Below are 57,671 nucleotides of genomic sequence, written 5' to 3'. Positions count from 1 at the left end.
CGACCGGGGCGCACAGGGGAGGGGGTGCGGCATCGGCAAGGAGGTGTGGTGCGAACTCCCGACGAACCCTTCAAGCCCCGGCCGGAGGATCACAGGGGAGCACCGCACCCCAGAAGTGGAAGCACGCTTCCATGAAACATGCCTCTCTGTCCGTGCGACGGATCGGAACGACCCGGGCGGCCACCGGGACGGACGACGTCGAAGGGCCCCCTGTTTCCAGGGGGCCCTTCGACATCGTGCCCGGTGAGGCACTGGCGGAGGATACGAGATTCGAACTCGTGAGGGGTTGCCCCCAACACGCTTTCCAAGCGTGCGCCCTAGGCCTCTAGGCGAATCCTCCGGTGGGAACATTACATGACCGAGAGGAGTGCTCGCGAACTCGTTCCTCACCCGCGACATGGGGTAGCCTCTGCTTAGCCCCTCACGCGGCGCTATCTGACTGAACTCCCCCAGGGCCGGAAGGCAGCAAGGGTAGGTCGGCTCTGGCGGGTGCGTGGGGGGCGCTTGCGTTCCGGGCGTACGGGCCGGTTGTCAGTGGACGCCTATAACCTCGTATGCGTGTCGTCTCTCGCGTTGTACCGCCGCTACCGCCCGGAGTCCTTCGCCGAGGTCATCGGGCAGGAGCATGTCACCGACCCGTTGCAGCAGGCGCTGCGGAACAACCGGGTCAATCACGCGTACCTGTTCAGCGGTCCGCGCGGATGCGGCAAGACGACCAGCGCGCGGATCCTGGCGCGGTGCCTGAACTGCGAGAAGGGCCCGACACCGACGCCGTGCGGGGAGTGCCAGTCCTGCCGGGACCTCGCGCGCAACGGGCCGGGTTCGATCGACGTCATCGAGATCGACGCCGCTTCCCACGGTGGTGTGGACGACGCCCGTGACCTGCGCGAGAAGGCGTTCTTCGGGCCCGCGGGCAGCCGGTACAAGATCTACATCATCGACGAGGCCCACATGGTCACGTCGGCCGGTTTCAACGCGCTGCTCAAGGTCGTCGAGGAGCCCCCGGAGCACCTGAAGTTCATCTTCGCGACCACCGAGCCCGAGAAGGTCATCGGGACCATCCGGTCGCGCACGCACCACTACCCGTTCCGCCTGGTGCCGCCCGGCACGCTGCGGGACTACCTCGGAGAGGTGTGCGGGAAGGAGGACATCCCGGTCGAGGAGGGCGTGCTGCCGCTCGTCGTGCGGGCCGGCGCCGGATCCGTGCGTGACTCGATGTCCGTCATGGACCAGCTCCTCGCCGGCGCGGGCGAGGAGGGTGTGACGTACGCCATGGCCACCTCCCTGCTGGGGTACACGGACGGCTCGCTGCTCGACTCCGTCGTGGAGGCCTTCGCGACCGGTGACGGCGCCGCCGCCTTCGAGGTCGTCGACCGGGTGATCGAGGGCGGCAACGATCCGCGCAGGTTCGTCGCCGACCTGCTGGAGCGGCTGCGGGACCTCGTCATCCTCGCCGCCGTTCCCGACGCCGCCGAGAAGGGGCTCATCGACGCCCCCGCCGACGTGATCGAGCGGATGCGGGCACAGGCCGGCGCCTTCGGGGCCGCCGAGCTCAGCCGCGCCGCCGACCTCGTCAACGAGGGGCTCACCGAGATGCGCGGCGCCAACTCGCCGCGCCTCCAGCTCGAGCTGATCTGCGCGCGCGTGCTGCTGCCCGCCGCCTACGGTGACGAGCGTTCGGTCATGGCCCGGCTGGACCGGATCGAGCGCGGGGTGAACTTCTCCGCGGCCGGCGCCGGCGCGCCCGCCATGGCGTACGTCCCCGGGCCGGAGGCCCACGCGGGAGCGCCGGGACAGGGCCCCGTCGAGCCGGGAGGCGGTCCCGCCGCCGCCCGGGCCGCCGTGCGGGGGCCGGCTCCCGCTCCCGCCCCGGCTCCCGCTCCCGCCCCGGCTCCCACTCCCGTACCTCCCGCCGCGCCGGCTCAACAGCCCCCGGCATCCGCATCCGCCCCCGCGCCCTCCGGCGCCCCGCCCGCGGCCGGCGCCCCCGGCGCCTGGCCCACCGCCGCCTCCGCCGGCGGCCGTCGGCCGGGCGGCTGGCCCACCGCCGCCCCGACGGGCGGGGCCCAGCCCCCAGCCCCTTCCCCCGCGCCCACCCCCGCCCCCCAGGCGGCCCCCGCGCCCTCGGGAGGTGGCGGTGGCGGCGGGCTCGACCCCCGCACGCTCTGGCCGAACATCCTGGAGACGGTCAAGAACCGCCGTCGCTTCACCTGGATCCTGCTCAGCCAGAACGCCCAGGTGACCGGCTTCGACGGCACGACGCTCCAGATCGGCTTCGTGAACGCCGGCGCGCGGGACAACTTCCTCAGCAGCGGCAGCGAGGACGTGCTGCGTCAGGCGCTGGCCGAGCAGTTCAACGTGCAGTGGAGGATCGAGGCGGTGGTCGACCCCTCCGGCGGCGGGGGAGGCATGGCGGCGCCGGCCCCGGTCGGAGCGCCCGCCGGCGCCCGCACCGGCGGCGGGTACGGCGGTCCCGGAGACGGCCGGCGGCCCTCCGCGCCCCCGCCGAGCGCCCCGGCCGTCGCGCCCGCGCAACCGGTGGCGAGCGCCCCGGCGGCCTCCATGCCCGCCCCCGTCCCCGCTCCGGCGCCCCGTCCGTCCGCCCCGGAGCCGCCGCCCGTCCCACCCGAGGACGACGTTCCCGAGGACGACGACCCCGACCTGGACGAGTCCGCCCTCTCCGGGCAGGAACTGCTCGTCCGCGAGCTGGGCGCGACGGTCGTCGAGGAGTTCACGAACGACTAGGGGCGTTTCGGAGGAACGCACGAACGGCGTCCTCCCCCTCCTTCGGCAGCCCGCACAAGGCGGACCCGCCGTCTCCCGTTAGGCTGACCCCGTGAAGGTCCTCGTCATCGGCAGCGGCGCCCGCGAACACGCCCTGTGCCGCTCCCTGTCCCTCGACCCCGACGTCACCGCGCTGCACTGCGCCCCCGGCAACGCCGGCATCGCCGAGGTCGCCGAGCTGCACCAGGTCGACGCCCTCGACGGCGCGGCCGTGTCCGCGCTGGCCACCCGGCTCGGCGCCGACCTCGTGGTGGTCGGCCCGGAGGCGCCCCTCGTCGCCGGTGTCGCCGACGCCGTGCGCGACGCGGGCATCCCGGTCTTCGGCCCGTCCAAGGAGGCCGCGCGGCTCGAGGGCTCCAAGGCCTTCGCCAAGGACGTCATGGCGGGGGCCGGCGTGCCCACCGCCCGCAGTTACGTCTGCACGACGCCCGAGGAGGTCGACGCCGCCCTCAGCGCGTTCGGCGCCCCCTACGTCGTCAAGGACGACGGGCTCGCGGCCGGCAAGGGCGTCGTCGTCACCGACGACCTCGAGGCGGCCCGCGCCCACGCCGACGGCTGTGACCGCGTGGTCATCGAGGAGTTCCTCGACGGACCCGAGGTCTCCCTCTTCGCGATCACCGACGGCGAGACGGTCGTACCGCTCCAGCCCGCCCAGGACTTCAAGCGCGCGCTGGACGGCGACGAGGGTCCGAACACCGGCGGCATGGGGGCGTACTCCCCGCTGCCGTGGGCCGACCCCAAACTGGTCGACGAGGTCGTGGAGACGGTCCTCCAGCCGACGGTGGACGAGATGCGGCGTCGCGGCACCCCGTTCTCCGGGCTGCTCTACGCCGGTCTGGCGATCACCTCGCGCGGGGTCCGTGTGATCGAGTTCAACGCCCGCTTCGGCGACCCCGAGACCCAGGTGGTCCTGGCCCGGCTGAAGACCCCGCTGGGCGGCCTGCTGATGGCCGCCGCCACCGGCAACCTCGCCCACCTGGAGCCGACGCGCTGGAGCGACGAGGCCGCGGTCACCGTGGTCGTCGCCTCGCACAATTACCCCGGCACCCCGCGCACCGGCGACCCGATCACGGGCCTGGACGAGATCGCCGCCCAGGACGCCCCGCACGCGTACGTGCTGCACGCGGGGACGAGGCGGGACGGTGACGCGGTGGTCAGCGCGGGCGGGCGCGTGCTGTCCGTCACCGCGACCGGCAAGGACCTCACCGAGGCCCGCGACCGCGCCTACCGCGCGGTGTCCCGCATCGGCCTCGACGGCTCCCGGCACCGCACGGACATCGCGGCGAAGGCGGCGCGGGAGGCGTAGCCGCACGGACCGGTCCGCTCCCGGTGCCGATGAACCCCGCAGGCCCCGGATCCGTCTCAGGATCCGGGGCCTGACCCTTGCCCTCCGTCCTCCAGCTCTCCCCAAAGCCATTCCATCGGGTGAGCGATGCGCCATCCGGCTGACGACAGCCGGGGCCCCAACTATGGTGCCGCGCAAGCGTTCCGGCACTTGGCCCATCGGCATTGCGATGTCAGTGGCGGGTGCCACAGTGGGGGAGTGGGCAACGCCGGGACAGCATCACGACCGCCGGGAGGGGGAGAGGTCGGGCCATGAGCGGAAGCGGAGCGGGAGCGGAGGCGGGCGCGCAGACGGCGCGGTCGCACGCGCTGGCCGTGCTGCGCGTCCGGAGCCGGGCGCTGGCCGTCGCACTGCTTCCGGCCGCCGTCGCCGTGATCCTGCTCGTCGGCGGGCCCACCGGCCATCTGCCGGGCGGCGGCTGGGACCTCGCCCGCCGGCTCCTGACACCGATCGCGGTGCTGGTCCTGCTCGCCGCCGCCGGTGTCGCCCTGGTCGTCGCGCGGGCCCGGCCCGCCATGAGCCCCACGGTCCCCATCGCCGAGGACGCGGCCCCGGACCTGTACCGGATGGTGCGCGACCTCGCCGACCGGCTCGACGTTCCCGCCCCCTCCGCGATAGCGCTCACCCCGGACTGCGACAGCTGGCTGGAGGACCGCACCCACCCGGCCCACGGCCCCCCACCCGCCGAGGAGCACGACGACATAGCCGGTGCGGGGCGACCCGCCCGTGTCAGGGCCGCCGCGGCGCCCGTGCTGGTGATCGGCTCCCCGTTCCTGTGGTGGATGCGCGTGGGCGAGCTGCGCGCGGTCCTCGCCCCGGTCGTCGCCGGTACGGGACCTTCGGCGCACCCGGACATAGCCGCCGCCCGGCGCTTCGTACGAGGGCTGGACGCCGCGGTGGCCGTGACCTCGGCGCCCCGCGGGGGGCCGGTGGTCCGCGGAATGCTCGCGGGCGCCGGCCGCATCGTCCGTCTGCTGCTGCGCGGCTGCCGGGGGCATGCCGTGGAGATGGAGCGCGGGGTCGCCGCGGCGGCGGCCGCGCGTGCCCAGGCCGTGGACCACGGGCTGCGGATCGTCGCCCAGGAGCAGGTGGGCCTGGCGTACGCGGGCTGGGACCGGCTGCTCACCCGGGTCGCGCTGCCGGCCTGGCGGATGGGCCGCTGGCCCTCGCGGCTCAACGCGGGAGTGGTGGCGGCGCTGACCGAGCTGTCCCGCCGGGACCGGCTGGCGGAGGGCTTCGCCTCCCGCCTCGGCGAGCGTCCGGCGTGCGACCTGCTGGAAGAGCCCGGCACGGTGGACGAGGCCACGTCGCTCCTCGCCGCCCGCCTCTTCCACGGCGGACCCGCAGAGACCGGTCCGGACTGGTCCCCGGTGCACTGGGGCGACTATCCGGAGGAGGTCGTCGACCGCAAGTGGCGCGCCGACACCGCCCGTCTCCACCGCGTCCTGGACGCCCTCCACGTCCCTCCCGCCCCCGGCGAATCCCTCGCCCCCGGCGCCCCCACCCTCTCGCGGCTGCTGACCCACCTGACCACCCCCGCGGAAGCCCACGCGCCCACACCGTCCACGGAGCCCGCTCCCGGCCTGCCGCCGGCTCCCGCCCCCGACGACGAGGACCTGGCCGCCGCCACCCCCCGCAGCGCCGCCCTCGCCGCCCGGCTCAGCGCCGAACTGGCCCGGGAGGAGGCGGCGGTGGCGCCCTCCGCCTCCGGCGTCCGCGCGGACGGCGCCCCGGACCCCCTCCGGGGCGACCAGGCGCTCCCCCTCTTCCCCCTCCAGCCCCCGCGGGCCGGCCGGGAGCTGCTCGCCGATCACATCGCGGCGATGGTCTGCTGCGCGGCGATGGACACCGCGGGCGCCGCTCCCGGACTCGACTGGCTCGACGGACCCGCGCTGCTCCTCGGCGGTGCGCGCGCCGCGGACCTCTCCCCCCGGATCCTGACCCTCATCGAGGACGGCGACCCGGCGGCCCTCCGGCTGTGGCTGACCCGGCAGGGCATACGCCCCGAGAAGCCCGTACGGCTCGTCTGAGCCGTCGGCCGCCCCCTGCCCCGGAGTCCTGGAGCTCACCCTTCCGCTTTCGGTCAATTCAAAACGAACGGTGACGTAGTACGCGCGTCATGTGATGTGCTTGGACCGTTCGCGCTCACTGGCAAGAGCGCACGACATACGACAAGCACATAACTGGCGGCAGGCGCCGGCCGACTGCCGGACAGCACCACGCACCGCACCGCGACGGGGGCACGAGGGAGGGAGCGCTCATGGGGTCGGAGCAGGTCCGCCGCTGGGAGTCGGGCGCACTGGCACACGCCGTGAACGATCCCTTCGGGCTGGGGCCCCTCCCGTGGCTGCGCGGCAGCGAGACGTACTTCGACGACAGCGGCCGGGTCGTCCCCTGGTACGTGGAACCGGAGCCGTACACGGACGCGGAACGGGCCGCCGCCGCCCGCGTCCCGAAACAGGGCGGCCTGAGGATCCCCGCCCCCCGTGCCTCCGATTCCGTCGGACCCCGAGCCGCCGACGACGTGCACCGCCAGATCAAGGGCTTCGCCTCCACCGGCGCGGTCGCCCCCGGTGAGTCCATCGACTTCCACATCACCGTCGACCCGCCCCAGCCGTTCGACGTCGACGTCTACCGCATCGGCCACTACGGCGGCCACGGCGCCACCAAGATCACCTCCAGCCCCCGCCTCTCCGGCATCGTGCAGCCGGCGCCGCTCACCGCCGACCGCACCGTCTCCTGCCACCACTGGTGGCTGTCCTGGCGGCTGCCGGTCCCGTCGTACTGGAGCGTCGGCGCGTACGTCGCCGTCCTCACCACCGCCGACGGCTACCGCTCGCACGTCCCGTTCACCGTCCGCGACAACCGCCCGGCCGACCTCCTCCTGGTCCTGCCCGACATCACCTGGCAGGCGTACAACCTCTACCCGGAGGACGGCCGCACCGGCGCGAGCCTCTACCACGCCTGGGACGAGCAGGGCCGGCTGCTCGGCGAGGCGGACGCCGCCACCACCGTCTCCTTCGACCGCCCGTACGCGGGCGCCGGCCTCCCGCTGCACGTCGGCCACGCCTACGACGTCATCCGCTGGGCCGAGCGCTACGGCTACGACCTCGCCTACGCGGACGCCCGTGACCTGCACGCCGGCCGGATCGACCCCACCCGCTACCGGGGCCTGATCTTCCCCGGCCACGACGAGTACTGGTCGGCGCCCATGCGTACCGCCGTGGAGCACGCCCGCGAGCACGGCACGTCCCTGGTCTTCCTCTCCGCCAACACCATGTACTGGCAGGTGGAGCTCGCCCCCTCCCCGTCCGGCCCCGCCCGCCTGCTGACCTGCCGCAAGCGCCAGGGGCCGGGCAGACCCACGCTGTGGCGGGAGCAGGACCGCGCCGAGCAGCAGCTGCTGGGCATCCAGTACGCCGGTCCCGTCCCGGAGCCGCACCCGCTGATCGTCCGCAACGCCGGCCACTGGATGTGGGAGGCGACCGGCGCGCACGAGGGCGACGGCATCGAGGGCATGGTCGCGGCCGAGGCCGACCGCTACCACCCGCGCACCCCGCTGCCGGAGCACGAGGAGCGCGTGCTGCTCGCCCACTCCCCGTACACCGACCGCCGGGGCGTCCGCCGCCACCAGGAGACGTCCCTCTACCGGGCCCCCTCCGGCGCCTGGGTCTTCGCCTCCGGCACCTTCGCCTGGTCCCCCGCCCTGGACCGCCCGGGCCACACCGACCCCCGCGTCCAGCGCGCCACCGCCAATCTCCTGGACCGCATCTGCAAACGCTACTGACCCCTCCGTCGGCACCCCGTACGCGGTCCGACCCGCGCATACGGGAGAATCGAGTCACTTGGACAGAACCACAGGGAGAAACCGTGTCCGGATTCGTCGAAAAGCCCGAGCCGATCCAGGTTCCGGGTCTGGTGCATCTGCACACCGGCAAGGTGCGCGAGCTGTACCGGAGCGAGGCGGGCGACCTCGTGATGGTCGCCAGTGACCGCATCTCCGCCTACGACTGGGTGCTGCCGACCGAGATCCCCGACAAGGGCCGGATCCTCACCCAGCTCTCCCTGTGGTGGTTCGACCAGCTCGCCGACCTGCTCCCGCACCACGTCCTGAGCACCGAGCCGCCGGCCGGCGCCCCCGACGACTGGGCGGGCCGCACCCTGGTCTGCAAGTCCCTGAACATGGTCCCGGTGGAGTGCGTGGCCCGCGGCTACCTCACCGGCTCGGGCCTGGCCGAGTACGACGAGTCCCGCACGGTCTGCGGCCTCGCCCTCCCCGAGGGCCTGGTCGACGGCTCCGAACTGCCCGCCCCGATCTTCACCCCGGCCACCAAGGCCGCCGTCGGCGAGCACGACGAGAACGTCTCCTACGAGGAGGTCGCCCGCCAGGTCGGTGCGGAGACCGCCGCCCAGCTGCGCCAGGCGACCCTCGCCGCCTACTCCCGCGCCCGGGACATCGCCCGCGACCGGGGGATCATCCTCGCGGACACCAAGTTCGAGTTCGGCTTCGACGGCGAGAGCCTGGTCCTCGCGGACGAGGTGCTCACCCCGGACTCCTCCCGCTTCTGGCCGGCCGAGCAGTGGGAGCCGGGCCGCGCGCAGCCGTCGTACGACAAGCAGTTCGTGCGGGACTGGCTGACCTCCGCCGAGTCGGGCTGGGACCGTGGGAGCGAGCAGCCCCCGCCGCCGCTGCCGGAGCACATCGTGGACGCGACCCGCGCCAAGTACGTGGAGGCGTACGAGCGCCTGACCGGCACCACCTGGAGCTGATCGCTCCCGGGCCGCACGACGAGGGCCCCGGTCGATGACCGGGGCCCTGATCCAGAGCGAACGACGAGGTTCGAACTCGCGACCTCAACCTTGGCAAGGTTGCGCTCTACCAACTGAGCTACGTTCGCATGCGCCGTGGCGCGAGACCCACTATACCCAACCTCGCTCCCGTGCGAGACGGACCGCCGCATGGCGATTCTCCGCCCCGAGCTTCGAGACGGCCGAGGAGAGGTAGTTCCGCACGGTTCCCTGGGACAGCGCGACCCGCTCAGCGATCTCCGCCACGGGCGCCCCGTCCGCCGCGAGTTCCAGCACCTCGGCCTCGCGCGCGGTCAGCGGGGAGTCGCCGGCCGCGATCGCGTCGGCGGCCAACTCGGGGTCGACGTAACGGTTTCCCGCGTGCACCGTACGGATGATCTCCGCGAGCCGCTGGGCGCTGACGGTCTTGGGGACGAACCCCCGCACACCCGCCTCGAGCGCCCGCTTCAGGTGCCCGGGCCGTCCGTGACCGGTTACGATCAGCACCCGGCAGCCGGGCAGCTCCGTGCGCAGGGACGTGGCGACCTTCACACCGTCCGCGCCGGGCATCTGCAGATCCAGTACGGCGACGTCGGGGGCGTGCGCCCGTGCCATCGCCAGAGCCTCAGGACCGGTGGCCGCCTCGGCGACGACGAGGAGGTCGTCCTCCAGGGACAGCAGGGCGGCCAGCGCCCCGCGGATCAGGTGCTCGTCGTCGGCGAGCAGCAGGCGGACGACGTCCGTCACGACGCCACCTCCAGCGCCGGCTCCGCCGTCAGCGGAACCTCCGCGACCAGTCGGAACACACCCTTGCCGACATCCCTGGCGTCCAGCGTGCCGCCCACCGCCACCAGCCGCTCCCGCAGCCCCGCCAGACCCGAGCCGCCCACGCCACCCGGGCCGGCCGTCCCGGACCGGGCCGCCGCCCCGTCGTTCTGCACCGTCAACACCACACGCCCCTCAGGCATCCGCACCGACACGGTGCACTTCTTCGCGTCCCCGTGCCGCAGCACGTTGGTGGTCGCCTCCCGCACGACCCAGCCAAGGGCCGACTGCACTTCACCGGGCAACCCGCCCGTCTCGCCGCTCACCTCGCAGTCGATGCCGGCCGCCCTCAGCACCCCCCGCGCACCGCTGAGTTCGGCCTCCAGGTCGATCTCCCGGTAGCCGCGCACCACGTCGCGCACCTCCCGCTGGGACTCCTGGGCGATCCGCTGCACCTCGATCATCTGCTCCACCGCCTCCGGCCGCTCGCGCCGGGCCAGCTGGACGGCCAGCTCGCTCTTGAGCGCGATCACGGCGAGGTTCCTCCCCATCACGTCGTGCAGGTCCCGCCCGAACCGCAGCCGCTCCTCGGCCACCGCGAGCTGGGCACGGGTCTCGCGCGCCTCGTCGAGTTCGTAGACGGCGTTGAGCAGCCAGACGGAGAAGACCGCGGTGAAGGCGAGGAAGCCGGATCCGGCCAGCACGATCGCGGCCGTTCCCAGCGCGGTGAGACCGGGCGCGCCCAGCAGCAGGAGCACGAGGAACGTTCCGGCCGCGAACCCGCCGACGACGGCGGGGGCGCGCCGCCGGTCGCGTACCCCGAGCGTGACGATGCCCGTGCCGAAGCAGAGCACGCCCCCGAAGACCGAGCCGGCGGCGGTGTCGACGCCGTCGCCCGGCGGCCCGTGCTCCGCGACGGCGAGGGCGGAGACCGCGAGCGCCACGGTCAGGACGCCGTGCGTCCACAGCAGCCGCAGGGGCTGGGGACGCTGTCCGCGGGCCCAGTCCACGGCCCGGGAGACGATCACCATGCCCAGCGCGGCGTGCGCTATGACCGGCAGCGACAGCAGGAGTGCGAACCGTCCTCCCACCTGCACGAAGGCCGGCAGGCCGATCGCGGCCATCTCGGAGAGGCAGACGGAGTGGAACGACCACCGCGTGTACGTCTCGACCTTCGCCGGTGTGCTCTTGCGTCCCCACCAGCCGCCCGGCCTGCCCATGTCCCGTCTCTCCCGCCCTCGACCGCGTCAGTGCCTCGGCTCCCAGCGGAACCGCCGCCGTACAGCAAACACCGCCAGCAGGGTCCAGGCCACCGCCGTCGCGAGGGCGCCGAGGGCCTCGGCGGCCGACAGGTCGCCGGTCCAGCCGCCGCGCACCAGGGTGACGACCGGGGTCAGCGGCAGCAGTTCGCAGACGGAGGCCAGCCGGTCGGGGAACAGCTCCAGCGGGACGAACATGCCGGAGCCGAGCATCGAGACCATCAGCAGCGGCATCGGGGTGACCTGCGCGCTCTCGGCGGTCCGGGTGAAGGCCGCGGTGACGGCCGCGAGCGCGGCGCACATCACGAGCCCCAACAGCAGGCCGAGGACGGCCAGGTGCGGCGCGGACGGCGCGGACATGTCCAGCAGCGCCACGCAGGCCGTGGTCAGCACCAGGCACTGCACCAGTCCGACGAGGACGGCCGGCAACGCGGACCCGCCGAGGATCTCGGCGTCCCGCAGCTCGCCCGTGCGCAGCCGCTTGAGGACGAGTTCCTCGCGGCGGACGACGAAGACGCCGACGAGGGCGGAGTAGACGGCGAACAGCAGGGAGAAGCCGACGGCGGCGGGCAGCACCACGGTGCCGGGGGTCAGCCCCGCCTCGGCGAGGTCCATCTCCTCGGCCGCCGACCGCACGCTGAGCGGCAGCACCAGCGGCACGAACAGCGCGGCGAAGAGCGTGCCCTTGCTCCGCCCCAGCAGGGTCAGTTCGGCGCGGGCGAGGGCGGTCATCCGGCTCACCGGTGTGGTCGTGGTCGTGCTCATGCCGCGTACTCCTTCGGCGCCGTCGTCCCCGCCGACGCGTCCTTGGCGATCCCGAGGAACGCCTCCTCCAGCGATGCCGACCGCACGTCCAGTCGGCGCAGTTCCACTCCGGCGTCGTGCGCCCACATCAGCAGTCCGGTGGCCGCCCGCTGCAGTTCGTGGGTGCGCAGCCGGACGGTCCGGCCGTCGACCGTGTGGTCGCTCACGCCCAGTTCGGCCAGGGGCGGCAGGTCGCCCACGAAGTAGCCCTCGGGCAGTTCGAAGGTGATCCGGGACGGCTCGGAGGCGGTCACCTCGGCCGGGGTGCCGGTGGCGGCGATGCGCCCCTCGTGCATGATCGCGAGCCGGTCGGCGAGGTTCTCGGCCTCCTCCAGGTAGTGCGTGGTGAGCAGCACGGTCGCACCGCGGTCGCGCAGCGCGCTCACCAGCTCCCAGGTGTCCCGGCGGCCTTCGGCGTCGAGCCCGGTGGTGGGCTCGTCGAGGAAGAGCACCTCGGGGTCGCCGAGCAGCGCGAGCGCCAGGTCCAGGCGGCGCCGCTGTCCCCCGGAGAGCTGCTTCACCCGGACGCCGGCCTTCGCCTCCAGCCCGACCAGCGCCAGCACCTCCCGCTCGGGGCGGGCCCCGCTGACGCACCCCGCCCACATCCGGGCGGTCTCGGCGACGGTCAACTCGGAGGGGAACCCGCCTTCCTGGAGCATCACGCCGGTGCGGGGCCGTACGGCGGCGCGTTCGGTGTACGGGTCGTGGCCGAGCACCCGGACCCGCCCGCCGGCCGGGGCGGCGAGCCCCTCCAGCAGTTCGACGGTGGAGGTCTTGCCGGCGCCGTTGGTGCCCAGCAGGGCGAAGACCTCCCCGCGCCGCACCGAGAAGTCGATCCCGCGGACCGCTTCGAACCCGCCCCCGTAGACACGTCGCAGGCCGGTGACCTCAATCACGTGTTCGTGTTCGTTCGCTTCCATGCCTCGAGCATCCCGGCGGCCGGGGCGGCCCGGCAGTGCGGGGTGTCATCGCCGGACATGACAAATGTCAGACGGGACCTGGGGGGAACGCACGACAAAGGCCCCGGTCGATGACCGGGGCCTTTGATCAGAGAGCGGACGACGAGGCTCGAACTCGCGACCTCAACCTTGGCAAGGTTGCGCTCTACCAACTGAGCTACGTCCGCATTGCCTCCGACCGGCTCTCACCGATCGGCGCGTGCACCAGCCTACCTGATCCACAGTGGTGGTCGGTACGGCGGTGCAGAGCGGGTGACAGGAATTGCACACTGCGCCTTCCCCCTGGAAGGGGGATGTTCTACTACTGAACTACACCCGCAAGTACTCCGTGAGCCGGGCCTTTCGGCCTCGCCCCTCGGCGTGCTCCAGACTCTAGCTGATCAGCGGGGGTGCTGCGCAAGTCGGCTGCCGAGGGGGACGGGTGACCGGCCGTCGGGGCGGGCCGCCCGGCCGGTTCAACGCGCCGCGGCGAACGCCTCGTAGACCTTCTTGGGGATCCGCCCGCGCGCGGGGACGTCCATCCGGTTCGCCTGTGCCCAGGCGCGCACGGCGGCCGGGTCCGGGGCGACCTCGGTCTGCCGGTACGCCTTGCCGGAGTGCGACCGCTTGCGGCCGGCGTCCACGTAGGGCTCGAGGGCCGCACGCAGCTTCCTGGCGTTGGTTTCGTTGAGGTCGATCTCGTACGACTTGCCGTCCAGACCGAAGGCGATCGTTTCCGCCGCTTCCGAGCCGTCGATGTCGTCAAAGAGAGTGACCACGACCTTCTGCGCCACGAATATCGGTCCCTTCGTGCGACACCTCTCGTCCGGACGTCCGTGATGACGTGCCGGGACATCGCCGAGATGTCGGCTGTCCGCCTGTAATCGGGCAAAGTATCTGCTAATGACAATTCATTTGTACAGTGCCCGGCATTGCATTGTGAAGCTCGACTAAATCTCTCCGCGTGTCCGGGGCGCAATAGGGATGTGCGAGCGAACGGGAATCTTTCCCGGATCTTTTCCCTGACGTCTCCCCGCGATGCCGAATCGTGATGACGGTCACGTAGATTCCTCCAACTCTACTCGCGTAGAAATTTTGTGCGGGTAGTCTGAAGGAACCTGCTCAGCACCACACACCGGGAGTGCCAGTGGCACGCGTCGTAGTCGACGTCATGCTCAAGCCGGAGATCCTCGACCCCCAGGGCCAGGCGGTGCAGCGCGCACTGCCGCGACTGGGTTTCGAAGGGATCTCGGACGTCCGCCAGGGAAAGCGATTCGAACTGGAAGTTGACGGGCCGGTCGACGAGGCCGCGCTCGCCCGTATCCATGATCTTGCGGAATCCTTCCTCGCCAACACCGTGATCGAGGACTTCACCGTACGGGTCGAGGAAGTCGCGGAGGCCGCGAAGTGACCGCTCGTATCGGCGTCGTCACTTTCCCGGGCAGCCTGGACGACCGGGACACCCAGCGCGCGATCCGCGTCGCCGGCGCCGAGCCCGTCGCCCTCTGGCACAAGGACAAGGACCTCAAGCAGGTCGACGCCGTGGTGCTCTGCGGCGGTTTCAGCTACGGCGACTACCTGCGCGCCGGCGCCATCGCGCGCTTCTCGCCGGTGATGGACACCGTCATCGACCAGGCCAGGGCGGGGCTCCCCGTCCTCGGCATCTGCAACGGCTTCCAGATCCTCACCGAGGCGCACCTGCTCCCCGGCGGCATGCTGGGCAACGACCACCTGCACTTCATCTGCCGTGACCAGAAGCTGCGGGTGGAGAACGCGGACACCGCCTGGACCGCCGACTACACGGCCGGCCAGGAGATCCACATCCCGCTGAAGAACATGGACGGACGCTACGTCGCCGATCAGCGGACGCTGGACGAGCTGGAGGCCGAGGGCCGCGTCGCGTTCCGTTACATGGACCTCAACCCGAACGGCTCGCTCAACGACATCGCGGGCATCACCAACGCCGCGGGCAACGTCGTCGGCCTGATGCCGCACCCCGAGCACGCCGTCGAGCCGCTGATCGGCACCGGTCGCACCGACGGCCTGCCGTTCTTCACGTCGATCCTCAAGAAGCTGGTCAACGCATGAGCCGGACGCCTCTGGACACGGTCGAGCACGCGGCCGCGACCCCCGACGTCGAGCTGCCCTGGGCCGAGCTGGGCCTGAAGAAGGACGAGTACGAGCGGGTGGTGGAGATCCTCGGCCGCCGCCCGACCGGCGCCGAGCTCGCCATGTACTCCGTCATGTGGTCCGAGCACTGCTCGTACAAGAGCAGCAAGGTCCACCTCCGCCAGTTCGGCGAGAAGGCCCCCGAGTCCGACGCCCTCCTCGTCGGCATCGGCGAGAACGCCGGTGTCGTCGACGTCGGCCAGGGCTACGCGGTCACCTTCAAGGTCGAGTCGCACAACCACCCCTCCTACGTCGAGCCCTACCAGGGCGCGGCCACGGGCGTCGGCGGCATCGTCCGCGACATCATCGCCATGGGCGCCCGCCCGGTCGCCGTCGTGGACCCGCTGCGCTTCGGCGCCGCGGACCACCCCGACACCAAGCGCGTCCTGCCGGGCGTCGTCGCCGGCATCGGCGGCTACGGCAACTGCCTGGGCCTGCCCAACATCGGCGGCGAAGTCGTCTTCGACGCCTGTTACCAGGGCAACCCGCTGGTCAACGCCGGCGCCATCGGCGTCATGCGGCACGAGGACATCCACCTCGCGAAGGCCTCCGGCGCCGGCAACAAGGTCATCCTGTACGGCGCCCGCACCGGCGGCGACGGCATCGGCGGCGCCTCCATCCTCGCCTCCGAGACCTTCGACGACGCCAAGCCGTCGAAGCGACCCGCCGTCCAGGTCGGCGACCCCTTCCAGGAGAAGCTCCTCATCGAGTGCACCCTGGAGGCCTTCAGGGAGAAGCTGGTCGTCGGCATCCAGGACCTCGGCGCGGCCGGCCTGTCCTGCGCCACGTCCGAGCTGGCCTCCAACGGCTCCGGCGGCATGCGCGTCACCCTCGACGACGTCCCGCTGCGCGACTCCACGCTCTCGCCCGAGGAGATCCTCATGAGCGAGTCGCAGGAGCGCATGTGCGCGGTCGTCGAGCCCGACAAGGTCGACCGGTTCCTCGAGATCTGCGACAAGTGGGACGTCATCGCCACCGTCATCGGCGAGGTGACCGACGGCGACCGCCTGGAGATCTTCTGGCACGGCGGCAAGATCGTCGACGTCGACCCGCGCACGGTCGCCCACGACGGCCCGGTCTACGAGCGTCCCTACGCCCGCCCGTCCTGGCAGGACGAGCTCCAGGCGGACGACGCGAACAAGCTGCCGCGCCCGGAGACGAGCGAGGAGCTGAAGGACCAGGTCCTGAAGCTGGTGGGCTCGCCCAACCAGGCCTCCAAGCAGTGGATCACCCAGCAGTACGACCACTTCGTGCAGGGCAACACCGTCCTCGCCCAGCCCGAGGACTCCGGCATGATCCGCATCGACGAGGAGTCCGGCCTCGGCGTCGCGATCGCCACCGACGGCAACGGCCGCTACGCCAAGCTCGACCCCTACACCGGCGCGCAGCTGGCCCTCGCGGAGGCGTACCGCAACGTCGCCACCACCGGCGCCAAGCCCCTCGCGGTCTCCGACTGCCTGAACTTCGGCTCGCCCGAGGACCCGGCCGTCATGTGGCAGTTCGCCGAGGCCGTGCGCGGCCTGGCGGACGGATGTCAGCAGCTCGGCACCCCGGTGACCGGCGGCAACGTCTCGCTCTACAACCAGACGGGCGAGGCCGCCATCCACCCGACCCCGGTGGTCGCGGTCCTCGGCGTCATCGACGACGTGGCCCGCCGCACACCGGTCGCCTTCCAGGAGGAGGGCCAGCTGCTGTACCTCCTGGGCGACACCCGCGAGGAGTTCGGCGGCTCGGCCTGGTCCCAGGTCGTCCACGACCACCTCGGCGGTCTGCCGCCCGAGGTCGACCTGGAGCGCGAACGGCTGCTCGCCGAGATCCTGATCTCCGCCTCCCGCGACGGCATGATCGACTCCGCGCACGACCTGTCCGACGGCGGTCTGATCCAGGCCGTGGTCGAATCGGCGCTGCTCGGGGGGAAGGGCGCGCGTCTGGTCGTACCGGACGGGCTCGACGCCTTCACCTTCCTGTTCTCCGAGTCGGCGGGCCGCGCGATCGTCGCCGTGCCGCGCTCGGAGGAGGTCCGCTTCAACGACATGTGCGGCGCCCGGGGCCTGCCGGCCACCCGCGTCGGCGTCGTCGACGGCGACACGGTGGAGGTCCAGGGGGAGTTCTCCCTCACCCTCACCGAGCTGCGCGAGGCGCACGAGGCCACGATCCCGGCACTGCTGGCCTGACCGGCACGGGAGTACGCCGACGGAGACCCCGCACGACACCGTGCGGGGTCTCCGCCGTAAAGTACCGGCGGCCGTCGCCGCTCATGCCGGCGGGCCGCGGGAGGGAACCGGGGGAGCGGTGGGGATACCGAGCACTGTGCGCAAGTCCGTGAACGTGCTGCTGTGTCTGGCAGCGGTCGTGGCCATCGGCTGGTGCGGGCGGGACCTCTGGCAGATGGTCGACGGCCGACGGCAGATCGACGCGGCCTGCGGGGGCCTCGTCCCGGCCGGACGGGTGCTGTCCCTGTCCCCGGCGGGCGGCGCCCTCACCCACCGCACCTCCGAGGAAGGCACGATCGACCTCGACGACGGGCTGCCGCAGGACTGCGAGGTCTTCAGCACCGAGGCGGGCGAGGCGTACGGCACGCGCAGCGGGGAGCGCTGGTTCTTCACCGGCACGGTGGGCGTCCTGCCGGCGGACGGACCCCGGGTCGCCGACTCCCCGATGGAGGTCCTCCTCGATCCCCGCGGCGGTCCGACCCACCCGTACCAGCCGCTCGGCGGCGGCATCACGGGCCTCGTCACGGACTCCGGGGTCGTCGTCGAACTCCCGTGCGCCGGGGGAGAGGCGGACGGGCGGCCCGTCACCGCCCTGTGGGCGCGGGCCGAACTGATGGTCACCAAGCCGCCCTTCTCGGAGAACGGCCAGCTCACCGGCCACGACCGGGACGTCCTCGCCGAGACCGCCGTGACCACCGCCAACAACCTCGCGGGCCGACTGGGCTGCGCCGACCGGCTGCCCGACCCGCCGGAGGACATCCCCGCGCTGCCCGAGGGCCCCGTTCCGGCCTCCCGCGCCGAGGGCACCTGTGCCTGGTACCGCGAGGCCGGCTTCGCCCGGAGCGGCCGGTTCCCGGACCAGGTCCTCCAGAGCCGCACGGACGACCGGCTCTGGGACGAGCGGTGCGTCCTCGTGTTCGGCGCCGAGCGCGCGGCCGGTCTCTACCACGCCGAGGCCGAAGACCACTCCTACCTCACCCGGCCGACGAGGCCGGGGCAGTGGTTCGTCTCCCTCCACACCCACTCCGGCGAGAGGGCGAAGAACGTCCTGCTCACCAGCGCCCACGGTGACGAGACGCCGGAACCCGCCGAGCCCGGCGGGGCGGGCCGCAGCAGCGAGGATCCGGTCTGGTGGGCGTCCTCCGTCTGCGCCGGACAGCCGCAGATCCACACCATGACCCTCGCCCACGGCTACGACAAGGTGATCTCGTCCGAGATCGAGAAGGCCTTCCGCGCCTACGTCACCGACGTCGCCGAGCGCCGTCACTGCACGGATGTCGTCCTCCCGAACTCCTCCGACTTCCCCTTCCGTCCCGCATAGGCTCGTTCCATGCCCCCGGCCAAGAAGCGCGCCCGCTCCTACGACCCCGCCAAGACCCGTGCCGCCGTCCTGGCGCAGTTCGGGAACGTACGGGCGGCGGTGCGCACCCTCACCCCCGGGCAGCTCGCGCTGCCGACGCGGCTCGGCGACTGGACCGTACGGGAGCTGGTCGCGCACATCGGCACGGCGTTGACGGCCGTGGACCGGCTGCTGGAGGAGCCGGTGCCCGCGCGGCAGGACGGGCGGCTGCCCGACTGGCCGTCCGCCGTCGCCGCCGACGCGGACGCCATCGCCGGCGCCGCCCGCCGGCTCGCGGCGGACCACCCCGACCTCGACGCCCACCTCGCGGACGCCGAGCGGCGCTTCACCGCCCGCCTCGACGAGACCCCCGGCGACCGGCTGCTCCCCACCAGCGCGGGCGCGCTGCCGCTGGCCGACTACGTCGTCACCCGCACCGTCGAGCTCGTCGCGCACACCGACGACCTGAACGCCGCCGTCCCCGGTCTCGACGTCCCGTACGACCGCCGGGCCCTGGCCGCCTGCACCCGGCTGCTGGCCGACGCGCTCGCCGTGAAGGCCCCCGGCGGCTCCACGGAGGTGCGGATCCCGCCGTACGCGGTCGTGCAGTGCGTGGAGGGGCCGAGGCACACCCGGGGCACTCCGCCGAACGTCGTCGAGACCGACCCGCTGACCTGGATCCGGCTGGCCGGCGGACGGGCGGCCTGGCAGGACGCGGTGGCCGGCGCGAAGGTGAGCGCGAGCGGGGAGCGGGCGGACCTCGGACCGTACCTGCCGCTGCTGGGATGAGCCCGGAACGCGGGGGGAACCACTTGCTTCCCGCCCACGTCGAATCGGCATGTACAGGCAGAGGCACAAGCAGCGCATGACCCTGACGGCCCTCGCCGTGCTCGTCGTCCCGCTCGCGGCGGCCTGTGGCAGTGAGCGGGCGGGCGCCGGCGGCGACACCGCCGAGGCGGAGCAGCCGGTCACCGGCGTCCGCTGGAGCATCGACGGCCTCACCGTCGACGGCACCGCCCACCGCGCCCCCGACGGAGCGCACCTCGTCCTCGACGGCAGCGGCCGGGCCGAGGGCAGCTACGGCTGCAACACCTTCAGCGCCGACGCCGCCGTCGACGGCGACCGGATCACGCTCAGCGACACCGCGTCCACCGAGATGGCCTGCGACGACATGTCCATGGACGTCGAACGGGCCCTCTCCCGCGCGCTCTCCGGCAGCGTCCTGACGTCCGAGGTGGACGACGACCGCCTCACCCTCACCACCGGGTCCGGCGACACCGTGCGCCTGAGCCGGACCGAGGACAGCCCGCTGTACGGCACCCGGTGGACCGTCACCACGCCCGCCGTCGGCGAACGCGCCCACCTCACCTTCGACCGGGAGGAGGGCACCGTCTCCGGCCGCCTCGGCTGCAACCACGTGAACGCCGACGCCACCGTGCGCGACGGCCATATCACCCTCGGCGCGCCGGCCTTGACCCGAATGATGTGCGAAGACTCACTCATGGACGCCGAGAAGGCGCTGACGAAGCTGTTCAACGGCACCGCGGACTATGCGATCGACGGCCGGAACCTCACGCTGACCAGCGAAAACGGCATCAGTGTGCGGGCCGTCGCGGAACGCTGATCCACCGCCGGGGCCGTATCCCGCATTCGGACCAGCGGCCGGTCTCGCCTACACTCGGTGGCGTGCCACGTGGTGACGGACGACTCAACCACGACCTGCTCCCCGGCGAGAAGGGCCCCCAGGACGCTTGTGGCGTCTTCGGTGTCTGGGCTCCGGGCGAAGAGGTCGCCAAGCTCACGTACTTCGGGCTCTACGCCCTCCAGCATCGGGGCCAGGAATCCGCGGGTATCGCGGTCAGCAACGGCTCCCAGATCCTCGTCTTCAAGGACATGGGCCTGGTCTCCCAGGTCTTCGACGAGACCTCTCTCGGTTCGCTCCAGGGTCATATCGCGGTCGGACACGCCCGCTACTCGACCACCGGTGCCTCCGTGTGGGAGAACGCCCAGCCGACGTTCCGCGCCACCGCGCACGGATCCATCGCGCTCGGCCACAACGGCAACCTGGTCAACACGGCGCAGCTCGCCGAGATGGTCGCCGAACTCCCCAAGGAGAACGGTCGCGCCCCCAAGGTGGCGGCCACCAACGACACCGACCTGATCACCGCCCTGCTGGCAGGCCAGCGCGCCGCCGACGGCGAGCCGGTGACCGTGGAGCAGGCCGCGCACGCGGTCCTCCCCAAGGTCAGGGGCGCCTTCAGCCTCGTCTTCATGGACGAGAACACCCTGTACGCGGCCCGCGACCCGCAGGGCATCCGTCCGCTGGTCCTCGGCCGCCTGGAGCGCGGCTGGGTCGTCGCCTCCGAGTCCGCCGCCCTCGACATCTGCGGCGCGAGTTTCGTGCGCGAGATCGAGCCGGGCGAGTTCGTCGCCATCGACCAGAACGGACTGCGCACCTCCCGGTTCGCGGAAGCGAAGCCCAAGGGCTGTGTCTTCGAGTACGTGTACCTGGCCCGCCCGGACACCGACATCGCCGGCCGGAACGTGTACCTCTCGCGTGTCGAGATGGGCCGCAAGCTCGCGAAGGAAGCCCCCGTCGAGGCCGACCTGGTCATAGCGACCCCGGAGTCCGGCACTCCGGCCGCCATCGGCTACGCGGAGGCCTCCGGCATCCCCTTCGGCGCCGGCCTGGTCAAGAACGCGTACGTCGGACGTACGTTCATCCAGCCCTCGCAGACCATCCGGCAGCTCGGCATCCGCCTGAAGCTGAACCCGCTCAAGGAAGTCATCAAGGGCAAGCGCCTGGTCGTCGTCGACGACTCGATCGTGCGCGGCAACACCCAGCGCGCCCTGGTCCGCATGCTCCGCGAGGCGGGCGCCGCCGAGGTCCACATCCGGATCTCCTCGCCGCCCGTGAAGTGGCCCTGCTTCTTCGGCATCGACTTCGCCACCCGCGCCGAGCTCATCGCCAACGGCATGACCATCGACGAGATCGGCACCTCGCTGGGAGCCGACTCCCTGTCGTACATCTCCATCGACGGCATGATCGAGGCGACCACCATCGCCAAGCCGAACCTGTGCCGCGCCTGCTTCGACGGCGAGTACCCGATGGAGCTGCCCGACCCCGAGCTCCTCGGCAAGCAGCTCCTGGAGACCGAGCTGGCCGCCGGAACCGCCGCCCCGGCCTCGGTCGACGCGATCCGCCGCCCGTAAGCCCTGACGGACGACACGAAAGCTCTCACAGTCATGTCCCAGAACACTGGTGCCAGCTACGCAGCGGCGGGCGTCGACATCGAGGCGGGCGACCACGCCGTCGAGCTGATGAAGGAGTGGGTGAGGAAGACGCGGCGCCCCGAGGTCCTCGGCGGCCTCGGCGGGTTCGCCGGCCTCTTCGACGCCTCCGCCCTGAAGAACTACGAGCGGCCCCTGCTCGCCTCCGCCACGGACGGCGTCGGCACCAAGGTCGACATCGCGCGGCGGATGGGCGTCTACGACTCCATCGGTCACGACCTGGTCGCCATGGTGATGGACGACATCGTGGTGTGCGGCGCCGAACCGCTCTTCATGACCGACTACATCTGTGTCGGCAAGGTCCACCCCGAGCGTGTCGCCGCCATCGTCAAGGGCATCGCGGAGGGCTGTGTGCTGGCCGGATGCGCCCTGGTCGGCGGCGAGACGGCCGAGCACCCCGGCCTGCTGGGTCCGGACGACTTCGACGTCGCCGGGGCCGGTACGGGCGTCGTGGAGGCCGACCGGCTGCTCGGCGCGGACCGCATCCGCACGGGTGACGCGGTGATCGCCATGGCGTCCTCCGGACTTCACTCCAACGGCTACTCCCTCGTCCGCCACGTGCTGCTGGACCGCGCGGGGCTCGCCCTGGACGTCCGGATCGACGAGCTGGGCCGCACCCTCGGCGAGGAGCTCCTGGAGCCCACCAAGATCTATTCGCTGGACTGCCTGGCCCTGATCCGCACCACCGAGGTGCACGCGTTCAGCCACGTCACCGGCGGCGGCCTCGCGGCCAACCTGGCCCGTGTGATCCCCGACGGACTGCACGCGACCGTGGACCGCTCCACCTGGGCGCCCGCACCGGTGTTCGACCTGGTCGGTCGGACCGGTTCGGTCGAGCGGCTGGAGCTGGAGAAGACGCTGAACATGGGCGTCGGCATGATCGCGATCGTGCCGCAGGAGTCCGTCGACGTGGCGCTGGCGACGCTGGCCGACCGCGGGGTGGACGCCTGGGTGGCCGGTGAGATCACCGACCGCGGCGAGCACACCACGGGCGCGGCCCTTGTCGGTGACTACGCGAAGTGAGCGACGGCGTGCCGCCCGCACGGTCACCGTGCGGGCGGCACGCCGGATGGTCAGGGCCGCCGGGCCGGCCGAGGCAGCACTAAACCCGGTCGGTGACCGGAGTCACCGACCGGGCTGGTGTTCAGCGCAAGGTCAAGCGCCGCGACGCTGTTGCGAGGACGGGTCGCCCTCGTCCTCGTCGTCGTCCTCATAGAGGTCGGCGTACCGTGCGTACAGGTCGTCGTCTTGCTCATCGTCCTCGAAACGCTCACCGTTCGGTGGCTGGTTCGATGGCGATGCGCCCAGCTCCTCGGCCAGGCGTGAGAGATCAGTCCCACCGCTGTTGTACTTCAGCTGGCGGGCGACCTTCGTCTGCTTGGCCTTGGCCCGGCCGCGCCCCATGGCTCGACCCCCTCAACGACGGGGCTCGACGGCCCCAGAGTCTTGACACGCGTTCATGGTCCAGAACGGACTCTCCGCGGAGAGACCGGTCCGTAGGGCTTCCACGGTACCTGAGCCCGCGCCCATACGGTACGTCGCCCGCATGACGTGCCCGCGCCCAGGACCTTCGAGGCGCCCCGTCCTCGCTGGTCAACCGCGATTTTAACCACTTATCGACGGTCGACCCGCCGGGAGAAGTGAGAGTTCTCTCCAAGTACCCCCCGGCGAGTACCGCACATGTGTGCGAAGACGTCCCGGGTCGGGCCGTCCTCGTACGCGTCATCGCGCCGGGCGCGCCTCCGCCATCCGCTGCTCGGCGATCCGGTCGGCCGCGGCGGCCGGCGGAATCCCGTCCTCCTTCGCACGTGCGAATATGGCGAGCGTGGTGTCGAAGATCTTGGACGCCTTCGCCTTGCACCGGTCGAAGTCGAAGCCGTGCAGCTCGTCGGCGACCTGGATGACACCGCCGGCGTTCACCACGTAGTCCGGTGCGTAGAGGATCCCGCGGTCGGCGAGGTCCTTCTCCACGCCCGGGTGGGCGAGCTGGTTGTTGGCGGCGCCGCAGACCACCTTGGCGGTCAGCACCGGCACGCTGTCGTCGTTCAGCGCCCCGCCGAGCGCACACGGGGCGTAGACGTCCAGCCCTTCGGCGCGGATCAGCGCCTCGGTGTCGGCGACGGCCGACACGCCCTGGGGGTGCCGGTCGAGGACCCGTCGCACGGCGTCCTCGCGCACGTCGGTGATCACGACCTCGGCGCCCTCGGCGCGCAGGTGCTCCACCAGGTGGTGGCCGACCTTGCCGACGCCGGCGACGCCGACCTTGCGGTCGCGCAGCGAGGGGTCGCCCCACAGGTGCTGGGCGGCGGCCCGCATGCCCTGGTAGACGCCGTAGGAGGTGAGCACGGAGGAGTCGCCCGCGCCGCCGTTCTCCGGGGAGCGGCCGGTGGTCCAGCGGCACTCCCGGGCCACGACGTCCATGTCGGCGACGTAGGTGCCGACGTCGCAGGCGGTGACGTACCGGCCGCCGAGCGAGGCGACGAACCGGCCGTAGGCCAGCAGCAGCTCCTCGGACTTGAGCTGCTCCGGGTCGCCGATGATCACGGCCTTGCCGCCGCCGTGGTCGAGCCCGGCCATGGCGTTCTTGTACGACATCCCGCGGGCGAGGTTCAGCGCGTCGGCGACGGCCTCCTCCTCGGAGGCGTACGGGTAGAAGCGCGTACCGCCGAGGGCGGGGCCCAGTGCGGTGGAGTGGATGGCGATGACGGCCTTGAGGCCGGTGGCGCGGTCCTGGCAGAGCACGACTTGCTCATGGCCCCCCTGGTCCGAGCGGAACAGGGTGTGCAGGACGCCGGCAGATACGTCGGTCACTGTGGTGACTCCTGAGTAAGTAGCGGCGGGTGGGGTCGGCCCCCGTAGAGGTGGCGAGGGCTGTGGCACGAGATTAGATCCTCGGACGCCCGTCGGCGGCACCGTGCCCCGGATCACCTCCGTCCGGAGTACCGCAGTGCGGCCGGTTCGCAGGGGTTTCCCACCCGTCCGGGCGGGGGCCCGGCAGGTTTTCGCGACGGTCCTCGGGGGAGGGAGCAGGCGTGCCCAAGGTGTCCTCGGTGATCGTCCCCTACGCGACCTACTTGCGCGTGTACGAACCACTGACCGCCTTCCCGGAACCGGAACGCGGCCACTGGGCCCGTTACGCCCGTCGCCCCGACCGCCCCTCCTGCCAGGACGAGCTCCGCCGCTCCCTGGCCGACCTCGTGCCCACCCCGCCGGTGCCGGTGCCGGTGCACGAGAGCGACGACGCGTTCGTGCTGGAGGCCGACGGCGTGGTCCGCGTCTGCCCCTGGCGCACCCGGCTGCGCGGCTGGCAGGCCCTGGGCGAGCTGGCCGAGGACTTCCCGCTGCCGGTCCTGGACGCCCTGCTGCCCCCGGTCGTACGGCACCAGGCGACCCGGGACTACGAGCGCTGGCTGGCCGATCACCCCGACGCCCGGCCGTGGATCCGCACCGCGACCTGGCAGGTGCCGATCAACTGGTTCGTGCTGTTCGCGGACGACGAGCGGGAGTACGTCGAGGGCTCCGCCGGCGAGGAGCCCGCCCTGCGGTACCGGACCCCGATGGTCCAGGCCCGCCGACGGGTGGCGCGGGGGCTGCGGGCGCTCAGGGACGCCGTGGACGAGAGCCTGCTGATCGACGGACTCGTGGACGTCGGGCGCTGGCTGGAGGAGTTCCACCCGCGCTCGCTGGTGGAGCTGGACTACGGCGGACTGGTGCACGCCCTGCCGGCCGGCGTGCTCGAGGGCGACCGCTCGGCGGCGGACGTGGCCGAAGGGATCGCGGCGCTGCGCCGGGGCGACGAGGAGGGCGCCGGGGCGGCCTACGGGCGCCTCGTGGAGCGCTGGCGGTCGGTCCGCGACCTGCGCTCGGCGAACTGACGTTTGACCAAACGCCGTTCTTGGGGTTTCGTCTTCGCCCTGAGGTGACTGAGGTCCTGTCAGTACGGGTCGGGGAACGGACGTAGACGCCGATCCGGGCGTATGTCCCAAGCGCGTCAAGCGTGACGGACCGCACTTACACGCCCCTTGCGCCCCTTGCCCACCCTCATGCCAAAATAGGACAAGGAGTCCGGGAGGACTCTTCCGTCCTGATGTGCTCGACTGCGGGCGGAATCTCGGCAATGCACGCTTTGGGGGGTCTGGTGACTCCTGATCGCTGCTGTGACTGATCGTCACAGTGGCGTGACTGTCCGCTATGGCACGGTCCATCGGCTTCCGCGGCTGATGAACACCTGGGAGGGCAATTCCATCGGTTTGGCCGACGTGGCTGGACAGATGGTGTAGTTGTAGTGCCGAGGACAAGCCGTTCGTCCTATAACCGACTCGACTCGCGTCCGCCATTTCGGGCAACGCGGGTCAAGGTGCAGAATTTAGAGGAAAGAACCGAGAAGGTTCGGTTCTCCCGAGGAGGCCGCTCATGACCGCTCGCACCCCTGATGCCGAGCCGCTGCTGACCCCGGCTGAGGTCGCCACCATGTTCCGCGTCGACCCCAAGACGGTCACGCGCTGGGCGAAGGCAGGCAAGCTCACGTCGATCCGCACGCTCGGCGGGCACCGCCGCTACCGCGAAGCCGAGGTCCGCGCACTGCTCGCGGGCATTCCGCAGCAGCGCAGCGAGGCCTGAACCACCGCATGAACCGGGTACGGCCGGCCGGTCCCCCACCGGTCGAGGCGCCCGGGAACCCTGGCTCCGAACGACGCGGGGACTGCCCCAACAGGCCCCTCGCCCAAGCCGATCAGAGCTTTCCAGGCAACTGAACAAGGGTGCGTCGTCGATCGCGCTGGACTCCGCCGGGTCCAGCGCGATCTTTTTTGTGCGCTCACGGGGGGCCGGCCCGCTCCTGGCGAGGTCCGTGGAACGCTCCGTGTGCGAGCTTGTCGGACTCTGGGGGCGAGTGGGGGATCACCTGTGCGCCGGCCAGCGCGGGCCTCTCCGAGCAGTGCAATTGCACATATTAAATTGACCTGTTGTAGGGGAGGCGTAAGTACCGCACTTCCCAAAACTCATATGGTGACACCCGTCACATACCGGCTGGCTTGTTGAGCCTGCGGCATATGCGCTAGAGGGAACGGGCGTTGGGGCCGGGTTGTTCCCCGGTCGGCCGGGAGGGGGCCGAGGGACGGGGCGCGGAGTCCGTCTCCAGCCGCAGGAGGCGGTGGCGGAGGGGGCGGCGGCGGGTGAGGTGCCGGTACGACGACGCGGCCGACAGGTGCGCGCGGAGCAGTGCCCGTGTCTCGTGCCCGGCCGATGCCGCCATACGCCACCTCCAGGGGGCCACACGGAGCGGTGCCCTGCTTCTTGGAGTACCGGGGGGCGGCGGGCGCGTCAAGACGGCAGGGGGGCACAGGGAGGCGCACGGCACACCGTCCGCGCAGAGGAGCCCGGGGCCCGGGCTTCCGCCGTGTCCGAGACCCGCGTCCGCCGCGGGTCACCGGCCTTCCGGGAACGCGGTCCTGACGGGGTGTGTCGTGGTCCTGCGCGGCTCCGCCGTGACGTGCCCTCACGCGGAAGAACCGTGTCCGCCGCGGGGCGCGGCCTCCGTTGCGGGGGTGTGCGCATGCGGAAGGCCCGCATCCCTTGCGGGTGCGGGCCTTCTCCTTGCTGAGGTCCTGACGGGATGTGCTGTGTCTGTGCGCGGCTCCGCCGCGGGGCGCGGCCTCCGTCGCGAGCGTCTCCTCATGCGGAAGGCCCGCATCCCTTGCGGGTGCGGGCCTTCTCTTCACTGCGGTCCTGACGGGATTTGAACCCGCGGCCTCCACCTTGACAGGGTGGCGAGCACTCCAAACTGCTCCACAGGACCAGGTTTCGCGGCGCTGTCCGTGCGTTGCGCTGCGAGAAGGACTCTACAGGAGGTGGAGCCCCCCGGTCGAACTCACCCTGTGTGCGGGTCCCGTCACGGCGCCGCCGCGTCGATCGCCTTCACGATCCGCTTGTCCGACACCGGGTACGCCGTACCGAGCGCGTGGGCGAAGTAGCTGACCCGCAGCTCCTCGATCATCCAGCGGATGTCCAGCACCTGCCGCGGCACCGGCCGCCCCTGCGGCATCTGCTCCAGCAGCCACGCGTACTCGTCCCGCATCTCGTGGACCTTCGCCATGCGCGTGGTGTCCCGCTGCACGTTCGTCGGCATCTGCTGCAGGCGCCGGTCCGCGGCCACCAGGTAGCGCATCAGGTCCGGCAGCCGCCGCAGCCCCGCCTCCGTCACGAAACCGGGCCGCACCAGCCCGTCCAGCTGCTCCCGTACGTCCTGGAGGTTGGGCAGCAGGGCGGGGCTCCGTACGCCCTTCAGACGGCGCTCACAGGACTGCCACGCCGCCAGCACCTGCTGCACCTGGCCCACCGCGCGGACCGTCGTGTCGACGATCTCCGCGCGGACCTTGTCGTACAGCTTCCGGTAGGACTCCTCGTCCCACACCGGTCCGCCGAAGTCGGCGATCAGCCGGTCCGCCGCGGCCATCGCGCAGTCGTCGAACAGGGCCTGCACCGAACCGTGCGGATTGGCGGACAGCGCCAGCTTCTGCGCGTTCGTCAGCTTCTCGGAAGCGAACTTCGCGGGGTTCACCGGAATCCCCAGCAGGATCAGCCGGCGCGTGCCCTTCCACATCGCCTCCGCCTGCTCGGCCTCCGTGTCGAACAGCCGGACCGACACCGTGTCGCCGTCGTCGACCAACGCCGGATACGCCTTCACCGGCTGACCGGCACGACGGGTCTCGAACACACGGGTGAGCGAGCCGATCGTCCAGTCCGTCAGCCCCTTGCGCTCCAGCGACTCACCGCCCCGGCGCTGCGCCGTGGCGGCGGCCGCCTGGGAGAGCGCCTTGCGGGCCTTCGGCCGCAGCTGGAGCTTGAGAGCCTCCAGGTCCTTGTCCTCGGCGACCTTGCGGCGCCGCTCGTCAACGATCCGGAACGTCACCTTCAAGTGGTCCGGGACGCGGGACCAGTCGAAGTCCTCCGCCTCGAAGGGAACCCCGACCATCCGCTTCAGCTCACGGGCCATCGTCACGGTCAGCGGCTCCTGCAGGGGCACCGCCCGCTCCAGGAACGCCTTCGCGTAGTTCGGCGCCGGCACGTAGTTGCGCCGGATCGGCTTGGGGAGCGAACGGATCAACTCCGTGACGACCTCCTCGCGCAGCCCCGGGATCTGCCAGTCGAAGCCCTCGTCCGTCACCTGGTTCAGCACCTGGAGCGGAACGTGGACCGTCACACCGTCGGCGTCCGCACCCGGCTCGAACTGGTACGTCACCCGGAACTTGAGCGGGCCCTGCCGCCACGAGTCGGGGTAGTCGGCCTTGGTGACCGCCTCCGCCGACTCACGGATCAGCATCTCCCGCTCGAAGTCGAGGAAGTCCGGCTGCTCGTGCCGCTTGTGCTTCCACCACGAGTCGAAGTGCGCCCCCGACACCACGTGTTCGGGGATCCGCTGGTCGTAGAAGTCGAACAGGGTCTCGTCGTCGACCATGATGTCCCGGCGCCGGGCGCGGTGCTCCAGCTCCTCGACCTCGGTCAGCAGCTTCCGGTTGTCGGCGTAGAACTTGTGGTGCGTCCGCCAGTCGCCCTCGACCAGGGCGTTGCGGATGAACAGCTCCCGGGAGACCTCCGGGTCGATCCGTCCGTAGTTCACCTTGCGCTGCGCCACGATCGGCACGCCGTACAGCGTCACCTTCTCGTACGCCATCACGGCCGCCTGGTCCTTCTCCCAGTGCGGCTCGCTGTAGGTGCGCTTGAGCAGGTGCTCCGCGAGCGGCTCCACCCACTCCGGTTCGATCTTCGCGTTGACCCGCGCCCACAGCCGGGACGTCTCCACCAGCTCGGCCGACATCACGAACCGCGGCGGCTTCTTGAACAGCGCCGAACCGGGGAAGATCGCGAACTTGGCGTTCCGCGCGCCCAGGTACTCGTTGCGCCCGCCGTCCTTGCGGCCGGCGCCCGGACCGGAGTCCTTGGACTCCTTCACGTCCTTCATGCCGATGTGCGACAGCAGGCCGGCCAGCAGGGAGACGTGGATCCGGTCGTCGGCGGCGTCCTCCTCGTTGAGGTGGATGCCCATCTGCTTGGCGACCGTGCGCAGCTGCGTGTAGATGTCCTGCCACTCGCGGATCCGCAGGAAGTTCAGGTACTCCTGCTTGCACATCCGGCGGAACGACGACGAACCGCGCTCCTTCTGCTGTTCGCGCACGTACCGCCACAGGTTGAGGTACGCGAGGAAGTCGCTGGACTCGTCCCGGAACCGGGCGTGCTGCTGATCGGCCTGCGTCTGCTTGTCGGCGGGCCGCTCCCGCGGGTCCTGGATCGACAGCGCGGCCGCGATGACCATGACCTCGCGGACACAGCCGTTCTTGTCCGCCTCCAGCACCATGCGGGCCAGCCGCGGGTCCACCGGCAGCTGCGCCAGCTTCCGCCCGGTCTGCGTCAGCCGCTTGCGGGGGTCCTTCTGCGCCGCGTCGAGCGCGCCCAGCTCCTGGAGCAGCTGCACGCCGTCGCGGATGTTGCGGTGGTCCGGCGGGTCGATGAACGGGAACTTCTCGATCTCGCCCAGGCCGGCCGCCGTCATCTGCAGGATCACCGAGGCGAGGTTGGTGCGCAGGATCTCCGCGTCGGTGAACTCCGGACGGGCCAGGAAGTCGTCCTCGCTGTACAGCCGGATGCAGATGCCGTCCGACGTACGGCCGCAGCGGCCCTTGCGCTGGTTGGCGCTGGCCTGCGAGACGGGCTCGATCGGCAGCCGCTGCACCTTGGTGCGGTGGCTGTAGCGGGAGATGCGGGCGAACCCGGGGTCGATGACGTACTTGATGCCCGGCACGGTCAGGGACGTCTCGGCCACGTTGGTCGCCAGGACGATCCGGCGGCCGCTGTGCTGCTGGAACACCCGGTGCTGCTCGGCGTGCGACAGCCGGGCGTACAGCGGCAGCACCTCGGTCGACCGGTACCGCTTCTTCGTGAGCGCGTCCGCCGTGTCCCTGATCTCCCGCTCACCGGAGAGGAACACCAGGATGTCGCCGGGCCCCTCCGCCATCAGCTCCTCGACGGCGTCCGTGATCGCGGTGATCTGGTCGCGGTCGGCGTCGTCGGAGTCCTCCTCGAGCAGCGGCCGGTACCGCACCTCCACCGGATAGGTGCGCCCGCTGACCTCGATGATCGGCGCGTCCCCGAAGTGCCGGGAGAAACGCTCCGGGTCGATGGTCGCGGAGGTGATGACGACCTTGAGATCCGGCCGCTTCGGCAGCAGCTGCGCGAGGTAGCCGAGCAGGAAGTCGATGTTGAGCGACCGCTCGTGGGCCTCGTCGATGATGATCGTGTCGTAGGCGCGCAGCTCGCGGTCGGTCTGGATCTCGGCGAGCAGGATGCCGTCCGTCATCAGCTTGATGAAGGTGGCGTCCGGGTTCACCTGGTCGGTGAAGCGGACCTTCCAGCCGACGGCCTCGCCCAGCGGCGTGTCCAGCTCCTCCGCCACCCGCTCCGCGACCGTGCGCGCGGCGATCCGGCGGGGCTGCGTGTGCCCGATCATGCCCCGCACGCCCCGGCCCAGCTCCATGCAGATCTTCGGGATCTGCGTGGTCTTGCCGGAACCGGTCTCACCCGCGACGATCACCACCTGGTGATCACGGATCGCCTCGGCGATCGCGTCCTTCTTCTGGCTGACGGGCAGCTGCTCGGGATACGTGACCGCGGGTACCCGGGCGCGTCGCCCGGCCATCCGCTCCTCGGCCCCGGCGACCTCCGCCTCGATCTCGGCGAGTACGGCGGCGCGGGCCTCGGGCTTGCGGATCCCGCGTGCGCCTTCGAGCCTACGCCCGAGCCGGTGCGCGTCGCGCAGTGACAGTTCGGTGAGGCGGGAGGCGAGGGGACCGAAAGCGGGGGCAGAGTGCGTAGACATACGGACTCCAGGATCTCATCCCGCGAAAATTCGCGGCCAATGATTTTGCCGGGGTGCGGAGCGCATGCGGAGGTCCATGCGCGGGGCACACAACAAGGCCCCGATCGAGGATCGGGGCCTTTGCTGTGGCTGGGGCCGGGGTCGAACCGGCGACCTATCGCTTTTCAGGCGATCGCTCGTACCAACTGAGCTACCCAGCCGCGGTGTTTCACGTGAAACACCAGCGGTCCTGACGGGATTTGAACCCGCGGCCTCCACCTTGACAGGGTGGCGAGCACTCCAAACTGCTCCACAGGACCAAGCGTGTCGTACGACAGTGTCGCACAGGGTGGTGCGTGCCCCCAACGGGATTCGAACCCGTGCTACCGCCTTGAAAGGGCGGCGTCCTAGGCCGCTAGACGATGAGGGCTATCGGCCCGCCTGGGCGCTTCTCAGCGCGTCGGGGACGTGAGAAGCATATGGGATGGCGGGAGGGATCGCCAAAACGGTTTACGGCGCGGGCGTCGGAGGGGTGGCCGACGGGGCCCCGGAGGAGGGGGACGGCGAGGTGGTCGCCCCCGGCTGGTTCTCCTCCGGGAGGTGGCGGCTGACCTCCGCCGTGGTGAGGCCGAGGCCGCCCAGCTCGATCGAGTCCCAGGCCTGGAGACGGCGGGTGTCACGGTCGAAGTAGAGGATCGACGTCTCGATCGGGTCCGGGTACTTCCCCTCGATGGCGCGCAGGCCGCTGCCGCCGGTGGAGCCCTCGACGCGGAGCCGGGTGCCGTACTTCATGACCTCCGTCTCCTCGCGGTGGATGTGCCCGGCCAGCACCAGCGGCACGGTGCCGTCGACCTCGCGGGCCGCGGACGGTTCGTGGGCGACCGCCACGTCCACCGGGGTGCCGGCGTTCCGCTGGTCGCGCAGGGCGGAGGCGAGCCGGGCGCCCGCCAGCTCCTGGGACTGCTCGGCGCCGGTCCGCTTCGAGCGGTCGGGGGTGAACTGCGGGTCGCCGATGCCGGCGAAGCGCAGGCCGGCGACGGTCCTCGCCCTGCCGTCGTCGAGGACGTGGACGTTCTTCATGCCTTCGAGGTAGCGCTGGGTGACGAGCGAGTCGTGGTTGCCGCGGACCCAGACGTAGGGGGCGCCCAGGTCCTCGACGGGGTCCAGGAAGCCGTTCTCGGCGGCGGTTCCGTGGTCCATCGTGTCGCCGGAGTCGACGATCACGTCCACCCGGTACTGCTCCACCAGCGAGGCGATGATCTTCCAGCTGGCCGGGTTGAGGTGGATGTCGGAGACGTGCAGCACGCGGATGGTCGTCGGGTCGGGCTGATAGGCGGGGAGGGTGGAGGTGGCGTCGTACAGCTTGGTCACGTTGGTGACCAGGCGTGCCAGCTCCTTCTGGTAGACGTCGAACTCCGTGACGATGCTGCGGGCGTCGCCGACCAGGGACGGGGCGGAGGAGAGCAGGCCGGAGAACCTGGGTTCCAGGACGGAGTCGGGGTTCCAGGTGGCGTACGCCGTGCCGCCGGACGCGGCCAGCAGGCCGAGGGCGAGGCCGCCGGCGGCGAGGGCCCTGCGGGGGCGGCGGTAGACGGCGAGGCCGAGGGCGGTGGCGCCGGTGACCACGGCGACGCAGGAGCGCACGGCGAGGTCGGCGGTGCCGTGGGCGATGTCCCGGGTCACCTCGTCCTGGAGGCCGGAGAGGCGTTCGGGGTGGTCGACGAGGGCCTGGGAGCGCTCGGGGTCGAGCTGGTCGACGTTGACGTCCAGGCGGACGGGCGCGACATGGCTGTCGAGCTGGAGGGCGCCCAGCGGGGAAACGTTGATCTTCGTGCCGCCGGTGACGGAGGGACGCAGGGTCATGGTGGTGTTCATGGGGCCCACGGGAACCCGGACGTTGCCGACGACCAGCAGGCCGAGCCAGGCGCCGAGGACGACCACGGCGACGAGACCGGCCGCGCGCGCCCAGGGGCGCGGCCGCGGGGCGAGGGCGGGCGTCGCGGTGGCGGGCCTGCGGGGGCGCCGGTGGCGGGCGGTGAGGGCCCGCGGGACCCCGGGGAGGCGCTGGAGGGCGTTCAGGACGGCGGAGGGGACGCGGGCCATTGGTCCCGTATGCCCATGTCGGTGGCCGGATATGCGGGGCCCGTGTGCGACTCGTGGGGACGGCCCGTGCCCGACAATGGCTCTGTGCTGGAGATGACGCGCGAGATGTTCGAGGAGCTGGTCGCCGAGGCGCTGGATCGGATCCCGCCGGAACTCACCCGACTGATGGACAACGTCGCGGTGTTCGTGGAGGACGAGCCGCCGGCGGACGATCCGGAGCTGCTCGGGCTGTACGAGGGGACTCCGTTGACGGAGCGCGGCGAGTGGTACGCGGGGGTGCTGCCGGACCGGATCACCATCTACCGGGGGCCGACGCTGCGGATGTGCGAGTCCCGGGAGGACGTCGTCGCCGAGACGGAGATCACGGTGGTGCACGAGATCGCCCACCACTTCGGGATCGACGACGCCCGGCTGCACGCGCTCGGCTACGGATAGGGCGTGATCCGGACGACACCTCCGTGCCGTTCGCGTGTCCTCTCGCGGGTGGTGGGAGTTGGGGTTGTCGACCCTGCACTCCAACCGGAGGTGGCCCCGTGCGCCGCTTGTACGTACCCGTCCGCCTGGCCGCCACGGTCGTGGCCGTCGCCGCTGCCGCCGGCTGCATGAGCGTGGGCGGGGACGGTGCGGGCGGGGCCGCCGGACCGTCGCACTCCGCCGGGAAGCCGGGCGGTGAGGCGCCGGACGGGGGCGCCGCGGTCCCGGGCGGAGGTGCCGGGTACGGCGCCACGTCGGCCGGCGGAGCGCGCGGGGACGGCGAGGGCGAGGGGCGCGGAGGCGAGAGGAAGAAGGGCAGGGTCAGGGCCGGGAAGACGGCGTCCACCGAGGCCTCACCGTCCGCGGAGGTCAGCCGGTCCGCACCGGCCGACGGCGGGCCGGACGGGCCGGCGGGGCCCACCCCGGACGACGGCCCCGCGCCTTCGGAGCCTTCGCGCACGCCGGAGCCGCAGCCCTCGCCACCGCCGCCCGAGCCGTCGGCGGAACCGGAGCCGACACAGGCGGAGCCGTCCTCGTCGGCGCACCAGCCGCCCGAGACGCAGTTGGTGCAGCGGGAACCGGCGCCGGAGGCGGGGGAGCCGGTCTACTGAGCCGTTCCCCGCGCCTCCCCGCCTCCGGACCCGCCCTCACCTGCTGGTTTGCATTCGGGTGGGCCGGTTGCGTATGGTGGCAGATCGTCTGACCCTATTTGCCCGGCGCCACTGCAGAGCGCGCCGTGTGGCGCGTACTCTCTCCCCTGCCGTGGTGGACCGCATCGAGGCGGTCGTCATTGTGACCTGCGAATCACGGAGTTGACGGGCGCGTGCCGAAGAGACTCCGGAAGGTTTCGCATTCGTATGCCCATCGCCAGTACTGATCACGTCGTCGTGCCCGAGAACACCGAGGACACCGACACCCGCACCGACGTCACCACCGAGACGACGGAGGCCCCCGAGACCACCTTCGCCGACCTCGGCCTGCCCGAGGGCGTCGTGCGCAAGCTCGCGCAGAACGGCGTGACCACCCCCTTCCCGATCCAGGCCGCGACCATCCCGGACGCCCTGGCCGGCAAGGACATCCTCGGCCGGGGCCGCACCGGCTCCGGCAAGACCCTCTCCTTCGGTCTGCCGACCCTGGCCACGCTGGCCGGCGGACGGACCGAGAAGCACAAGCCGCGCGCCGTCATCCTGACGCCGACGCGTGAGCTGGCCATGCAGGTCGCCGACGCGCTCCAGCCGTACGGGGACGTCCTCGGCCTGAAGATGAAGGTCGTCTGCGGCGGCACGTCCATGGGCAACCAGATCTACGCCCTCGAGCGCGGCGTCGACATCCTGGTCGCCACCCCGGGCCGGCTGCGGGACATCATCAACCGCGGCGCCTGCTCGCTGGAGAACGTGCAGATCACCGTCCTCGACGAGGCCGACCAGATGTCCGACCTGGGCTTCCTGCCCGAGGTCACCGAACTCCTCGACCAGGTCCCGGCGGGCGGTCAGCGGATGCTGTTCTCCGCGACCATGGAGAACGAGATCAAGACCCTCGTCGACCGGTACCTCGACGACCCGGCGACGCACGAGGTCGACGCGGCGCAGGGCGCGGTGACGACCATGTCGCACCACATCCTCGTCGTGAAGCCCAAGGACAAGGCGCCGGTCACCGCCGCCATCGCCTCCCGCAAGGGCCGCACCATCATCTTCGTCCGCACCCAGCTGGGCGCCGACCGCGTCGCCGAGCAGCTGCGGGACGCCGGGGTGAAGGCGGACGCGCTGCACGGCGGCATGACGCAGGGCGCGCGGACGCGCACCCTGGCCGACTTCAAGGACGGCTACGTCAACGTCCTGGTCGCCACCGACGTCGCCGCGCGCGGCATCCACGTCGACGGCATCGACCTGGTCCTCAACGTTGACCCGGCCGGCGACCACAAGGACTACCTGCACCGCGCGGGCCGCACGGCGCGCGCCGGCCGCACCGGCACCGTCGTCTCCCTGTCCCTGCCGCACCAGCGCCGCCAGATCTTCCGGCTGATGGAGGACGCGGGCGTCGACGCCACGCGCCACATCATCCAGGGCGGCGCCGCCTTCGAGCCGGAGGTCGCCGAGATCACCGGAGCCCGGTCGATGACCGAGGTGCAGGCCGAGTCGGCCGGCAACGCGGCGCAGCAGGCCGAGCGCGAGGTCGCCCAGCTCACCAAGGAGCTGGAGCGGGCCCAGCGCCGCGCCTCCGAGCTGCGCGACGAGGCCGACCGTCTGCTGGCCCGGGTCGCGCGCGAGCGCGGCGAGGACGTCGAGACGGTGGCCGCCGAGGCCGCCGAGGCGGCCGAGGCCGGGGTCACGCTGCCGGAGCAGCCGACCGCGCGGGACGTCGAGCGGACCGAGCGCGCGGAGCGTACGGAGGCCCCGGCGCCGTACGAGCGGCGCGAGCGCCGTGACGACCGCGGCGGGCGTTCCTTCGAGCGTCGTGACGACCGTCGTGACGACCGTGGTGGGCGTTCCTTCGAGCGTCGTGACGACCGCGGTGGGTTCAACCGCGACCGCGGTGACCGCCGGGACGACCGTGGCGGGTTCCGTCGCGAGGAGCGCCGTGACGACCGCGGCGGGCGTTCCTTCGAGCGTCGTGACGACCGTCGTGACGACCGTGGTGGGCGTTCCTTCGAGCGTCGTGACGACCGCGGTGGGTTCAACCGCGACCGCGGTGACCGCCGGGACGACCGTGGCGGGTTCCGTCGCGAGGAGCGCCGTGACGACCGCGGCGGGCGTTCCTTCGAGCGTCGTGACGACCGTGGCGGGTTCAACCGCGACCGCGGTGACCGCGGCGGGTTCCGTCGCGACGACCGCGGCGGCCACCGCGGCAGCGACCGTCCGTTCAACCGCGACCGCCAGGGCGACCGCCCCGGCTTCCACTCCGGCTCCCACGACCGCCCGTACGGCCGTCGTGACGACCACCGCGGCGGCTCCTTCGGCCGTCGCGAGGACAAGCCGCGCTGGAAGCGCAACGGCTGACACGGCCTCACCCGGCCGACCGGGAGGGCCCGCACGACACCCGTCGTGCGGGCCCTCCCGCGTTCCGCGCGGGACACGTCCGGCCCTGCCTCGGCGATACCCGATCGGAGTCCCGGCCGCGTCCGGCTATGCTCGGGGAGGCAACATCGCCAGGGGCCCTTAGCTCAATTGGCAGAGCAGTGGACTTTTAATCCATTGGTTGTGGGTTCGAGTCCCACAGGGCCTACCTCCGGCAGGAGCGGCACATCGCCTCTGACCTGCCGCGCGGCGCTCGAACCGGCTTCGGCCGGCTCGGGCGCCGCGTCATTTCGCGGGGCGCTCGTCCCGGATCGGGTCGAGGAGCTGCACGGCGATCCCGGCGAGGACCAGACCCGCCGCGATGAGGAGGCCGTCGGGGAGGGCGATGCCCGCGGCGAGCATGACCACCCCGATGACCAGAGCCCACCGGGCGCCCGTGCGCCGGTGCTCGCGGGGGCGGGCCGGACGGCCTCCGGGCAGCGGGCGGACGAAACGGGGGTCCTCGTGCTCGAGACGGGCCGCGAGGTCGACCAGGTGCTCGTCGTCGGGCTGGGACACGGCTCCTCCTTCCCAGGGGGCGGCCGCCCGGTGACACCGTCGACGGCCATCGCTCCGTGACACCGGGGCGTCATCGGTCCGACCGTCGGCCTGCCGCCAACTCGGCACGGTACAAAGGAGTTTGCCCGCCCGCCGACATCGTCACCCACCCGGTGCGAGAGACTCCAGCGTCGCCCACCGCCGCCGCCGGCCACCATCCGTCGCGGGCCCCATCCACCCCGGGGGCCACTGCGTACACGGGCCGCCCGGCCGGCCGGGCGGCCGGGGGAGAAATGGGGGTTGTCACCGATGGCGCGGGGACCGCTCGGCGCACACGCTAAGAGTGACGGCCCGCGCCGCGCCCCCGGACCGCGGGCCGTCGGGCTCTCCCGCACCGGGAGCCCGTGGCGAGCGGCCGACGGCGAGGAGGCGGTACGGGGTGCCTCTGTTCTGGCGGATCTTCCTGCTGAACGCCGTCGTGCTCATCGTGGCCACGGCCCTGCTGCTGGGACCCGTCACCGTGTCCACGCCGGTCCTGCTCACCGAGGCCGCGGTTCTCACGGTGGGGCTGGCCGCCATGCTCGTCGCCAACGCGCTGCTGCTCCGTGTGGGCCTCGCCCCGCTCCAGCGCCTGACCCGCGCGATGACGACGACGGACCTGCTCCACCCCGGACACCGCCCGGCGGTCGGCGGACGCGGTGAGATCGCCGAGCTGATCACCACGTTCAACACCATGCTGGACCGGCTGGAGGACGAGCGCGCCACGAGCAGCGCCCGCGCCCTGTCCGCGCAGGAGGCCGAGCGCCGGCGCGTCGCCCGCGAGCTGCACGACGAGGTCGGCCAGTCCCTCACCGCCGTGCTGCTCCAGCTCAAGCGCGCCGCCGACCACGCCCCGCCCGGCCTGGGCGAGGAGCTGCGCCAGGTGCAGGAGACCACCCGGGCGAGTCTCGAGGAGATCCGGCGCATCGCCCGCCGGCTGCGCCCCGGGGTGCTGGACGAGCTCGGGCTGGCCAGCGCGCTCAAGGCCCTCGCCACCGAGTTCGGCGGGCCCGGTCTGAGCGTCCAGCACTGCCTCGACGCGGACCTGCCCGAGCTGGACCGGGAGACCGAACTGGTCATCTACCGGGTCGCCCAGGAAGGCCTCACCAACACCGCCCGCCACGCCCGGGCCCGCCACGCCGAGCTCGCCCTGCGCCGCGCGCCCGGCGGTGTCGAGCTCCGCGTCCGGGACGACGGCCGCGGCACCGGCGTCGCCCGGGAGGGCGCCGGCATCCGCGGGATGCGGGAGCGCGCCCTGCTGGTCGGCGCCCGCCTGACCGTGGACCGTGCCGACGGCGGCGGCACCGAGGTGCGCCTGGCCGTTCCCGTCCCGGCCCGTTTCCCCGCGCACGCCCTCGTCCCCGTGCGGGAGTCCGCGCACGCCCCGCCCCCGTGACCGATGCCCCTCGACCGGAAACGCTGACACATGACCGACCCGGCCCCCACCCGCATCCTGCTCGCCGACGACCACGCGCTGGTCCGCCGGGGGGTTCGCCTCATCCTCGACGGCGAACCGGACCTGACCGTCGTCGCCGAGGCCGCCGACGGCTCCGAAGCCCTCGAGCAGGCCCATGAACACCGCCCCGACCTGGCCATCCTGGACATCGCGATGCCCCGCCGCACCGGCCTCCAGGCGGCCCGTGAGCTCTCCCGTTCCCTGCCGGAGACGCGCATCCTCATCCTGACCATGTACGACAACGAGCAGTTCTTCTTCGAGGCCCTCGCCGCCGGGGCCTCCGGCTACGTCCTGAAGTCCGTCGCCGACCGCGACCTCGTCGAGGCCTGCCACGCCACCATGCGCGGCGAGCCGTTCCTCTACCCCGGCGCCGTCAACGCCCTCATCCACAACTACCTGGACCTCGCGCGGGAGGGCCGCGCCCTGCCGGCCAAGGCGATCACCGACCGCGAGGAGGAGATCCTGAAGCTGGTCGCCGAGGGCCACACCTCGCAGCAGATCGCCGGCCTCCTCGCCATCAGCCCCAAGACCGTGGAGCGGCACCGCGCCAACCTGCTGGCCAAGCTCGGCCTGAAGGACCGCCTGGAACTCACCCGGTACGCCATCCGCGTGGGGCTGATCGAGCCCTGAACCGGCGCAGGGGCCGGCCGCTCCTGTTGTCAGACTGGACGCCCACAGGCCCGCCCCCTGGAAGTAGGAACCGATGCCCCACCCGTACGTCCTGCTGTCCGCCGCCGTCTCCCTCGACGGCTACCTGGACGACACCGGCCCGGAGCGGCTGCTGCTGTCCGGTCCGGCCGACTTCGACCGGGTCGACGAGGTGCGGGCATCCGTGGACGCCGTTCTGGTCGGCGCCGGCACGATCCGCGCCGACAACCCCCGGCTGCTGGTCAACTCGCCCGAGCGGCGTGCCGCCCGCCTCGCCGGGGGCGAGGCCGAGTACCCGCTCAAGGTCGCCGTCAGCGGCTCCGGCGACCTGGATCCGGCGGCCCGGTTCTGGCACACCGGCGGCGAGAAGGTCCTCTACACGACCGACGAGGGCGCCGGGCGCGCCCACGCCCTCGGTCTCGCCGCCGACGTCGTCCCGCTCGGCACCGGGCTCGACTGGCGTCGGCTCCTTGAGCACCTGCACGCCGAGCGTGGGGTCCGGCGGCTCATGGTCGAGGGCGGCGGCACGATCCACACCCAGCTCCTCACCGAAGGACTGGCCGACGAGCTCCAGCTGGTCCTCGCCCCGCTGTTCGTCGGCGACCCGCGGGCCCCCCGCCTCTTCGGCCCCGGCTCCTACCAGGGCGGTCGGCTGCGGCTGGTCGAGAGCCGCCCGGTCGGCGACGTCGTCCTGATGCGCTACGAGCCCACCGCCCCCGGCACCGGCCCGCTGCCCTCCGCCGCCGACCACCACTGGCTGGCCCTCGCCTGCGAGCTGGCCGCCGAGTGCCCGCCCTCGGAGACGGCGTTCAGCGTGGGCGCGGTCGTGGTGGCCGCCGACGGCACGGAGCTGGCGCGCGGCCGCTCCCGCGAGGGCGCCGACCCGGTGGTGCACGCGGAGGAGGCCGCGCTCGCCAAGGCCGATCCCACGGACCCCCGGCTCGCCACCGCCACCGTGTACTCCAGCCTGGAGCCCTGCGCCCGCCGCGCGTCCCGGCCGGCGCCCTGCGCCCGGCTCATCCTGGACGCGGGGGTACGGCGGGTGGTCACGGCCTGGCGGGAGCCGGACACGTTCGTGGCGGGCGCCGACGGCACCGGTGTGCTGACCGGCGAGGGCGCCACCGTCGTCGTCCTGCCCGAGCACGAGGACCGCGCCAAGGCGCCGAACGGCCACCTGCTCGGCCGCTGAGACCGGGCCGCCGGTAATGGGTGTGCGCCGTGTCCCGCGGATGGCGTACACTGGTCTCAACGACGCGGGGTGGAGCAGCTCGGTAGCTCGCTGGGCTCATAACCCAGAGGTCGCAGGTTCAAATCCTGTCCCCGCTACTGCAGGCCGAGGGCCGGAATCCAAAGGATTCCGGCCCTCGGTGTTTCCAGCCCTCAACCCGCGTTCTCACCCACTGTGAGCGAGTCGTCCCACAGCGCATAAAAACTGACGCTCGGTCAGAAACCGATCGCCGTCCGAGGCTCGGTCAACTCGCCCGTTTTTGGCCGTCCGTGACCCTTAAGTCCCCCTGGAAACCGTTGATGATCAAGAGGAACGGCTTGGAATCCGGCCCTTGCGTCTATTAACGTTCGATAACGCAGCGCGGTCGTCCCAGCCGTCACAGAAGGCGGCTCCGTGCGCACGCGCCGAATCCCGCGAGGGAACCGGGGAACCACCACCATGGGGTGAATCGCGTGAATACCGCCGTGGCCACACGGCTCGTATACGCGCGTAGGAGACCTTCCCGCTCCGAACCCGTCAGCTAACCCGGTAGGCGAAGACGGAAGGAAGGAGCACGCCCACGTGGCGTCCAACCCGCCTGCCCCCGAGGCCCCGTTCGAGCCGAGCGACACCTTCGCCTACGGCGGCAGCCGCGCCGGCGAGGGCCCCTTCGAGGAGTGGAACCCCACCGCGGAGTCCGTTCGCCCCGTGCGCGGCCGGCACCGTGTCGCCAAGCAGCGCGGCGGAGGACTCGCCCGCAGCTCCACCGTCCTGGGCGTCGGCGTCATAGCGGCCGTCGGCGCCGGCGGCATGGCGAGCGCCCAGACCGGCAAGCCGCCGGTGTCGATCTCCATGCCCGACCTTCCCAACGTGGGTTCCCTCATCTCCGACGAGGAAACCCCCGAGGAGGCGGCCACTCCTCTCAGCACCCTCGGCATGGCCGCCGCCGACACCGAGCAGGGCACCACCGGCGCCGGTGAGGCGCTGCGCACCCGGATCATGGCGCAGGTCGAGCAGCAGCAGGCCCAGGCCGAGAGCAAGGCGGAGGCCGAGGCGGTCGCCGCCGCCGAGAAGCAGGCCGCCGAGGCCGCCGCCAAGGCGGAGAAGGCGGCCAAGGCCAAGGCCGAGGCCGCCAAGAAGAAGGCGGAGGAGGCGGCCAGGAAGAAGGCCGAGGCCGAGCGCCTCGCCGAGCTGGCCAAGCAGTACGCGCTGCCGACCTCCTCGTACACCATCACCTCGACCTTCGGTCAGGCCGGCGCCTACTGGTCCTCCGGCCAGCACACCGGCCTCGACTTCGCCGCCCCCACGGGCACGCTGATCAAGGCCGTCCACACCGGCACGATCACCTCCGCCGGCTACGACGGCTCCTACGGCTACAAGACCGTGCTCACGCTCGACGACGGCACCGAGATCTGGTACGCCCACCAGTCCTCCATCAGCGTCAGCGTCGGCCAGAAGGTCAACACCGGCGACGTGATCGGCCGCGTCGGCTCCACCGGCAACTCCACCGGGGCCCACCTCCACCTGGAGGTCCACCCCGGCGGTTCCTCCGCGGGCATCGACCCGCTGGCGTGGCTGCGCGGAAAGGGCCTCACCGTCTGAGCGAGCGGACCCGCACGCCCTGGACCCCGGCGGCCCCGACGACGGCCCCCCGACGTCAGGGCCGCCGGTCAGGTGCTGTCCGGGGCAGTGCGCGGCGGACCGCTCAGAACCGGCGGGCGTTCGGGTCGTACGCGGTGTACGGAGGACCGTACGGCGCGGGAGGTCCGTAGCCGCCGTACACCGCCCACGGCGCCGCGGCGGCCGGAACCCGGGGCGCGGTGACGCGGGCCGCGTGCTCCAGGGCCGGCCGGGCCACTCCCCGCCGGTGCCACAGCTCCAGCAGCAGCTCCCGTTCCCGGGTGACGAAGTCCGGCCCCGCCCGCCCGAGCCGTCCCCGGTGCCGCAGGAACGCCAGCGACGTCGCACACGTCTCGTACGCGGCGACCGACCGTGCCGCCGCCCTCCCGCCGCAGCGGCGCGCGTACTGCCGGGCGACGCGCCGCGCCCGCATCGAGCCCAGCGCGAAGGGCTCCGCCGCGTCGAGCCACCCGGCGGCCACGTACGCGGACAGCTCCGCCCGCACGGTCCGCAGCTCCCGCCGCCGCGTCCACACCACCAGCCAGGTCAGCAGCCCGAACGCCGGCACCATGAACGCCGCGTACACCGCGAGGAAGCCGTACCGGCCGAACGTCGAGGAGCCGTTCCACAGCGCGTGCACGCCCATCGCGAGGAGCAGCCCGCCCAGCGGCAGCAGCACGCGCCGGGCCCGCTGCCGGTCCGTGGACAGCGCGGCGGCGCCGAAGCCGATCCCGGTGAGCACGGTGAACAGGGGGTGCGCGAACGGCGACATCACGATGCGGACGAAGAAGGTCGCCGCGGTGACCGAGGTGATGCCGCTGTCGCCGGTGATCCGGTCGGTGCCGAAGGCGGTGCCGAGGTAGAGGATGTTCTCGGTGAACGCGAAGCCGGTGGCGGTGACCCCGGCTATCACCACGCCGTCGAGGATCCCGGTGAAGTCGCGTCTGCGGAACAGGAACACCAGCAGGACGGCCGCGGCCTTCGCGGACTCCTCCACCACCGGCGCTATGACGGTCGAGCCCAGGGCGTCGGCGCCGGCCGGGTCGGCGGTCGCCGTCGCTACCCACCGGGTGGCGAAGCTGTTCGCGACGATCGCCATCAGCGCCGCCGCACAGGCGCCCCAGGCGAAGGAGAACAGCAGGTTCCGCCAGGGTCCCGGCTCGACCCGGTCCAGCCACCGGAAGGCGGCGACGAGCAGCGGCACGGGCAGGACGGCGAGACCGAGCCCGACCAGGAACCCCTGCGTCCCGGTCTGCTCGCGCACCAGCGCGAGGATGACCAGACCGGACAGCGCGAGCAGCGCGATCAGCGCGCCGTACCGCACCCAGGGCCGATGCCACCAGTGCGCGGGCCGCGGCGCTCCACCGGGGGCCGTGCCGGGAGGCGCCGGGTACGGGGGACTGGTGACCAAGGGATCGACCCTCACGAGGCGGGGCTGTGTCAGGCTCGGTCTGCTGCCTGCTCATCCCGCGATACGCGGCGGAAGAGCACGTCGTTCACGACATGACCCTTCTCCAGTCCCTGCCCCTCGAAACGGGTGAGCGGCCGGAAGGCGGGACGCGGCGCGAAACCGCCGTCCGCCCGGGTGTTCTCGAAGTCGGGGTGCGCGGTGAGCACGTCCAGCATCTGCTCCGCGTACGGCTCCCAGTCGGTGGCGCAGTGCAGCACCGCCCCCGGCGCCAGGCGGGTCGCGGCGAGGGTGAGGAACTCCGGCTGGATCAGCCGCCGCTTGTGGTGCCGCTTCTTCGGCCAGGGGTCGGGGAAGTAGACGCGCAGCCCGCCGAGGGAGCCGGGGGCGAGCATCTCGCGCAGCAGGATGATCGCGTCGCCGTTGCCGACCCGTACGTTGGTCAGCCCGAGCCGGTCGGCGAGGTTGAGCAGGTTGCCCTGGCCGGGCGTGTGGACGTCCACGGCGAGGATGTTGGTGGCCGGGTCGGCGGCGGCCATCTGGGCGGTCGCCTCGCCCATGCCGAAGCCGATCTCCAGGACGACGGGGTGGTCGTTGCCGAAGAACTCCGCGAGGTCGAGGCGTCGGCTGCCGTCGATGTCGAAGCCCCAGGCGGGCCACAGCCGCCGCAGGGCGTCCGCCTGCCCGGCGGTCACCCGGCTGCGCCGCGGCTGGAAGCTCCGGATCCGCCGCTCGAAGTGGGACCCGGCGGGATCGGCCTTCGGCCCGTCCGGGAACCGGGGCTCCCCCTTGGCCCGGGCAGGGTGGACGGACGTCCCGGGCGGGTGCGGCGCGTCCTGGCCGGAGGCGGGACGAAGGGCTTCGGAAGCGTTAACGGTGTCAGACACAGTGCCTCCGATGTTACGGGGCGCGCGCACCGGTCCCCCGGCACGGAGCGGGACGGCCCCCGCAGGGGCGGAGGGCGCGCTCGGGTTCCGGGTGGGCCGGCTCCTCCCGGCCTCGGCATCCGCTGGGCGGGGAGCGGGTCCGGGCCGGGGGAGGAAACGCCGATGCCCCGGCCGGGGCGGGCGACTCGTCCGGGATCGGTACGGGCTGACGACGGCACCCGTCGGGCGGTCCCGGGCGCCCGGCATCCGCCCGGTTCTCCGGGGCGGCCCGGGATCGCCCGGCGGCTCAGCGCCCCGCCGTCTCCAGCGCCGCCAGTGTCCTTCGCGCGACCTCGCGGCCGATCGGCAGGGAGGCCGTCGCCGCCGGTGAGGGGGCGTTCAACACGTGGACCGCGCGGGCGGTCTCCTGGATCAGGAAGTCGTCGGCCAGGGTGCCGTCCCGCAGCACCGCCTGGGCCCGCACCCCGGCCGCCGTCGGCACCAGGTCGTCCTCCCGCACCGCGGGCAGCAGCCGGCGTACGGCCCGGGTGAAGGCCTCCCTGGACAGCGAGCGGTGCAGTTCGCCCGTGCCGTACCGCCAGTGGCGGCGGGCCAGCTGCCAGGAGCCCGGCCAGGCCAGGGTCGCCCCCAGCTCGCGTGGACGCACCGTGCGCCAGTCGTAGCCCTCGCGGGCCAGCGCCGGGACCGCGTTGGGGCCGACGTGGACGCCGCCGTCGACGCCCCGGGTGAGGTGGACGCCGAGGAAGGGGAACGCGGGGTCGGGCACCGGGTAGACCAGGCCGCGCACCAGTTCCGGCCGGGCCAGCTCGTAGTACTCGCCGCGGAACGGCACGATGCGGGCGTCGGGCTCGTCGCCGGTGCGGCGGGCGATCTCGTCGCAGTGCAGACCGGCGCAGTTCACCAGCGCCCGGCCGCGGACGACGTCGCCGGCGGCCGTCAGGACGGCGACTCCCCGGTCGGGGCGGCGGTCGACGCGTACCACCCGTGCCCCGTAGCGGATCTCGGCGCCCGCCGCCCGCGAGGCCTCAGCCAGCCGGTGGGCCACCGCGGTGAAGTCGCAGACGCCGGTGGTGCCGACGTGGATGGCGGCCAGGCCGTCGACCTCCGGCTCGTACTCCGAGATCTGCGCGCCGCACAGCTCGCGGACCGCGATGCCGTTCTCCCGGCCGCGCTGGACCAGGGCGTGCAGCCGGGGCAGCTCCTCGCGGGTCGTGGCCACGATCAGCTTGCCCGTCACCGCGTGCGGGATGTCGTGCTCCGCGCAGAACCCGACCATCTCCGCGGCGCCCGACACCGCGTACCGGGCCTTCAGCGAGCCGGGGCGGTAGTAGACGCCGCTGTGGATGACGCCGCTGTTGCGGCCCGTCTGGTGCCGGGCGGGGCCGGACTCCTTCTCCAGCACCGTGACCCGCGTGCCCGGCGCCGCGCGCGTGAGCGCGTACGCCGTCGACAGGCCGACGATCCCCCCGCCGATCACCAGTACGTCGCAGTCGTACGACCGCCCCGTCACCACCCGCACCACCTCCCGAGTCCGATAGTGCACTGCGCCACTGACAGCGCCTTCAAACCCGGGAGGCGGTGCGTGGCGCGATTCGGATCAGGCCGTGGTCATCAGCAGCGGGCGGGCACGTTCGCGCAGTTCGACCACGCGGGGTTCGTCGCCGTAGGGCTCCAGGCGGTGCAGGAGGTCCCTGACGTACTCGGTGGTGCGGGCGGACGAGATGCGGCCCGCCACCTCCACCGCGCGGACGCCCTGTTCGCAGGCCGCGTCCAGGTTGCCCGACTCCAGTTCGGCGACCGCCGAGACGACCAGGCGCAGTCCGTGCGAGCGCACGAACTCCTCCGTCGGACTGGACAGCGCCTGCTCGGTGAAGCGGCGGACCTGGCGGGGCGCCTTCAGGTCGCGGTAGCACTCGGCGGCGTCGGCGGCGAAGCGGTCGTAGGAGTAGAAGCCGAGCCAGGTCGGGTCGCTGTCGCCGGGACGGGAGCGCTCCAGCCAGCTCTCCGACGACCGCAGGGCGGCCCCGGCCGCCTGGGCGTCTCCCGCGCGTGCGTGTGCGCGCGCCTCGACGAGGCGGAAGAAGCTCAGGGTGCGGGCGGTGGCCAGGCCCCGGTTGCGCTCCAGTGCGGCCTGGGCGAGGTCCACGCCCTCGTCGCCGAAGCCGCGGTAGGTCGCCTGCAGGGACATCGAGGCGAGCACATAGCCGCCCAGCGGGACGTCGGCCGCCGCGCGGGCCAGGCGCAGGGCCTGGATGTAGTAGCGCTGGGCGGCCTCCTGCTGGCCGGTGTCGAAGGCCATCCAGCCGGCCAGGCGGGTGAGTTCGGCGGCCGCGCCGAAGAGGGAGCGGCCGACGTCGTCGGAGTAGGAGCCGAGCAGCAGCGGGGCCGCCTCGACGCGGAGGCATTCGGGGACCATCGACGAACGCCAGTCGCCTCCGCCGTACTTGGAGTCCCACCGCCGGGCGTCCTCGGCGGCCTCCCGCAGTTTCCGCACGTCGCTGTGGCCGACTTTGGCCGGTGCGCCGGCGCCGTCGGCGGGGCTCGCCTCACGCGCCACCGAACTGTCGGCCGGGGTTATCAGCCAACGCGATGCGGGCGTCGCGTACGCGCTCACCGCGAACGACCCGGCGAGCGACTGCCAGATGCCGCCGGAGCCGGCTCTGCGGCCCGCCAGGTCCAGCCGGTACAGCTCCGTGGCGGAGCGCACCGCCTGTCCGACGTCACGGGGGAAGGCGAGGCCGACCTCGGGTGCGGGATCCGCGTCCGCCAGACCGATCTCGTGGAGCGGCACCGGACGGCCCAGCTTCTGGCCGATGGCGGCGGCGATCAGGTGCGGAGCGGCGCCCTGCGGCACCATGCCCTTCGACACCCAGCGCGCCACCGACGTCTTGTCGTAGCGAAGCGTCAGTCCTCGCTGAGCGCCGAGGTCGTTGACGCGGCGCGCGAGGCCCGCGTTGGAGATTCCCGCGAGGGCGAGAACGGCGCCGAGCTTTTCGTTCGGCCCGCGTTGCTCCCTGGACATGCGCCACCCCTCGACACAGACGGCTGCCGCACTGGCATAACCATGCGGCATTCGTAAACCCAGCGTAGTTCGCCGCATCCCAAGCGTTAAGGGGCATTCTTCCGGATGGCGGGATTGTGGTCCGTACTGAAGTGCGGGTCCGATACGCGCAGTTGCGGCGTGCTCCCGGTATGTGGCCGTGCGCCCGTGCGTGCGCTCTCCTCCGGCCGTCGCGGGAGCGGTTCCATGGGCTGCGCGTGGGTCGGCCCGCTGTACTGGATCCAGCGGGCTGGGGGACACCGCCGTCTTCATCCCCGCGGGCGGCGGAACGGTCCGGGGGGCGTGCTCCGCCTCCCGGACCGCGCGACCGTCCTGTGGTGCGCAGAGCCTGTACGGAGCGTGTTCGAGATGTGGCTCGCCGCTCTGATTTGGCCGAAAATCAACTCCACTCTTTCGGGTGTATCACCGCTTCTAGCCTGGTAATTGACGGCGTGTTGGTGGTTTAAGGGGCGCATTGTGGGGGCGCATTCGCGTCGTGGCGCCATGGTCGGGTGCGCCGCGCCGGTACGGTGACTCCTCTGCGGCGGGCGCCCGTTCGGTGCGGGGCGCGTGTATCCGCCGGGGCGCATTCGACGGAGCGCATACGGCTCCGGCACCCCTCCTGAGCGCCTCCTTCATGGCAGCATGGGGAACCGGTTCGTACGGTGCACTGGTTGTCCACAGCTTGTGGAGGCGGCGATGCGGTGGTTGGTGGGATGGAGCAGCACCGCCGCCGGAGCCATGGGGTTCGGCCCCACCGGCTCCGCCGGCGCCACCGGGGTGGACGGCGAGACCGTACAGCCCGTGGGGTCCCAGCTGCTGTGGGGTGACCCCGACCCGCTCTGGGCGGTCGGCGACTGGCGCCCCGACGAGGTGCGGGTGGTCGAGGCCGACGAGCAGACCCGGATCGCCGTCCTCGGCACGTGCGGGGCCTCCGACGAGCAACTGCGCGTCGCGCTGTTCGCCGCGAGGGGCGGGGCGCTGCGGCACCTGACCGCCTGGCCGGGAAGCTACACGGCGGTCGTGCAGGTGGGGCGCCGGGTCACCGTGTGCGGCGATCTGGCCGGCGCCCGGCCGGTCTTCCACACCCCGTGGGCGGGCGGTACGGCGTACGCGACCGCCGCGCTGCCGCTCGCCGACCTCGTCGAGGCCAACCTCGACTTCGGGCACCTCGCCGCGCTGCTCGCCGCCCCCGACGTGCCGGCCGCGCTCCACGACTCCACCCCGTACGACGGCGTGAAACGCATTCCGCCGGGGCATGCGCTGATCCTGCGCGCCGGGGCGCGCGAGATCGCCGGGTACGAACCCGTCGCCTCGCTCGCCGTCGCCGCGCCGCCGGCCGACCCCGACCACGCGGTGGACGCCGTGCGGGACGCGCTGGTCGAGGCCGTACGGACGCGGCTGGCCGCGCCCCGCCACGTTCCCGGCGCCGGTATCGACCCCGGGCCCGTGCCCGGGATGGGACCCGCCGAGCGGCGGGCGGCTCGCGGCACGCCCGTGCCGGGGATCGGGGCCGACCTGTCCGGCGGGCCGGCGTCCGGAGCGCTGGCGCTGCTGGCCGCGGGACTGCCCGGGATGCCGGGGACCGTGCTGGGGCACGGGACGGGGGCGGGGGAGCGGCTGCTGGCCGTCACCTTCAACGACCTCGCGGGCGGCTCCGGCGGAGGGCGGGACGACGACGAACTGGAGCGGGCGGGGACGCTGGCCGCCAATCCCCGGTTGCACCACGTGGTGGTGGCCGGCGCGGAGTCGACGCTTCCGTACGTCGATCTGGACGGGCCGCTGACGGACGAGCCCGGGCCCTCGCTGGTGTCGGCCGCGCGTCACCGGGCGCGGCTGGCGGCGGGCAGCGCGGACCACTTCACCGGGTACGGGGCGAAGCAGGTGCTGGACGCGCATCCGGCGCGGCTGGCCGATCTGCTGATGGACCGCAAGCGGCGGCATCTGGTGCGGCCGGTGGCGGCACTGGCCAAGGCGGACGGGTCCGTGATGGTTCCCGCGCGCGTGTACGCGGCGGCGCGCCGGCTGGCGCGCACGCCGTACCGGGCGGGGCTGGAGAGCCTCGCCGAACGGCTGCTGCGGCGGCGGCTGGACGACGACGGGACCGCGGGTGCGGCGGACGCCTCGCTGGCCGCGCTGACCTGGGGAAGACCCGGGCCGGCGGCGCGCTGGCTCACGGGGGAGGCACTGGCTGAAGTATCGGTTCGCCTGCAGGCGTCGACGCGGCGGTCCGAGGTGGGGCCGGGGCAGCGGCCCGGTGATTTCCGGGCGCGGGCGGCGCTGGCCCGGCACGCGGCGGATCTGCGGGTGCTGGAGCAGGCGGCCGAGATCCGGTTCCAGCGACTGCACGCGCCGTTCCTCGACAACCAGGTCGTACGGGCGTGCCGGGCGCTGCCGGAGGCGCTGCGGGTGCGGCCGGGGGCGCGGGCGTCGATCCTGCGGTCGGTGCTGGAGGGGGCGGGGGTAAGGGAGTTGCCTGCGGGATGGGGGGCTCCCGGGGCCGCCGGCTCGGCGGCGGCAGCGGCGCGGACGGGGCTGCGGGTGGCGGCCGACTCGCTGGTGGCGCTGTTCGACACGCCGCTGCTGGCGGAGGCGGGGCTGGTCGAGGCACGGGTGGTGCGGAAGGCACTGCGGGGCGCGGCGGAGGGCGAGCCGCTGCCCCTGGACGGCCTGGCGGACCTGGTCGCCCTGGAGGTGTGGCTGCGCCGTCTGCTGGCCCGCAGGGGAACCTGCTGGACGGGCACCCCGGCCCGCCAGCGCGCGGTCCCGGGCGGAATCGCCCCCCAGCGCGGAGCCCTGGGCGCCGGCGCGGGCGGCACCCGCTGAGGCTCGCCCCCGCGGCGCGGCTTGGGCAGAGCCTGCGGCGGGTGGGTGGGCCGGGACCGCGTCGGGGGCGCCCGTCCTCGGACCGGCGCGGATCACGTCTCCCGGGAGGGCGAGGGTGCGGACGCGCCGCCCACAGCGGGCGGCGCGTCCGCACCCTCGCCCTCCCGCCGTACGCGGCCACCTGCCGTCGTCCCCGTACTCCGCGGCCGGCCGCATGTCGCGTCAGTCGCGGGCAGTCGTGCGGCAGGGCGATGGGGGTCCCGCCGCTCGAGCGGAGCCGGGAGCGGGGGAGGGCGGACGCGACGGCACCCCGCAAGCGCCGGCCCACCCCAACGCGCCGCACTGCGCGAGCGCGGGCCGAGGAGGACGCGGGGCACACCGCGAACCCGGCGGAGCGCCCCGCACCAGGCCGGCGCCACCCCTACGCCGGACGCGAGCGCAGACCCTCCAGCAGGATGTCCAGCAGCCGCGCCGACGCCGCAGCCTGCTGCGCCGCATCCGGCAGGGACGGCGCCGCCGTCGCGATCACCAGCAGGACGTCCGACACCGACACGTCCGGCCGGAGTTCACCCGCGGCCCGCGCCCGGTCCACCAACTGCCCCACGACGTCCAGCAGTTCCGAGGCCCCCGCGTCGCCCTCCGCCGCCACGGCCACCGCGGTCTCCGGTGCCGGCCGCAGCTCATCCGCCGCCTGCGTCCGCTGCTGCGGCAACCGCGCCTGGTCCGACAGACCGCGTTCCTCCGCCACGCCCACCCGCAGCACCTGCGGCGGCAGCAGCCGCCCCGCACCGGACGCGACCGACGTGCGCAGGAAGCGGGACAGCGCCGCCCACGGCTCGTCCTCCTGGCCGAGCGCCGCCCGCGCCTGGTCGGTCAGCCGGGAGGTCTCCTCCTCGGCGATCCGCCGCACCAGGACGTCCTTGCTCGGGAAGCGCCGGTACACCGTGCCCACGCCGACCCGTGCCCGGCGTGCCACGTCCTCCATCGGAGCGCCGTAGCCCAGCTCGCCGAAGACCTCCCGCGCGGCACGCAGCACGTGCTCCAGATTGCGCTGGGCGTCCACGCGCAGCGGTGTCGTACGCGCCCCGTCCGGGCGTCCACCGCCCGTGGGCGCGCTCATCGTCGCGCTGGCCGCGAGAGCGGAAGACCAATGAGAGTCCTGAACATGCATATGCATTCCCCCGGTAATGACGTCTCCCCCCGGAGACTTCTCCCCGCCATCGATGGCCGGGGCGCGTGGAACAGGTCCGGCCTGTCGGTCCCGCCCGTCGCGAGCCCGATGAGCACATCCCCCTACACCCCGTCGACAGATGAACATAGTTGAGAGGGGGTCAATTCAGAAGGGGCAGGTTCCGCACGGAGCGCCCCCCGATCGGAGTACGGGGCGTGTACGTCCTGAATGTACCCCCGTGCGTGGGCGGGCTCACCGCTGCTGACCTGTGAGGACTCCGGCAGGGTCGGTAAATCGGCCAACCCGGGGCACGAGGGTCTTCCGGTCACACAATTCGCCGGGGCTGTGGACAAACGCGCGCGACGGGTGCGTCATGGGATGGTGAAGGAACGTGCGCGCATTCTCGTTGTCGGCGGCGGCTACGTCGGGATGTACACGGCCCTGCGCCTCCAGCGGAGGCTGAAACGGGAACTCGGGCGGGGCGAGGCGGAGATCACGGTCGTCACCCCGGATCCGTACATGACGTACCAGCCCTTCCTCCCCGAAGCGGCCGCCGGCGCCATCTCCCCCCGGCACGTCGTCGTACCGCTGCGCCGTGTCCTCGACCGGTGCCACATCGTCATCGGCGAGGCCACCGGCGTCGACCACGCCACCCGCACCGCCACCGTCAGCACGCTCGCCACCGACGAGGAGGGCACCGGAGGGCGGCAGGTCGCCTACGACGAACTGGTGCTCGCGCCCGGTTCCGTGTCGCGCACCCTCCCGATCCCCGGCCTCGCCGACCACGCCATCGGCTTCAAGACGGTGGAAGAGGCCATCGGCCTGCGCAACCACGTCCTCGAGCAGATGGACATCGCCTCCTCCACGCGCGATCCCGCCCTCCGGGACGCCGCCCTGACCTTCGTCTTCGTCGGGGGCGGCTACGCGGGCGTCGAGGCGCTCGGTGAACTGGAGGACATGGCCCGTTACGCCGCGCGGTACTACCGGACCATCCGTCCCGAGGACATGAAGTGGATCCTCGTCGAGGCGTCCGGGCGGATCCTGCCCGAGGTCGGGGAGGAGATGGGCCGCTACACCGTCACCGAACTGCGCCGGCGCAACATCGACGTACGCCTGGAGACCCGGCTGGAGTCCTGCGCCGACCGGGTCGCCGTGCTCAGCGACGGGTCGCGCTTCCCCACCCGTACGGTCGTGTGGACGGCCGGGGTCAAACCGCATCCCGTCCTCGCGGCCACCGATCTGCCGCTGAACGGGCGGGGGCGGCTGAAGTGCACCGCCGAGCTGGCCGTGGACGGGACCGCGCACGCGTGGGCCGCGGGGGACGCCGCCGCCGTCCCCGACGTCACCGCGGGGGAGGCCGGGCGGGAATGCGCCCCCAACGCACAACACGCGCTCCGCCAGGCGCGGGTCCTCGGGGACAACGTGGTCCACTCCCTGCGGGGCGAACCGCTGGAGACGTACGCCCACAAGCACGCCGGTTCCGTCGCCTCCCTCGGGCTGCACAAGGGCGTCGCCCAGGTCTACGGGCGCAAGCTCAAGGGCTACCCCGCCTGGTTCATGCACCGGACCTATCACCTCAGCCGCGTCCCGACCTTCAACCGCAAGGCGCGGGTGGCCGCCGAATGGACGCTCGCCGGGCTCTTCAAACGGGAGGTCGTCTCGCTCGGTTCACTCGAGCACCCCCGTGCGGAGTTCGAACTGGCGGCCGGTGGAAAGCCTTCCCAGGACCCCCCGAGCGACCCGAAGGGGTCGTCCTGACCGAACCCAGGAACTCCACCGGACGGCCCGGCGTCTGACGGATGCCGGCCCGGTCGGCACCCTGCCAGACTGGTCCACCACCGGGGCCCCGCTCGCCCCGGTGCGGCCCCCGGGGCCCCGGCCGGTCCCGGTTTCCGGCCGCCGACAACTACACGAGGCAAGGATTCGTGAACTTCACGCGCTGGAGCGCCCGGCTCCCCGGAACGCAGCGCCGCGCCGCAGCGCGGAACGAGCAGGCGGTCTCCCCGGACCGGCGGGGAGAGGGCTCCGTGCCCGGGGCCCGCGCCGAACAGCTCACCGACGACGCACCGGCCGTGCCCGCCGTCGACGAGCTCGGGGTGCGCGAGGTCCTGGACCACGTCCCCTCCCTCGTCGCCCTGGTCCACGGCCCCGACCACCGCATCGCCTACGTCAACGACGCCTACGCGGCGGCCTTCGGCGCCCGCCCGATCGGCACCCCCGCGCGCGGCGCACTGCCCGAACTGGAAGCACTCGGCCTGCTGCCCCTCCTCGACCAGGTCCTGCGCAGCGGCAAACCCCGCACGGTGAAGTCCCGCAAGGCCCCCGACGGCCGCTCCTACACCTTTACCTGCACCCCGGTCACCGAGGTCGAGGGCCGTGGGGTGCTCGTCTTCGCCACCGACGTCACCGACCACGCCGAGGCCGCCGAACGACTGCGCGCCAGCGAACGCCGTCAGCGCGAGACCGCCGTCACCCTCCAGCGCTCCCTCCTCCCCCAGGAACTGGAGGAGCCCGACGACCTGCGCGTCGCCGCCACCTACCACCCCGGCGGCACCGAGGCCGCCGTCGGCGGCGACTGGTACGACGTGATCACCCTGGGCGGCGGCCGCACCGCCCTCGTCATCGGCGACGTCATGGGACGAGGGGTGCGCGCGGCGGCGGTCATGGGCCAGCTCCGTACGGCCGTACGGGCCTACGCGCGGCTCGACCTCCCACCGCACGAGGTGCTCCAGCTCCTCGACGGCCTCGCCATGGAGATCGACGCCAACCAGATCGCCACCTGCGCCTACGCCATCCACGACCCCAACGAGGGCAGCCTGGTGTACGCCTCCGCCGGCCACCTGCCCATCCTGGTCCGCGACGAGAACGGCGCCGTCCGGCGCGCCGACGAACCGACAGGACCCCCGCTCGGCACCGGCGGCTGGATGCACACGTCCGGCTCCGTCCCCCTCACCCCCGGCTCCACCGCCGTCCTCTACACGGACGGCCTGGTCGAACGGAGGAACGAGGACCTGGACGAGGGCATCGCCGCCCTGGAGCACGCCCTGGCCGGAGCCACCGGCAGCCCCCAGGTCGTCTGCGACCGCCTGGTCCGCTCGGCCGGCGTGACCCCGGACCACGACGACGACGTCGCCGTCCTGGTCCTCCAGCACCCCGCCCGCAAGGGCGCGGAGAGCGAGCTCTTCCGCAACGCCGCACTGGAACTGCTCGGCGGGGTCGAGGCGGCCCCGCGCGCGCGTGCCTTCGCCTCCGGCGTGCTGACCAGCTGGCGCTTCCCCGTCGAGCTGCACGATCTGGGCGTCCTGGCCGCCAGCGAACTGGTCGCCAACTCCCTCCAGCACGGCACCCCGCCCATGCGGCTGCGGCTGCGCCGCACCGACCGCCGTCTGATCATCGAGGTCACCGACGGCGACGACCACCTGCCGAGACGTCGCCGCGCGGAACCCGGCGACGAGTCCGGCCGGGGCATCGCCATCGTCGCGACGATCGCCTCCGGCTGGGGCAGCAGACGTACCCCGGGCGGCGGCAAGGCGGTCTGGTGCGAGTTCCTCCTGCCGAAGACGCCCGGCTCGTAGCCGAGCCGGGCGCCCAGGAGTGCACAGGCGTACAGGGGGCGGGTCGGAGCGCGTGGGTCAGGCGTGCGCCGGAGCCTGCTCCGCTGCCGCGCCCCCCTGCACCACCACACGGCTCCGCGCCGCCGACGGCTGGTCCTGCACGTCCGTGAGCTGCCGTCCGAGCCGCACCGCCAGCATCGTGATCCCCAGCGAGAACAGCAGGAAGGTCACGACATACGGCGCGTGCAGCGAGGCGCCCAGCGGCCCGCCCACCGCCGGACCCACGGCCAGCGCGAGCTGCTTCACCAGGGCGAACGCCGAGTTGTACTGCCCCGCCAGCCCGGCCGGCGCGAGATCGGCCACCAGCGGCGCGAGCGTCGGCGACAGCATCGCCTCACCGAGCCCGAACAGCGCGTACGTCGAGATGAACGCGGCGGTCGCCATCGTCTGGCTCCCGTTGCCCAGTCCCGCGTACCCGGCCACGGCCCAGGCCACGGCCCAGATCAGCCCCACGGACGCGATCACGCGCGAGCGCTTGCGCCGCTCGACGAACCGCAGCACCGCGAACTGCGCGACCACGATCACCAGGGTGTTCGCGGCCAGCGCCGTCCCCAGCGCGGAGGTGGAGATCCCGGCGGCCTCGACGCCGTACGCGCTCAGCCCCGACTCGAACTGTCCGTAGCAGGCGAAGAACAGCACGAAGCCCAGCACGCACAGCTGCACCATGGCCCGGTTGCCCAGCAGCTGCTTCCAGCTGCCCTCTGCCGACCGCGCAGGAGCGCCCTCGACGCGCGGCGCGCGAGGCATCCGCGCCGTCGCCATCACCACGACCAGCAGCAGGAACATCGCCGCTTCGATCGCGAAGAGGAGAGTGAAGGAGCCGGATTTCGCGGGATCCACGAGGTGACCGCCGATGAGACCACCGACGCCGAGCCCGAGGTTCTGCAGGAAGAACTGCGTGGCGAACGCCCGCGACCGGTTCTCCATGGTCGAGCACTCCACGATCATCGTCGCGAGCGCCGGCTGCATCACGGCCTGCCCGGCACCCAGCGCCGCCGCCGACAGCAGCACGGTCGCCGCACCGCTCGACAGACCCAGGCTCAGCGCCCCGATCGCGGCCGTGACCAGGGCGACGAGCAGCACCGGCAGCGGGCCGCGCCGGACGATCGCCCGTCCGGCGAACGGCAGCACGATCAGCGCGGCCACGGCGAAGACGGCGAGTACGAGACCCGCCGTCATGGCTCCCAGCCCTCGCACCTGCGCCACGTAGACGTACAGATACGGGACCGTGAAGCCCAGCCCGAACGCGCTGAGTGCGTTGCCCACGTGGATCCGGCGCATCGCCCTGGTCACGTTCACCTCTCTCAAGCAGTTAGGAGTGAAGACTTAGAAGCTAAAGTTCGAGGCTAAAGACTACATAGCGAAGGACTTCAAGGCAAAGAGAGGGCGTGCCATACTGCGGCCATGGGCGACACCTCCGGCCTCGGCGAGCCGACACTCGAAGAGCAGATCGCCGCGTACCAGCGCGAGTTCCAGGACCTCGACCCCCAGGTCGAGAAAATCGTCAACGCGCTGTCCCGCCTGAACCGCCGCATGAACGTCGCCTACGGCCGCCAGACCGCCGAACTCGGCATCACCAACGCCGACTGGGAGGTCCTCAAGGCCCTCGTCCTCTCCGGCGCCCCGTATCGCATGGGCCCCGGCGACCTCGCCAAGCGTCTGGGGCTGACCCCGGCCGCCATGACCCACCGGATCGACCGCATGGTCGCCGAGGGGCTGGTCGACCGGGAGCGGGACGAGACCAACCGGGTTCGCGTGATCGTGGAGCTGACCTCCGCCGGCCGCGAGAAGTGGCTCGAGGCGATGCGTCTGGCCACCGTCTTCGAGGAGGACCTCCTCCAGGACCTCGCCCCGGACGAGCGGGCGACGCTGGGTGAGGTCCTCACCCGCCTCCTGCGCCGGGTGGAACACGCCCAGCCGGACGCCGGCGGACGCCTCAGCGACCTGGACTGAAAGATCTTGGCCAGGGGTGCTTGACAGCCCCCTGACCGATCCGTAAGGTTCTTCGGGTTGCCGCGGGGCCGTAACGGTTCTTCGGCAGCACCTTCCGCCGCGACTGCGGCACTCAAAACCTCAGCACGA

At 72.5% G+C, this 57,671-nt stretch carries 44 protein-coding genes, 10 tRNA genes, 1 other RNA gene and 1 riboswitch (1 of these 56 only partly in view); of the genes, 30 read left to right on the top strand and 25 right to left on the bottom strand.

Annotation, left to right across the window (positions count from 1 at the left end; genetic code table 11):
- A protein-coding gene (locus ACZ8ZB_RS16220; RefSeq protein ID WP_470738432.1) for an ATP-binding protein crosses the window boundary here: on the top strand, nt 1-247 show its end. The gene continues 674 nt to the left of window position 1, outside the view; only the last 247 of its 921 coding nucleotides appear in the window; its start codon lies beyond the left edge, outside the window; the stop codon is at nt 245-247.
- A gap of 5 nt (nt 248-252) precedes the next feature.
- On the opposite strand, the gene ACZ8ZB_RS16215 is transcribed toward ACZ8ZB_RS16220, so the two are convergent.
- A tRNA-Ser gene (locus ACZ8ZB_RS16215) sits at nt 253-340 on the bottom strand.
- Nucleotides 341-412: 72 nt separating this feature from the next.
- On the opposite strand from ACZ8ZB_RS16215, the gene ffs reads away from it, so the two are divergent.
- The 6 genes from ffs (at nt 413) to ACZ8ZB_RS16185 (ending at nt 8,899) form a co-directional block, all read left to right on the top strand.
- An RNA gene (ffs, locus tag ACZ8ZB_RS16210) (signal recognition particle sRNA small type) lies at nt 413-511 on the top strand.
- A 47-nt stretch (nt 512-558) separates the two neighbouring features.
- Nucleotides 559-2,745 carry a DNA polymerase III subunit gamma and tau gene (locus tag ACZ8ZB_RS16205; protein ID WP_470738431.1) on the top strand — a complete coding sequence of 729 codons (2,187 nt, stop codon included), beginning with the start codon at nt 559-561 and terminating at the stop codon, nt 2,743-2,745.
- Nucleotides 2,746-2,836: 91 nt separating this feature from the next.
- Nucleotides 2,837-4,090: a phosphoribosylamine--glycine ligase gene (gene purD, locus ACZ8ZB_RS16200; RefSeq protein ID WP_470738430.1), complete on the top strand. Its 1,254-nt coding sequence runs from the start codon at nt 2,837-2,839 to the stop codon at nt 4,088-4,090.
- A gap of 290 nt (nt 4,091-4,380) precedes the next feature.
- Complete coding sequence (locus ACZ8ZB_RS16195) at nt 4,381-6,159, top strand: hypothetical protein (protein ID WP_470738429.1); 1,779 nt, start codon at nt 4,381-4,383, stop codon at nt 6,157-6,159.
- A gap of 230 nt (nt 6,160-6,389) precedes the next feature.
- Nucleotides 6,390-7,916 (top strand): N,N-dimethylformamidase beta subunit family domain-containing protein, encoded by a 1,527-nt coding sequence (locus ACZ8ZB_RS16190; protein WP_470738428.1) that lies wholly within the window; start codon nt 6,390-6,392, stop codon nt 7,914-7,916.
- Nucleotides 7,917-7,999: 83 nt separating this feature from the next.
- Nucleotides 8,000-8,899, top strand: a complete 900-nt coding sequence (locus tag ACZ8ZB_RS16185; RefSeq protein WP_470738427.1) for a phosphoribosylaminoimidazolesuccinocarboxamide synthase — start codon at nt 8,000-8,002, stop codon at nt 8,897-8,899.
- Nucleotides 8,900-8,954: 55 nt separating this feature from the next.
- Here ACZ8ZB_RS16185 and ACZ8ZB_RS16180 read toward each other — a convergent pair.
- The 8 genes from ACZ8ZB_RS16180 to ACZ8ZB_RS16145 form a co-directional block, all read right to left on the bottom strand.
- A tRNA-Gly gene (locus ACZ8ZB_RS16180) sits at nt 8,955-9,027 on the bottom strand.
- A gap of 22 nt (nt 9,028-9,049) precedes the next feature.
- Nucleotides 9,050-9,664, bottom strand: coding sequence for a response regulator (locus ACZ8ZB_RS16175; RefSeq protein WP_470738426.1), 615 nt, complete (start codon nt 9,662-9,664; stop codon nt 9,050-9,052).
- Entirely contained in the window at nt 9,661-10,902 is a 1,242-nt protein-coding gene (locus ACZ8ZB_RS16170; protein ID WP_470738425.1) for a sensor histidine kinase, read from the bottom strand. The genes ACZ8ZB_RS16175 and ACZ8ZB_RS16170 overlap by 4 nt, the downstream gene beginning before the upstream one ends.
- A gap of 27 nt (nt 10,903-10,929) precedes the next feature.
- A complete protein-coding gene (locus tag ACZ8ZB_RS16165) occupies nt 10,930-11,706 on the bottom strand; it encodes an ABC transporter permease (RefSeq protein ID WP_470738424.1) in 777 nt (258 codons plus the stop codon).
- On the bottom strand, nt 11,703-12,665 hold the full coding sequence (locus ACZ8ZB_RS16160; protein WP_470738423.1) for an ABC transporter ATP-binding protein: 963 nt from the start codon (nt 12,663-12,665) through the stop codon (nt 11,703-11,705). Before ACZ8ZB_RS16160 ends, ACZ8ZB_RS16165 begins: the two co-directional genes overlap by 4 nt.
- A gap of 133 nt (nt 12,666-12,798) precedes the next feature.
- A tRNA-Gly gene (locus ACZ8ZB_RS16155) sits at nt 12,799-12,871 on the bottom strand.
- Between the two features lie 80 nt (nt 12,872-12,951).
- Nucleotides 12,952-13,023: transfer RNA gene (locus tag ACZ8ZB_RS16150), tRNA-Gly, on the bottom strand.
- Nucleotides 13,024-13,159: 136 nt separating this feature from the next.
- The gene (locus ACZ8ZB_RS16145; protein ID WP_470738422.1) at nt 13,160-13,477 is read right to left on the bottom strand and encodes a histone-like nucleoid-structuring protein Lsr2; all 318 of its coding nucleotides are present in this window, start codon (nt 13,475-13,477) and stop codon (nt 13,160-13,162) included.
- A 353-nt stretch (nt 13,478-13,830) separates the two neighbouring features.
- Between ACZ8ZB_RS16145 and purS the strand changes: the two genes are divergently transcribed.
- The 8 genes from purS (at nt 13,831) to purM (ending at nt 22,718) form a co-directional block, all read left to right on the top strand.
- Complete coding sequence (gene purS, locus ACZ8ZB_RS16140) at nt 13,831-14,094, top strand: phosphoribosylformylglycinamidine synthase subunit PurS (protein ID WP_006133353.1); 264 nt, start codon at nt 13,831-13,833, stop codon at nt 14,092-14,094.
- Nucleotides 14,091-14,771 carry a phosphoribosylformylglycinamidine synthase subunit PurQ gene (gene purQ / locus ACZ8ZB_RS16135; protein WP_470738421.1) on the top strand — a complete coding sequence of 227 codons (681 nt, stop codon included), beginning with the start codon at nt 14,091-14,093 and terminating at the stop codon, nt 14,769-14,771. Before purS ends, purQ begins: the two co-directional genes overlap by 4 nt.
- On the top strand, nt 14,768-17,026 hold the full coding sequence (gene purL, locus ACZ8ZB_RS16130) for a phosphoribosylformylglycinamidine synthase subunit PurL (protein WP_470738420.1): 2,259 nt from the start codon (nt 14,768-14,770) through the stop codon (nt 17,024-17,026). Before purQ ends, purL begins: the two co-directional genes overlap by 4 nt.
- A 136-nt stretch (nt 17,027-17,162) precedes the next feature.
- Nucleotides 17,163-18,386: a hypothetical protein gene (locus tag ACZ8ZB_RS16125; protein WP_470738419.1), complete on the top strand. Its 1,224-nt coding sequence runs from the start codon at nt 17,163-17,165 to the stop codon at nt 18,384-18,386.
- 9 nt (nt 18,387-18,395) lie between these two features.
- Nucleotides 18,396-19,193 carry a maleylpyruvate isomerase family mycothiol-dependent enzyme gene (locus ACZ8ZB_RS16120; RefSeq protein ID WP_470738418.1) on the top strand — a complete coding sequence of 266 codons (798 nt, stop codon included), beginning with the start codon at nt 18,396-18,398 and terminating at the stop codon, nt 19,191-19,193.
- Nucleotides 19,194-19,242: 49 nt separating this feature from the next.
- Nucleotides 19,243-20,028, top strand: a complete 786-nt coding sequence (locus tag ACZ8ZB_RS16115) for an META domain-containing protein (RefSeq protein ID WP_470738417.1) — start codon at nt 19,243-19,245, stop codon at nt 20,026-20,028.
- A gap of 62 nt (nt 20,029-20,090) precedes the next feature.
- Complete coding sequence (purF, locus tag ACZ8ZB_RS16110; RefSeq protein WP_470738416.1) at nt 20,091-21,617, top strand: amidophosphoribosyltransferase; 1,527 nt, start codon at nt 20,091-20,093, stop codon at nt 21,615-21,617.
- A gap of 33 nt (nt 21,618-21,650) precedes the next feature.
- Nucleotides 21,651-22,718 carry a phosphoribosylformylglycinamidine cyclo-ligase gene (purM, locus tag ACZ8ZB_RS16105; protein WP_470738415.1) on the top strand — a complete coding sequence of 356 codons (1,068 nt, stop codon included), beginning with the start codon at nt 21,651-21,653 and terminating at the stop codon, nt 22,716-22,718.
- 132 nt (nt 22,719-22,850) lie between these two features.
- Here purM and ACZ8ZB_RS16100 read toward each other — a convergent pair whose 3' ends face one another.
- Together ACZ8ZB_RS16100 and ACZ8ZB_RS16095 are read right to left on the bottom strand one after the other, a co-directional pair.
- Nucleotides 22,851-23,099, bottom strand: coding sequence for a DUF3073 domain-containing protein (locus tag ACZ8ZB_RS16100; RefSeq protein WP_030820419.1), 249 nt, complete (start codon nt 23,097-23,099; stop codon nt 22,851-22,853).
- A 318-nt stretch (nt 23,100-23,417) separates the two neighbouring features.
- The gene (locus tag ACZ8ZB_RS16095) at nt 23,418-24,506 is read right to left on the bottom strand and encodes a Leu/Phe/Val dehydrogenase (RefSeq protein WP_470738414.1); all 1,089 of its coding nucleotides are present in this window, start codon (nt 24,504-24,506) and stop codon (nt 23,418-23,420) included.
- 221 nt (nt 24,507-24,727) lie between these two features.
- Here ACZ8ZB_RS16095 and ACZ8ZB_RS16090 point away from each other — a divergent pair, with 221 nt between their 5' ends.
- Nucleotides 24,728-25,570 (top strand): DUF8083 family protein, encoded by an 843-nt coding sequence (locus tag ACZ8ZB_RS16090; protein WP_470738413.1) that lies wholly within the window; start codon nt 24,728-24,730, stop codon nt 25,568-25,570.
- A 538-nt stretch (nt 25,571-26,108) separates the two neighbouring features.
- Nucleotides 26,109-26,315 carry a developmental transcriptional regulator BldC gene (gene bldC, locus ACZ8ZB_RS16085; protein WP_003949541.1) on the top strand — a complete coding sequence of 69 codons (207 nt, stop codon included), beginning with the start codon at nt 26,109-26,111 and terminating at the stop codon, nt 26,313-26,315.
- A gap of 436 nt (nt 26,316-26,751) precedes the next feature.
- On the opposite strand, the gene ACZ8ZB_RS16080 is transcribed toward bldC, so the two are convergent.
- The 7 genes from ACZ8ZB_RS16080 to ACZ8ZB_RS16050 form a co-directional block, all read right to left on the bottom strand.
- Nucleotides 26,752-26,949 carry a DUF6274 family protein gene (locus ACZ8ZB_RS16080; RefSeq protein ID WP_470738412.1) on the bottom strand — a complete coding sequence of 66 codons (198 nt, stop codon included), beginning with the start codon at nt 26,947-26,949 and terminating at the stop codon, nt 26,752-26,754.
- 468 nt (nt 26,950-27,417) lie between these two features.
- Nucleotides 27,418-27,492, bottom strand: a tRNA-Asp gene (locus ACZ8ZB_RS16075).
- 93 nt (nt 27,493-27,585) lie between these two features.
- The gene (hrpA, locus tag ACZ8ZB_RS16070; protein ID WP_470738411.1) at nt 27,586-31,566 is read right to left on the bottom strand and encodes an ATP-dependent RNA helicase HrpA; all 3,981 of its coding nucleotides are present in this window, start codon (nt 31,564-31,566) and stop codon (nt 27,586-27,588) included.
- A gap of 126 nt (nt 31,567-31,692) precedes the next feature.
- Nucleotides 31,693-31,766: transfer RNA gene (locus tag ACZ8ZB_RS16065), tRNA-Phe, on the bottom strand.
- A 24-nt stretch (nt 31,767-31,790) separates the two neighbouring features.
- A tRNA-Asp gene (locus tag ACZ8ZB_RS16060) sits at nt 31,791-31,865 on the bottom strand.
- Between the two features lie 37 nt (nt 31,866-31,902).
- Nucleotides 31,903-31,975: transfer RNA gene (locus tag ACZ8ZB_RS16055), tRNA-Glu, on the bottom strand.
- 80 nt (nt 31,976-32,055) lie between these two features.
- Nucleotides 32,056-33,648, bottom strand: a complete 1,593-nt coding sequence (locus ACZ8ZB_RS16050; RefSeq protein ID WP_470738410.1) for a metallophosphoesterase family protein — start codon at nt 33,646-33,648, stop codon at nt 32,056-32,058.
- An 84-nt stretch (nt 33,649-33,732) separates the two neighbouring features.
- Here ACZ8ZB_RS16050 and ACZ8ZB_RS16045 point away from each other — a divergent pair, with 84 nt between their 5' ends.
- The 4 genes from ACZ8ZB_RS16045 to ACZ8ZB_RS16030 all read left to right on the top strand — a co-directional run bounded on the left by ACZ8ZB_RS16045 (nt 33,733) and on the right by ACZ8ZB_RS16030 (nt 37,344).
- Nucleotides 33,733-34,083 carry a metallopeptidase family protein gene (locus ACZ8ZB_RS16045; RefSeq protein ID WP_159534388.1) on the top strand — a complete coding sequence of 117 codons (351 nt, stop codon included), beginning with the start codon at nt 33,733-33,735 and terminating at the stop codon, nt 34,081-34,083.
- A 98-nt stretch (nt 34,084-34,181) separates the two neighbouring features.
- Entirely contained in the window at nt 34,182-34,733 is a 552-nt protein-coding gene (locus tag ACZ8ZB_RS16040; protein WP_470738409.1) for a hypothetical protein, read from the top strand.
- A 246-nt stretch (nt 34,734-34,979) separates the two neighbouring features.
- Nucleotides 34,980-37,118: a DEAD/DEAH box helicase gene (locus tag ACZ8ZB_RS16035; protein WP_470738408.1), complete on the top strand. Its 2,139-nt coding sequence runs from the start codon at nt 34,980-34,982 to the stop codon at nt 37,116-37,118.
- Nucleotides 37,119-37,271: 153 nt separating this feature from the next.
- A tRNA-Lys gene (locus ACZ8ZB_RS16030) sits at nt 37,272-37,344 on the top strand.
- Nucleotides 37,345-37,421: 77 nt separating this feature from the next.
- Here ACZ8ZB_RS16030 and ACZ8ZB_RS16025 read toward each other — a convergent pair.
- Nucleotides 37,422-37,694 carry a DUF3040 domain-containing protein gene (locus ACZ8ZB_RS16025; protein ID WP_470738407.1) on the bottom strand — a complete coding sequence of 91 codons (273 nt, stop codon included), beginning with the start codon at nt 37,692-37,694 and terminating at the stop codon, nt 37,422-37,424.
- A 418-nt stretch (nt 37,695-38,112) separates the two neighbouring features.
- Here ACZ8ZB_RS16025 and ACZ8ZB_RS16020 point away from each other — a divergent pair, with 418 nt between their 5' ends.
- From ACZ8ZB_RS16020 to ACZ8ZB_RS16000, 5 genes are all read left to right on the top strand, one after another.
- On the top strand, nt 38,113-39,108 hold the full coding sequence (locus ACZ8ZB_RS16020; RefSeq protein ID WP_470738406.1) for a HAMP domain-containing sensor histidine kinase: 996 nt from the start codon (nt 38,113-38,115) through the stop codon (nt 39,106-39,108).
- A 30-nt stretch (nt 39,109-39,138) separates the two neighbouring features.
- A complete protein-coding gene (locus ACZ8ZB_RS16015) occupies nt 39,139-39,798 on the top strand; it encodes a response regulator transcription factor (protein WP_470738405.1) in 660 nt (219 codons plus the stop codon).
- 73 nt (nt 39,799-39,871) lie between these two features.
- Complete coding sequence (locus ACZ8ZB_RS16010; RefSeq protein ID WP_470738404.1) at nt 39,872-41,005, top strand: dihydrofolate reductase family protein; 1,134 nt, start codon at nt 39,872-39,874, stop codon at nt 41,003-41,005.
- Between the two features lie 63 nt (nt 41,006-41,068).
- A tRNA-Met gene (locus tag ACZ8ZB_RS16005) sits at nt 41,069-41,142 on the top strand.
- A gap of 294 nt (nt 41,143-41,436) precedes the next feature.
- A riboswitch (cyclic di-AMP (ydaO/yuaA leader) is annotated at nt 41,437-41,594 on the top strand.
- An 11-nt stretch (nt 41,595-41,605) separates the two neighbouring features.
- Complete coding sequence (locus ACZ8ZB_RS16000; protein WP_470738403.1) at nt 41,606-42,625, top strand: M23 family metallopeptidase; 1,020 nt, start codon at nt 41,606-41,608, stop codon at nt 42,623-42,625.
- Between the two features lie 103 nt (nt 42,626-42,728).
- Here ACZ8ZB_RS16000 and ACZ8ZB_RS15995 read toward each other — a convergent pair whose 3' ends face one another.
- The 4 genes from ACZ8ZB_RS15995 to ACZ8ZB_RS15980 form a co-directional block, all read right to left on the bottom strand.
- Entirely contained in the window at nt 42,729-44,054 is a 1,326-nt protein-coding gene (locus ACZ8ZB_RS15995) for a PrsW family intramembrane metalloprotease (RefSeq protein WP_470738402.1), read from the bottom strand.
- 29 nt (nt 44,055-44,083) lie between these two features.
- Nucleotides 44,084-44,938 carry a tRNA (guanosine(46)-N7)-methyltransferase TrmB gene (gene trmB, locus ACZ8ZB_RS15990; RefSeq protein WP_470738401.1) on the bottom strand — a complete coding sequence of 285 codons (855 nt, stop codon included), beginning with the start codon at nt 44,936-44,938 and terminating at the stop codon, nt 44,084-44,086.
- A gap of 286 nt (nt 44,939-45,224) precedes the next feature.
- The gene (gene lhgO / locus ACZ8ZB_RS15985) at nt 45,225-46,481 is read right to left on the bottom strand and encodes an L-2-hydroxyglutarate oxidase (protein ID WP_470738400.1); all 1,257 of its coding nucleotides are present in this window, start codon (nt 46,479-46,481) and stop codon (nt 45,225-45,227) included.
- 54 nt (nt 46,482-46,535) lie between these two features.
- A complete protein-coding gene (locus ACZ8ZB_RS15980; protein WP_470738399.1) occupies nt 46,536-47,960 on the bottom strand; it encodes an MFS transporter in 1,425 nt (474 codons plus the stop codon).
- Between the two features lie 717 nt (nt 47,961-48,677).
- On the opposite strand from ACZ8ZB_RS15980, the gene ACZ8ZB_RS15975 reads away from it, so the two are divergent.
- Nucleotides 48,678-50,804, top strand: coding sequence for an asparagine synthase-related protein (locus ACZ8ZB_RS15975; protein ID WP_470738398.1), 2,127 nt, complete (start codon nt 48,678-48,680; stop codon nt 50,802-50,804).
- 421 nt (nt 50,805-51,225) lie between these two features.
- Here ACZ8ZB_RS15975 and ACZ8ZB_RS15970 read toward each other — a convergent pair whose 3' ends face one another.
- Entirely contained in the window at nt 51,226-51,975 is a 750-nt protein-coding gene (locus ACZ8ZB_RS15970) for a TetR/AcrR family transcriptional regulator (RefSeq protein WP_470738397.1), read from the bottom strand.
- 378 nt (nt 51,976-52,353) lie between these two features.
- Between ACZ8ZB_RS15970 and ACZ8ZB_RS15965 the strand changes: the two genes are divergently transcribed.
- Both ACZ8ZB_RS15965 and ACZ8ZB_RS15960 read left to right on the top strand, forming a co-directional pair.
- Complete coding sequence (locus tag ACZ8ZB_RS15965) at nt 52,354-53,733, top strand: NAD(P)/FAD-dependent oxidoreductase (RefSeq protein WP_470738396.1); 1,380 nt, start codon at nt 52,354-52,356, stop codon at nt 53,731-53,733.
- A 167-nt stretch (nt 53,734-53,900) separates the two neighbouring features.
- Nucleotides 53,901-55,550, top strand: coding sequence for an ATP-binding SpoIIE family protein phosphatase (locus ACZ8ZB_RS15960; protein ID WP_470738395.1), 1,650 nt, complete (start codon nt 53,901-53,903; stop codon nt 55,548-55,550).
- A 57-nt stretch (nt 55,551-55,607) separates the two neighbouring features.
- On the opposite strand, the gene ACZ8ZB_RS15955 is transcribed toward ACZ8ZB_RS15960, so the two are convergent.
- Nucleotides 55,608-56,882 carry an MFS transporter gene (locus ACZ8ZB_RS15955; protein WP_470738394.1) on the bottom strand — a complete coding sequence of 425 codons (1,275 nt, stop codon included), beginning with the start codon at nt 56,880-56,882 and terminating at the stop codon, nt 55,608-55,610.
- 111 nt (nt 56,883-56,993) lie between these two features.
- Between ACZ8ZB_RS15955 and ACZ8ZB_RS15950 the strand changes: the two genes are divergently transcribed.
- Entirely contained in the window at nt 56,994-57,542 is a 549-nt protein-coding gene (locus ACZ8ZB_RS15950; protein WP_470738393.1) for a MarR family winged helix-turn-helix transcriptional regulator, read from the top strand.
- Nucleotides 57,543-57,671: the final 129 nt, after the last annotated feature.

It is taken from the genome of Streptomyces sp. 12E, from assembly GCF_055633275.1.
Note: the sequence above shows the minus strand (reverse complement) of the source record. Positions and strands in the feature narration are given on the sequence as shown.

What these genes read in the sequence shown, in the direction of transcription:
- ACZ8ZB_RS15975 (WP_470738398.1), top strand. Translation starts at nt 48,678, where the DNA reads ATGCGGTGGTTGGTGGGATGGAGCAGCACCGCCGCCGGAGCCATGGGG.
- ACZ8ZB_RS15980 (WP_470738399.1), bottom strand. Translation starts at nt 47,960, where the DNA reads ATGTCCAGGGAGCAACGCGGGCCGAACGAAAAGCTCGGCGCCGTTCTC.
- ACZ8ZB_RS16165 (WP_470738424.1), bottom strand. Translation starts at nt 11,706, where the DNA reads ATGAGCACGACCACGACCACACCGGTGAGCCGGATGACCGCCCTCGCC.
- ACZ8ZB_RS16195 (WP_470738429.1), top strand. Translation starts at nt 4,381, where the DNA reads ATGAGCGGAAGCGGAGCGGGAGCGGAGGCGGGCGCGCAGACGGCGCGG.
- ACZ8ZB_RS15950 (WP_470738393.1), top strand. Translation starts at nt 56,994, where the DNA reads ATGGGCGACACCTCCGGCCTCGGCGAGCCGACACTCGAAGAGCAGATC.
- ACZ8ZB_RS16010 (WP_470738404.1), top strand. Translation starts at nt 39,872, where the DNA reads ATGCCCCACCCGTACGTCCTGCTGTCCGCCGCCGTCTCCCTCGACGGC.
- hrpA (WP_470738411.1), bottom strand. Translation starts at nt 31,566, where the DNA reads ATGTCTACGCACTCTGCCCCCGCTTTCGGTCCCCTCGCCTCCCGCCTC.
- ACZ8ZB_RS16080 (WP_470738412.1), bottom strand. Translation starts at nt 26,949, where the DNA reads ATGGCGGCATCGGCCGGGCACGAGACACGGGCACTGCTCCGCGCGCAC.
- purL (WP_470738420.1), top strand. Translation starts at nt 14,768, where the DNA reads ATGAGCCGGACGCCTCTGGACACGGTCGAGCACGCGGCCGCGACCCCC.
- ACZ8ZB_RS16050 (WP_470738410.1), bottom strand. Translation starts at nt 33,648, where the DNA reads ATGGCCCGCGTCCCCTCCGCCGTCCTGAACGCCCTCCAGCGCCTCCCC.
- purM (WP_470738415.1), top strand. Translation starts at nt 21,651, where the DNA reads ATGTCCCAGAACACTGGTGCCAGCTACGCAGCGGCGGGCGTCGACATC.
- ACZ8ZB_RS16160 (WP_470738423.1), bottom strand. Translation starts at nt 12,665, where the DNA reads ATGGAAGCGAACGAACACGAACACGTGATTGAGGTCACCGGCCTGCGA.
- ACZ8ZB_RS16115 (WP_470738417.1), top strand. Translation starts at nt 19,243, where the DNA reads ATGTACAGGCAGAGGCACAAGCAGCGCATGACCCTGACGGCCCTCGCC.
- ACZ8ZB_RS15970 (WP_470738397.1), bottom strand. Translation starts at nt 51,975, where the DNA reads ATGCATGTTCAGGACTCTCATTGGTCTTCCGCTCTCGCGGCCAGCGCG.
- ACZ8ZB_RS16015 (WP_470738405.1), top strand. Translation starts at nt 39,139, where the DNA reads ATGACCGACCCGGCCCCCACCCGCATCCTGCTCGCCGACGACCACGCG.
- ACZ8ZB_RS16100 (WP_030820419.1), bottom strand. Translation starts at nt 23,099, where the DNA reads ATGGGGCGCGGCCGGGCCAAGGCCAAGCAGACGAAGGTCGCCCGCCAG.
- ACZ8ZB_RS16120 (WP_470738418.1), top strand. Translation starts at nt 18,396, where the DNA reads ATGCCCCCGGCCAAGAAGCGCGCCCGCTCCTACGACCCCGCCAAGACC.
- ACZ8ZB_RS15965 (WP_470738396.1), top strand. Translation starts at nt 52,354, where the DNA reads ATGGTGAAGGAACGTGCGCGCATTCTCGTTGTCGGCGGCGGCTACGTC.
- ACZ8ZB_RS16190 (WP_470738428.1), top strand. Translation starts at nt 6,390, where the DNA reads ATGGGGTCGGAGCAGGTCCGCCGCTGGGAGTCGGGCGCACTGGCACAC.
- ACZ8ZB_RS16170 (WP_470738425.1), bottom strand. Translation starts at nt 10,902, where the DNA reads ATGGGCAGGCCGGGCGGCTGGTGGGGACGCAAGAGCACACCGGCGAAG.
- bldC (WP_003949541.1), top strand. Translation starts at nt 26,109, where the DNA reads ATGACCGCTCGCACCCCTGATGCCGAGCCGCTGCTGACCCCGGCTGAG.
- ACZ8ZB_RS16035 (WP_470738408.1), top strand. Translation starts at nt 34,980, where the DNA reads ATGCCCATCGCCAGTACTGATCACGTCGTCGTGCCCGAGAACACCGAG.